At 64.1% G+C, this 57,428-nt stretch carries 48 protein-coding genes (1 of these 48 running past the window's edge); 24 read left to right on the plus strand and 24 right to left on the minus strand.

The window, feature by feature from the left end:
- Window positions 1-19 precede the first annotated feature (19 nt).
- The 5 genes from ACEN8I_RS16185 to ACEN8I_RS16205 all read right to left on the minus strand — a co-directional run bounded on the left by ACEN8I_RS16185 (window position 20) and on the right by ACEN8I_RS16205 (window position 8,062).
- Window positions 20-562, minus strand: a complete 543-nt coding sequence (locus ACEN8I_RS16185; protein ID WP_413329539.1) for a hypothetical protein — start codon at window positions 560-562, stop codon at window positions 20-22.
- Between the two features lie 408 nt (window positions 563-970).
- A complete protein-coding gene (locus ACEN8I_RS16190) occupies window positions 971-2,377 on the minus strand; it encodes an efflux transporter outer membrane subunit (RefSeq protein WP_413329540.1) in 1,407 nt (468 codons plus the stop codon).
- A gap of 28 nt (window positions 2,378-2,405) precedes the next feature.
- Window positions 2,406-5,639: an efflux RND transporter permease subunit gene (locus ACEN8I_RS16195; protein WP_413329541.1), complete on the minus strand. Its 3,234-nt coding sequence runs from the start codon at window positions 5,637-5,639 to the stop codon at window positions 2,406-2,408.
- A gap of 33 nt (window positions 5,640-5,672) precedes the next feature.
- Window positions 5,673-6,911, minus strand: a complete 1,239-nt coding sequence (locus ACEN8I_RS16200; RefSeq protein ID WP_413329542.1) for an efflux RND transporter periplasmic adaptor subunit — start codon at window positions 6,909-6,911, stop codon at window positions 5,673-5,675.
- A 278-nt stretch (window positions 6,912-7,189) separates the two neighbouring features.
- Complete coding sequence (locus tag ACEN8I_RS16205) at window positions 7,190-8,062, minus strand: alpha/beta hydrolase (protein ID WP_413329543.1); 873 nt, start codon at window positions 8,060-8,062, stop codon at window positions 7,190-7,192.
- Between the two features lie 480 nt (window positions 8,063-8,542).
- On the opposite strand from ACEN8I_RS16205, the gene ACEN8I_RS16210 reads away from it, so the two are divergent.
- On the plus strand, window positions 8,543-9,514 hold the full coding sequence (locus ACEN8I_RS16210; protein ID WP_413329544.1) for a LysR substrate-binding domain-containing protein: 972 nt from the start codon (window positions 8,543-8,545) through the stop codon (window positions 9,512-9,514).
- Between the two features lie 145 nt (window positions 9,515-9,659).
- Window positions 9,660-9,863: a hypothetical protein gene (locus ACEN8I_RS16215; protein WP_413329545.1), complete on the plus strand. Its 204-nt coding sequence runs from the start codon at window positions 9,660-9,662 to the stop codon at window positions 9,861-9,863.
- Here the strand turns inward: ACEN8I_RS16215 and ACEN8I_RS16220 are convergent.
- Window positions 9,860-10,795 carry a DUF808 domain-containing protein gene (locus tag ACEN8I_RS16220; protein ID WP_413329546.1) on the minus strand — a complete coding sequence of 312 codons (936 nt, stop codon included), beginning with the start codon at window positions 10,793-10,795 and terminating at the stop codon, window positions 9,860-9,862. The genes ACEN8I_RS16215 and ACEN8I_RS16220 overlap by 4 nt on opposite strands.
- A gap of 173 nt (window positions 10,796-10,968) precedes the next feature.
- The gene (locus ACEN8I_RS16225; protein WP_413329547.1) at window positions 10,969-11,304 is read right to left on the minus strand and encodes a DUF883 family protein; all 336 of its coding nucleotides are present in this window, start codon (window positions 11,302-11,304) and stop codon (window positions 10,969-10,971) included.
- A gap of 286 nt (window positions 11,305-11,590) precedes the next feature.
- On the opposite strand from ACEN8I_RS16225, the gene ACEN8I_RS16230 reads away from it, so the two are divergent.
- Window positions 11,591-11,767: a hypothetical protein gene (locus ACEN8I_RS16230; RefSeq protein ID WP_413329548.1), complete on the plus strand. Its 177-nt coding sequence runs from the start codon at window positions 11,591-11,593 to the stop codon at window positions 11,765-11,767.
- 696 nt (window positions 11,768-12,463) lie between these two features.
- Here ACEN8I_RS16230 and ACEN8I_RS16235 read toward each other — a convergent pair.
- From ACEN8I_RS16235 to katG, 3 genes are all read right to left on the minus strand, one after another.
- Window positions 12,464-12,961 carry an N-acetyltransferase family protein gene (locus ACEN8I_RS16235; RefSeq protein WP_413329549.1) on the minus strand — a complete coding sequence of 166 codons (498 nt, stop codon included), beginning with the start codon at window positions 12,959-12,961 and terminating at the stop codon, window positions 12,464-12,466.
- On the minus strand, window positions 12,958-13,287 hold the full coding sequence (locus ACEN8I_RS16240; protein WP_413329630.1) for a carboxymuconolactone decarboxylase family protein: 330 nt from the start codon (window positions 13,285-13,287) through the stop codon (window positions 12,958-12,960). The genes ACEN8I_RS16235 and ACEN8I_RS16240 overlap by 4 nt, the downstream gene beginning before the upstream one ends.
- 163 nt (window positions 13,288-13,450) lie before the next feature.
- Window positions 13,451-15,661: a catalase/peroxidase HPI gene (gene katG / locus ACEN8I_RS16245; RefSeq protein WP_413329550.1), complete on the minus strand. Its 2,211-nt coding sequence runs from the start codon at window positions 15,659-15,661 to the stop codon at window positions 13,451-13,453.
- Window positions 15,662-15,855: 194 nt separating this feature from the next.
- Between katG and ACEN8I_RS16250 the strand changes: the two genes are divergently transcribed.
- Both ACEN8I_RS16250 and ACEN8I_RS16255 read left to right on the plus strand, forming a co-directional pair.
- Window positions 15,856-16,491 (plus strand): peroxidase-related enzyme, encoded by a 636-nt coding sequence (locus tag ACEN8I_RS16250; RefSeq protein WP_413329551.1) that lies wholly within the window; start codon window positions 15,856-15,858, stop codon window positions 16,489-16,491.
- Window positions 16,492-16,589: 98 nt separating this feature from the next.
- Window positions 16,590-17,474, plus strand: a complete 885-nt coding sequence (locus tag ACEN8I_RS16255; RefSeq protein WP_413329631.1) for a metal-dependent hydrolase — start codon at window positions 16,590-16,592, stop codon at window positions 17,472-17,474.
- Between the two features lie 15 nt (window positions 17,475-17,489).
- Here the strand turns inward: ACEN8I_RS16255 and ACEN8I_RS16260 are convergent, their stop codons facing one another.
- From ACEN8I_RS16260 to ACEN8I_RS16275, 4 genes are read right to left on the minus strand one after another with little or no spacing between them, the layout of a single operon-like run.
- Window positions 17,490-17,912, minus strand: a complete 423-nt coding sequence (locus ACEN8I_RS16260; RefSeq protein WP_007868772.1) for an acyl-CoA thioesterase — start codon at window positions 17,910-17,912, stop codon at window positions 17,490-17,492.
- A gap of 14 nt (window positions 17,913-17,926) precedes the next feature.
- A complete protein-coding gene (locus ACEN8I_RS16265; protein ID WP_413329552.1) occupies window positions 17,927-18,829 on the minus strand; it encodes a DMT family transporter in 903 nt (300 codons plus the stop codon).
- A 3-nt stretch (window positions 18,830-18,832) separates the two neighbouring features.
- A complete protein-coding gene (locus ACEN8I_RS16270) occupies window positions 18,833-19,483 on the minus strand; it encodes a LysE family translocator (RefSeq protein WP_413329553.1) in 651 nt (216 codons plus the stop codon).
- A gap of 43 nt (window positions 19,484-19,526) precedes the next feature.
- Window positions 19,527-20,309: an SDR family oxidoreductase gene (locus ACEN8I_RS16275; protein ID WP_413329555.1), complete on the minus strand. Its 783-nt coding sequence runs from the start codon at window positions 20,307-20,309 to the stop codon at window positions 19,527-19,529.
- 126 nt (window positions 20,310-20,435) lie between these two features.
- Between ACEN8I_RS16275 and ACEN8I_RS16280 the strand changes: the two genes are divergently transcribed.
- The 15 genes from ACEN8I_RS16280 (at window position 20,436) to ACEN8I_RS16350 (ending at window position 38,027) form a co-directional block, all read left to right on the plus strand.
- A complete protein-coding gene (locus ACEN8I_RS16280; RefSeq protein ID WP_413329556.1) occupies window positions 20,436-22,121 on the plus strand; it encodes an electron transfer flavoprotein-ubiquinone oxidoreductase in 1,686 nt (561 codons plus the stop codon).
- Between the two features lie 413 nt (window positions 22,122-22,534).
- Window positions 22,535-23,452, plus strand: a complete 918-nt coding sequence (locus ACEN8I_RS16285; protein WP_413329632.1) for a Fe-Mn family superoxide dismutase — start codon at window positions 22,535-22,537, stop codon at window positions 23,450-23,452.
- A 74-nt stretch (window positions 23,453-23,526) separates the two neighbouring features.
- Complete coding sequence (locus tag ACEN8I_RS16290; RefSeq protein ID WP_413329557.1) at window positions 23,527-24,030, plus strand: GlcG/HbpS family heme-binding protein; 504 nt, start codon at window positions 23,527-23,529, stop codon at window positions 24,028-24,030.
- 78 nt (window positions 24,031-24,108) lie between these two features.
- Entirely contained in the window at window positions 24,109-25,311 is a 1,203-nt protein-coding gene (locus ACEN8I_RS16295) for an MFS transporter (RefSeq protein WP_413329559.1), read from the plus strand.
- Window positions 25,312-25,692: 381 nt separating this feature from the next.
- The gene (gene galE, locus ACEN8I_RS16300) at window positions 25,693-26,808 is read left to right on the plus strand and encodes a UDP-glucose 4-epimerase GalE (protein ID WP_413329560.1); all 1,116 of its coding nucleotides are present in this window, start codon (window positions 25,693-25,695) and stop codon (window positions 26,806-26,808) included.
- Window positions 26,809-26,966: 158 nt separating this feature from the next.
- Window positions 26,967-27,299, plus strand: a complete 333-nt coding sequence (locus ACEN8I_RS16305; protein WP_413329561.1) for a hypothetical protein — start codon at window positions 26,967-26,969, stop codon at window positions 27,297-27,299.
- 2 nt (window positions 27,300-27,301) lie between these two features.
- Entirely contained in the window at window positions 27,302-28,828 is a 1,527-nt protein-coding gene (locus ACEN8I_RS16310; RefSeq protein WP_413329562.1) for a lipopolysaccharide biosynthesis protein, read from the plus strand.
- A gap of 17 nt (window positions 28,829-28,845) precedes the next feature.
- A complete protein-coding gene (locus ACEN8I_RS16315) occupies window positions 28,846-30,357 on the plus strand; it encodes an O-antigen ligase family protein (RefSeq protein ID WP_413329563.1) in 1,512 nt (503 codons plus the stop codon).
- A 4-nt stretch (window positions 30,358-30,361) separates the two neighbouring features.
- The gene (locus ACEN8I_RS16320) at window positions 30,362-31,333 is read left to right on the plus strand and encodes a glycosyltransferase family 2 protein (protein WP_413329564.1); all 972 of its coding nucleotides are present in this window, start codon (window positions 30,362-30,364) and stop codon (window positions 31,331-31,333) included.
- A 3-nt stretch (window positions 31,334-31,336) separates the two neighbouring features.
- The gene (locus ACEN8I_RS16325) at window positions 31,337-32,431 is read left to right on the plus strand and encodes a glycosyltransferase family 2 protein (protein ID WP_413329565.1); all 1,095 of its coding nucleotides are present in this window, start codon (window positions 31,337-31,339) and stop codon (window positions 32,429-32,431) included.
- The gene (locus tag ACEN8I_RS16330; protein ID WP_413329566.1) at window positions 32,428-33,513 is read left to right on the plus strand and encodes an acyltransferase family protein; all 1,086 of its coding nucleotides are present in this window, start codon (window positions 32,428-32,430) and stop codon (window positions 33,511-33,513) included. Before ACEN8I_RS16325 ends, ACEN8I_RS16330 begins: the two co-directional genes overlap by 4 nt.
- An 8-nt stretch (window positions 33,514-33,521) precedes the next feature.
- Window positions 33,522-34,706, plus strand: a complete 1,185-nt coding sequence (locus tag ACEN8I_RS16335) for a glycosyltransferase family 4 protein (protein ID WP_413329567.1) — start codon at window positions 33,522-33,524, stop codon at window positions 34,704-34,706.
- Entirely contained in the window at window positions 34,703-36,394 is a 1,692-nt protein-coding gene (locus ACEN8I_RS16340; RefSeq protein ID WP_413329568.1) for an FAD-dependent oxidoreductase, read from the plus strand. The genes ACEN8I_RS16335 and ACEN8I_RS16340 overlap by 4 nt, the downstream gene beginning before the upstream one ends.
- Window positions 36,391-37,398 (plus strand): NAD-dependent epimerase/dehydratase family protein, encoded by a 1,008-nt coding sequence (locus ACEN8I_RS16345; RefSeq protein WP_413329569.1) that lies wholly within the window; start codon window positions 36,391-36,393, stop codon window positions 37,396-37,398. The genes ACEN8I_RS16340 and ACEN8I_RS16345 overlap by 4 nt, the downstream gene beginning before the upstream one ends.
- Window positions 37,386-38,027: a serine O-acetyltransferase gene (locus ACEN8I_RS16350; RefSeq protein WP_413329570.1), complete on the plus strand. Its 642-nt coding sequence runs from the start codon at window positions 37,386-37,388 to the stop codon at window positions 38,025-38,027. Before ACEN8I_RS16345 ends, ACEN8I_RS16350 begins: the two co-directional genes overlap by 13 nt.
- A gap of 388 nt (window positions 38,028-38,415) precedes the next feature.
- Here ACEN8I_RS16350 and ACEN8I_RS16355 read toward each other — a convergent pair whose 3' ends face one another.
- The 3 genes from ACEN8I_RS16355 to ACEN8I_RS16365 form a co-directional block, all read right to left on the minus strand.
- Window positions 38,416-43,263, minus strand: a complete 4,848-nt coding sequence (locus tag ACEN8I_RS16355; protein WP_413329571.1) for a calcium-binding protein — start codon at window positions 43,261-43,263, stop codon at window positions 38,416-38,418.
- A gap of 60 nt (window positions 43,264-43,323) precedes the next feature.
- Window positions 43,324-44,007: a hypothetical protein gene (locus ACEN8I_RS16360; RefSeq protein WP_413329572.1), complete on the minus strand. Its 684-nt coding sequence runs from the start codon at window positions 44,005-44,007 to the stop codon at window positions 43,324-43,326.
- A 501-nt stretch (window positions 44,008-44,508) separates the two neighbouring features.
- Complete coding sequence (locus tag ACEN8I_RS16365) at window positions 44,509-45,276, minus strand: WecB/TagA/CpsF family glycosyltransferase (RefSeq protein ID WP_413329573.1); 768 nt, start codon at window positions 45,274-45,276, stop codon at window positions 44,509-44,511.
- A 44-nt stretch (window positions 45,277-45,320) separates the two neighbouring features.
- Between ACEN8I_RS16365 and ACEN8I_RS16370 the strand changes: the two genes are divergently transcribed.
- Entirely contained in the window at window positions 45,321-45,734 is a 414-nt protein-coding gene (locus ACEN8I_RS16370; protein ID WP_413329574.1) for a VanZ family protein, read from the plus strand.
- On the opposite strand, the gene epsG is transcribed toward ACEN8I_RS16370, so the two are convergent.
- The 6 genes from epsG to epsA form a co-directional block, all read right to left on the minus strand.
- A complete protein-coding gene (gene epsG / locus ACEN8I_RS16375; protein WP_413329575.1) occupies window positions 45,721-46,635 on the minus strand; it encodes a chain length determinant protein tyrosine kinase EpsG in 915 nt (304 codons plus the stop codon). The two genes, ACEN8I_RS16370 and epsG, sit on opposite strands and share 14 nt — an antisense overlap.
- A 2-nt stretch (window positions 46,636-46,637) precedes the next feature.
- A complete protein-coding gene (gene epsF / locus ACEN8I_RS16380) occupies window positions 46,638-48,035 on the minus strand; it encodes a chain length determinant protein EpsF (RefSeq protein ID WP_413329576.1) in 1,398 nt (465 codons plus the stop codon).
- 28 nt (window positions 48,036-48,063) lie between these two features.
- Entirely contained in the window at window positions 48,064-48,969 is a 906-nt protein-coding gene (gene epsE, locus ACEN8I_RS16385; protein ID WP_413329577.1) for a polysaccharide export protein EpsE, read from the minus strand.
- Window positions 48,970-49,060: 91 nt separating this feature from the next.
- Window positions 49,061-50,263 (minus strand): XrtB/PEP-CTERM-associated polysaccharide biosynthesis outer membrane protein EpsL, encoded by a 1,203-nt coding sequence (epsL, locus tag ACEN8I_RS16390; protein WP_413329578.1) that lies wholly within the window; start codon window positions 50,261-50,263, stop codon window positions 49,061-49,063.
- Between the two features lie 129 nt (window positions 50,264-50,392).
- Complete coding sequence (locus ACEN8I_RS16395) at window positions 50,393-51,820, minus strand: undecaprenyl-phosphate glucose phosphotransferase (RefSeq protein ID WP_413329579.1); 1,428 nt, start codon at window positions 51,818-51,820, stop codon at window positions 50,393-50,395.
- On the minus strand, window positions 51,813-52,598 hold the full coding sequence (gene epsA / locus ACEN8I_RS16400) for an XrtB/PEP-CTERM-associated transcriptional regulator EpsA (RefSeq protein ID WP_413329580.1): 786 nt from the start codon (window positions 52,596-52,598) through the stop codon (window positions 51,813-51,815). The genes ACEN8I_RS16395 and epsA overlap by 8 nt, the downstream gene beginning before the upstream one ends.
- 213 nt (window positions 52,599-52,811) lie before the next feature.
- Between epsA and ACEN8I_RS16405 the strand changes: the two genes are divergently transcribed.
- From ACEN8I_RS16405 to ACEN8I_RS16415, 3 genes are all read left to right on the plus strand, one after another.
- Window positions 52,812-54,035 (plus strand): acyltransferase family protein, encoded by a 1,224-nt coding sequence (locus tag ACEN8I_RS16405; protein ID WP_413329582.1) that lies wholly within the window; start codon window positions 52,812-52,814, stop codon window positions 54,033-54,035.
- A 100-nt stretch (window positions 54,036-54,135) separates the two neighbouring features.
- Window positions 54,136-55,443 (plus strand): TAXI family TRAP transporter solute-binding subunit, encoded by a 1,308-nt coding sequence (locus tag ACEN8I_RS16410; RefSeq protein WP_413329583.1) that lies wholly within the window; start codon window positions 54,136-54,138, stop codon window positions 55,441-55,443.
- 5 nt (window positions 55,444-55,448) lie between these two features.
- Window positions 55,449-56,759 (plus strand): TAXI family TRAP transporter solute-binding subunit, encoded by a 1,311-nt coding sequence (locus tag ACEN8I_RS16415; protein WP_413329584.1) that lies wholly within the window; start codon window positions 55,449-55,451, stop codon window positions 56,757-56,759.
- Between the two features lie 570 nt (window positions 56,760-57,329).
- On the opposite strand, the gene ACEN8I_RS16420 is transcribed toward ACEN8I_RS16415, so the two are convergent.
- A protein-coding gene (locus ACEN8I_RS16420; protein WP_413329585.1) for a tetratricopeptide repeat protein crosses the window boundary here: on the minus strand, window positions 57,330-57,428 show its 3' end. The gene runs 255 nt beyond the window's last position; 99 of the gene's 354 nt are visible here — the last part of the coding sequence; its start codon lies off the right edge, out of view; its stop codon occupies window positions 57,330-57,332.

Consider the following 57,428-nt stretch of genomic DNA (forward strand, 5'->3'; position numbering starts at 1 on the left):
TAGACACATCCGGATATGCTCAATCGCCAAAAATCTCCCGGGGCGCCTTGATGCAGGGAGCGTCAGCTTTTCGTTCTTCCAGGGTGGGGGTCAGGGGATAAGAGAAAGCGACAGTCTTCACATTCGTCGTTCCCTTGAAACCTGCTTCGTCCAACATGGAAAAACCCAGGGTCGCACATGTCCCCGTCGAGCCCATTTCGTAGCGTTTGAACCCAGGGTCGATCTTGAAAGCATAGGCGGCGCTGCAGGCCCTTTTTGTGCTGATGTCGTATTCGGAGGCCACCGCAACGGCGACGAGGTCACCGGGGTGCGCGTTGAATACGCGCTTGTACGATCCACCCATCAACTGGCTTTTCAGCCTTTTCTGTCTCAAACAGCCGTTCTCGTCCGGCTCCAGCTTGAACACAACGCCTGTCACGGCATAGGTGTGGTTTGGCTGGGAAATGATCACTTTGACAGGAGCCGCCTCATCAGTCTGTGCGAGCGGCGGCATGGTTTTCACACAGGCCGCAAGTGTCAATGCGGCGCCAACAGCCATAAAAAACCGAACGTTCAACTTCATTCTTTCCCCCTGGTTTGTTCTAAAAAAACGGAAACTTGTTGAACGGATGGTAGCTGCCCGGCATGGGCCGGCAGGCGCCGCCTGCATGAAATGAAAACGGCGCTACACAAGGTGAGCGCCGACAGGGGTGGTCAATTAGCAGTCAAATCGGGCTACAGCCCAATACCCACCTTGGAAAGCGGCTATTAAATCAATAGCAAACCCCAAATTCCCCCCAAGCAAGGGCGCCGTGGAACTGGCTTTGCCAGGCCGCAAGCGCCGTCCCCTGCAAGGGGAGAGGAAGCTACACGAAGTGAGCTTCAACAGGGGTGTACTTACTTCTTGGCTTCGCCAGGCCGCCAGCGCCTGTCCCCTGCAAGGGGAAGGGCGCTACACGAAGTGAGCGCCAATAGGGGTGTGCTTATTTTTTCAAGTGTTCCAGCCGCCCCCCAAAGCCCGGATCAGCCCCACTGTCGCCAGGTATTGCGCGGTCTTGACCTGCAGCGCCTGGCGGCGGTTGCGCAGCTCGCTGCGCTGGGCGTCCAGCAATTCAAGCTGGCTGACAAAGCCGTTGCGGTAGCGCGAATCCGACAGCACTGTGGCGCGGGTGGCCGAGGCCACCGAGCGCGACTGGGCTTCCGACTGCTCGGCCAGCAGGCGCAGGGCCGAGAGCTGGTCTTCCACGTCCTTGAAGGCGACGAGGATTTGCTCGCGGTAGTTGGCCAGCGCGATGTCGAGTTCGGCATTCGCGTTCTGCACGCCGGCCTGGCGGCGGCCGCCGTCAAAAATCGGCAGCGACAGCAGCGCGCCCACACCCCAGGCCTGGCTGGAGACCTTGAACAGGTCCTTGATCTCCGGCGCGGCATAACCGCCGTTGGCCGTCAGCGAGAAGGTCGGAAACCAGGCGGCCTTGGCCACTCCCACGCGGGCCTGCGCGGCTTGCATGCTGCTTTGCGCGGCGGACACGTCGGGGCGGCGCTCCAGCACCGTGCTGGGCACGCCGGCCGGAATCACGGGCAGCACGGTAGCCCATTCAGTGGGCGCGACTGTGAAGCTGGACGCCACCTCGCCGACCAGCACGGCCAGCGCATGTTCGATCTCGGCGCGGCGGCGGTCCAGCGCCAACGCTTCGGATTCGGTGGCGGCGACCTCGGTACGCACGCGGGCCACATCGAGTTCGGCCACGTCGCCTTCCTTGAAGCGGATTTCCGTCAGGCGCAGCGTGTTGCGATAGGCCTGCAGCGTGTCGCGCACCAGGGTCCGTTCGGTGTCCAGCGCGCGCAGGTTGAGGTAGGCCTGCGCCACGTCGGCCTGCACCAGCAGCTGGGTGCTGCGCAGCAGGGCTTCGCGCGACTGGGCGTCCAGCGAGGCGGCGTCCGAGTTCAGCGACAGCTTGCCGATCAGGTCCACCTCATAGGAAAAATTGGCGGCGGCCGTGACCGTGGTCTGCGCGACGCGATTCGTGGTGATATTGCTCTGGCGCACCGCGCCGCCGCTCAAGCCCACTTGCGGCAGGCGGTCGGCGTCGGTGTTGCGCAAGATCGCGCGCGCCTGGGCCAGGCGGCCCGCGGCCACCTTGACGCTGTTGTTGTTCTGGCCGGCCTGCTCGACCAGCCGGTCCAGCACCGGGTCGGCAAACACCTTCCACCAGGCGCCTTGTGATTGCGGGGCCGTCGCGGTGGCAACAGCCGCCGCACCGGCGTTTTCTTTGTAGGCCGCGGGCGCGGCGGGGATGCTGGCCGGGTCTACCGAAGCGCTGGTGGCGCAGCCGGCCAGCACCAGGGCGGCCAGCAGGGGCAGCAGCGCGCTGCGCAGTTTTGACGATGTGTGGTTCATGATGAACTCCTTAACGTGATGCTTGTTGTTATTCGTGAAGCTTGACGGGCGCGGCCGGTTGGGCGTGTGCTCCTGCACCGCCGCTGCCCGCGAAGGCTTCGAGGTGCGGCACTTCACCGTGCAGCTTGAGCGGGCGGTTGCCCGTGAGGCGGCGCAAGGTGACATAGAACACCGGCGTGAGGAAGAGGCCGAAGGCCGTCACGCCAATCATTCCCGAGAACACCGCCACACCCATGGCATGGCGCATTTCGGCGCCGGCGCCGGTCGACAGCACCAGGGGCAGCACGCCCATGATGAAGGCCAGCGAGGTCATCAGGATGGGGCGCAGGCGCAGGCGGCTGGCTTCAATCGCGGCCTGCAGCGGCGTGCGCCCGGCAAACTCCAGTTCGCGTGCGAACTCCACGATCAGGATGGCGTTCTTCGCCGACAGCCCCACCAGCACGATCAAGCCGATCTGCGTGAAGATGTTGTTGTCACCGCCGGTCAGCTTCACGCCCAGCATGGCGGCCAGCAGGCCCATGGGCACGATCAGCACGATGGCGATCGGCAGGGTCAGGCTTTCATACTGCGCGGCCAGCACCAGGAAGACCAGCAGCAGCGCCAGCGGGAACACCCACATGGCCGAGTTGCCGGCGATGATTTCCTGGTAGGTCAGGTCGGTCCACTCGTAGCTGATGCCGGGCGGCAGGGTTTCGGCCGCGATGCGGGCAACCGCGTCCTGCGCCTGTCCCGACGAATAGCCGGGCGCGGCGCCGCCGTTGATGTCGGCCGACAGGAAGCCGTTGTAGCGCATGGCGCGTTCCGGGCCGAAGCTGGGCGTGACCTTCATCAGCGCCGACAGCGGCACCATCTCGCCGGTGGCCGAGCGCACCTTGAGCAGGCCGATGTCCTCGGCGCGGGCGCGGTAAGGCGCGTCGGCCTGGACCCGCACGGAATACGTGCGGCCAAACTTGTTGAAGTCGTTGGCGTACAGGCTGCCCAGGTAGATCTGCATGGTGTCGAACACGTCGGTCACCGGCACGCCGAGCTGGCGCGCCTTGGTGCGGTCTATGTCGGCGTAGAGCTGCGGTACGTTGACCTGGAAGCTCGAGAACAGGCCGGCCAGTTCAGGCGTCTGGTAGGCCTTGGCCATGAAGTCCTTGGTGGCTTTGTCCAGCGCGGCATAACCGAGCGAGCCGCGGTCTTCCAGCTGCAGCTTGAAGCCGCCGGTGGTGCCCAGGCCCTGTACGGGCGGCGGCGGGAACATCGCGATAAAGGCTTCCTGGATGCCGCTGAACTTGCCGTTGAGCTGGCCGGCGATGGCGCCCGCGCTCAGGTCCGCGCTCTTGCGCTGGTCAAAGGGCTTCAGGGACAAGAACACGATGCCCGAGTTGGAGCTGTTGGTGAAGCCGTTGATCGACAGGCCCGGGAAGGCAATCGCGTGTTCCACGCCGGGCTGCTTCATGGCGATGTCGCTGATGCGGCGAATCACGTCTTCGGTGCGGTCCAGCGTGGCGCCGTCGGGCAGCTGCGCGAAGCCGATCAGGTACTGCTTGTCCTGGCCGGGCACAAAGCCGCTGGGCACGGCCTTGAACAGGCCCGTGGTCGCCAGCACCAGCACCAGGTAGATACCCAGCATCACGGCCTTGCGCGAGATCGCGCCCTTGACGCCGCGGCTGTAGTTCTCGGAGCCGCGGTGAAAGGCCTTGTTGAAGGCGCCGAAGAAACGGCCGAAGACCTTGTCCATGCCGCGGGTCAGCGCGTCCTTGGGCGCGTCGTGGCCATTGAGCAGCATGGCGGCCAGTGCCGGCGACAGGGTCAGCGAGTTGACGGCCGAGATCACGGTCGAGATCGCGATCGTCAGCGCGAACTGCTTGTAGAACTGGCCCGACAGGCCGGTGATGAAAGCCAGCGGCACGAACACGGCGATCAGCACCAGGGCAATGGCGATGATGGGCCCGGACACCTCGCGCATGGCGCGGTAGGTGGCGTCGCGCGGACTCAGCCCCGCCTCGATGTTGCGTTCCACGTTTTCCACCACCACGATGGCGTCGTCCACCACAATGCCGATGGCCAGCACCAGCCCGAACAGGCTGAGCGCGTTGATCGAGAAGCCGAAGAGGTGCATCACCGCGAAGGTGCCGATGACGGAAATGGGCACGGCCAGCAGCGGGATGATGGAAGCGCGCCAGGTCTGCAGGAAGATGATCACGACCAGCACCACGAGGGCCACGGCCTCCAGCAGCGTGTGCACCACGGCTTCGATGGACGAACGCACGAACTGCGTGGTGTCGTAGACGATCTCGTAGTCCACGCCTTCGGGCATGTTCTTCTTGAGCTCCTTCATCACGGCCTGCACGTCGTCCGAAATCTGGATGGCGTTGGAGCCCGGCGCGGCGAAAACCGGCACGGCCACGGCCTGCTTGTTGTCCAGCAGCGAGCGCAGCGCGTAGTCGGACGCGCCCAGTTCCAGGCGCGAGATGTCGCGCAGGCGCGTCACGGCGCCGCCCTTGTCGGTCTTGACGATGATGTCGCCAAACTCTTCTTCACTTTGCAGGCGGCCCTGTGCGTTGATGGACAGCTGCATGTCCACGCCGGGCAGGCCGGGCGAAGCGCCCACCACGCCGGCGGCAGCCTGGATGTTCTGCTCGCGGATAGCGCGCACCACGTCGCCGGCGGAGAGGCCCCGTTCGGCCACCTTTTGCGGGTCCAGCCAGACGCGCATCGAATAGTCGCCCGAACCGAAGAGCTGCACCTGGCCCACGCCGTTGATGCGCGCCAGGCGGTCCTTGACATTGAGCACCGCGTAGTTGCGCAGGTAGGTCATGTCGTAGCGGTCGTTGGGCGAGAGCAAGTGCACCACCATGGTGAGGTCGGGTGAGCTCTTGATGGTGGTGATGCCCAGGCGGCGCACTTCCTCGGGCAGGCGCGGCTCGGCTTGCGAGACGCGGTTCTGCACCAGCTGCTGCGCCTTGTCCGGGTCGGTACCCAGCTTGAAGGTGACGTTGAGTGTCATCAGGCCGTCGGTGGTGGCCTGGCTGCTCATGTAGAGCATGCCGTCCACGCCGTTGATGGATTCCTCCAGCGGCGTGGCCACGGTTTCGGCGATCACCTTGGGGTTGGCGCCCGGGTAGTTGGCGCGCACCACCACGGTGGGCGGCACCACGTCCGGGTATTCGGCGATCGGCAGCGAGCGCAGCGCGATCAGTCCGGCGATGAACATCAGCAGCGACAGCACGCCGGCAAAGATGGGCCGGTCAATGAAAAACTTGGATAAATTCATGGCAATTCTTCTTGTTCAGGTGTCAGGGGCGGCTCAGGACTTGGCCGCGACCTTGACGGCTTTTTCGGTGAGCTCGGCCTTGGCGGACATTTCCACCGTTTGCGGCGCAACCAGCGCGCCGGGACGTATGCGCTGCAGGCCGTTGACGACGATGCGTTCGTTGGCGGCGAGGCCGCCCTTGACCACGCGCAGGCCGTTGACGGCGGCGCCCAACGTGACCTCGCGGTAGACCGCCTTGTTGTCGGCGCCTACCACCAGCACAAACTTCTTGTTCTGGTCGGTGCCGACGGCGCGTTCGTTGATCAGCAAAGCCGTGCCCTTGGTGGCCTGGCCCATGCGGATGCGCGCGAACTGGCCGGGCATCAGCTGGCCGTCCTTGTTGTCGAAGACCGCGCGGGCGCGCACGGTGCCGCTCTTGGCATCGACCTGGTTGTCGACCAGTTGCAGCTTGCCTTCGAACGGCGTGTCGGTGCTGGCGGCGGTGCCCATCTGCACGGGAATGCGCTCGAGGTTGCGGCTGGCCGGGCCGCTATTGCCGCCATTTCCGCCCACGTCCTTCAGGGCCTTGGTGACGACCTGTTCGTCGGCATCAAAGCTCGCGTAAATCGGGCTCACGGACACCAGCGTGGTCAGCACGGGAGCGCCCGGGCCGGCGGCGACCAGATTGCCCACGGTCACTTCGAGCTTGCCGACGCGGCCAGAGACCGGCGCGCGCACCTGGGTATAGCCCAGGCTCAGCTGCGCCGTCTGCAGGGCCGCCTGCGCGGCGCGTAAATTGGCCTCGGCCTCGCCCTTGCCGTTGGTGCGCTCGTCGAACTCACGCTTGGAAATCGCTTGCTCGCTCCACAGGCGCTGCGAGCGCTCCTGCTCGCCCTTGGCCTGGGTGACCCGGGCCTGGGCGGCGGCAACCTGCGCATCGGCGCGTTCCACGTCGGCGGCATAGGGCGCCGGGTCTATGGTCAGCAGCAGGTCGCCCTTCTTGACCAATGCACCTTCGCGAAAGTGCACCGACTGTATGGTGCCGGCCACGCGCGAACGGACGTCCACGCGCTCGACCGCCTCCAGCCGGCCCGAGAACTCGTCCCAGGCGGACACGTCGCTCTGCACCACGGTGGCGACAGAGACGGGGGTGGCTTGCGGCGCGGCGGGACCGGACTGGGCGCGGGTGCCGGAGACGCCGAACACGGCGGCGGAGATGCCGGTCACGGCCAGCACGGCGAGGGCCACGGCCAGCAGGCGGCGTTTGGGGGTATGCAGTTGTATGGATGGCATGTCAATTCTCTCGAAGATGGATGGATGAAACTGAAAACGGATAAACGAAAAGGTGAATGGGAGATGAGCGGGTCGGGCAAAGCGGCAAAGCGGCAAAGCGGCGACTCTAAAACCTCAACTTAAGTTGAGGTCAAGCGCGCGGCGCCTAACACGGTGCCCGTGCAGGGACATCAAGCCGCCGCGGCCTTGCGCGCGGCGCTGATCGGTATCCGGATGAATCAATGGCATGGTGAACTCCCTCAAAGAAAAAATTGAAGCGATAAAACAAGCGATAAAACTCAGGCCACCACGCCATGCGCGGCGGTCCGCGCATCCAGCGCGGTGGCAAAAAATCGGCCAAAGCGCTCATGGAGCAGCGGCCCCCAGGCCTTTTTGGCATCCGCCGGCTCCAGGTAGCTGCAAGGCCAGCCGGTGGGAACGGGCAACACCGTGTCGAGCGCGACCAGGCCGGCGGCACGCAGGCGCGCGGCATAGGCCAGCGTTTCGTCGCGCAGCGGGTCGTCCTGCGCCGTGATCAGCAGCGTGGGCGGCAGGCCGGCCAGGCGAAAGGCCGAACCGGGCGCGGCATAAGGGTGGCTCGCGTCTTCCAGGCGCGGCAGGTAGTTGTGCCAGCCGTCGGCCCAGGTGCAGCCCACTGGGCCGGCTTCGGCGTCGCGCAGCGAAGCCGTGGCCAGGCATGGGTCCAGCATGGGCGACAGCAATATCTGCCCGGCCAGGGCCGGCTCCTGCAGGTCGCGCGCCATCAGCGCCACGGCCGCGGCGATATTGCCGCCGGCTTCCTCGCCGGCCACAAACACCGGCGCGCCCGCGCCGGCCAGCTTGTGGCGGGCCTTGAATGCCCACTCCAAGGCGGCGTAGCCCATTTCAACGGCACTGGGAAACGGATGCTCCGGCGCCAGCGGATAGTCCAGCGACATCACCACCGCGCCGGCGTCGGCCAGCAGCCCGGCCACGCAAGAGCCGCCTTCCAGCGAGCCGCCCACAAAAGCGCCCGCGTGGAAATGCACCACCAGCGGCGACACGCCCGCGCTGCCGCGGCGGCCGTAGAAACGCACGTCCAGCGGCTTTTTCAGCGCAAGCTGGATCTGCTTTTCGACCCACGGGGGGCTGGTTCTGTCGTCGCCCTTGAGGGCGGGCTGCTGGCTTTTCATCGTCGTGACCGCGTAGGGCCTCCGGTTTGTTGCAATGCAGCAGAAGATACGCCCGGGGTGTCACTTAATAAATAGCCGTTCCATTTATTCTTTATTTCACCAGTGCAACAATCGGGGTATGCCTGAGCCCCTCACGCTGTTGTACCGGGCTGTTTGCCGCGCAAGCCCCTGCCCGCTTCACTGCCGGGGCTTGAGACTTGGGACGCGAAGTGTGGGCCTTGCCGCCGTGGCAGGGTCAACGGACTCCGGGAAAACCCGGACAGGACCAAGGGCTATTTGTCGGCCGTCACGGGAAGCCGCCATGATGGTCACAATCGCCCCTCTCAGTTCCCCCGCGGACCTCTGTTCGCGGATCTCCCCGGCTTTCCCCAAGACCCTCGCGGCCACCCGCCGCCAGGAGATGAGGCAGCAGGCCCATCGGCCCGCGGCGCCTCCAGTGCATTGACAGACCCTTACCAGGACCACAGGACAGGACTTTTCATGGACAAGTTTTCCGCAATGCAGGCCTTTGTACGGGTCGTGGAAGCCGGGACCTTCACCAAGGCCGCCGACTCCATGGGCATGCCCAAGCCGACCGTGACGCGGCTGATCCAGACGCTGGAGCAATCGCTGGACACCAAGCTGCTCAACCGCACCACACGCAAGGTTACTGTCACGGCCGACGGCGCGGCCTATTACGAGCGCGCCGGCCGCCTGCTCGGCGAGATGGAAGAGCTCGAGTCGAGCATGTCGCGCGCCAAGGCCAGCCCGCGCGGCCGGCTCAAGGTGGACATCCCTTCTTCCCTGGGGATGGCGGTGGTGATTCCGGCCCTGCCGGATTTTTATGCGCGCTATCCCGACATCCAGCTGGAGCTGGGCGTGAGCGATCGGCCCATCGACATCCTGGCCGAAAACGTGGACTGCGTGATACGCGGCGGCGAAATCACCGACCAATCGCTGGTGGCGCGCCGCATCGGCGAGTTCTATTTGATGTCCTGCGCCTCGCCGGCTTACCTCAAGCGCCATGGAACACCGCAACATCCGCAGGAACTCGCGCATGGGCACAGGCTGATCCGCTATGTTTCGCCGCGCGACGGCAAGCTCTACGGCGTGACGCTGCACAAGGACGGCGAAAGTGTGGAGGTCGAGGGCTACCACCAGCTCTCCGTCAACGACTCGAACGCCGGCGTGGCGGCGGCGCTGGCCGGCCTGGGTATCCTGCAGACGGTCACCTTCCTGGTGCAGCAGCACATCAGCAGCGGCGCGCTGGAGCCGCTGTTCAACGGCTGGTGCTCCGCGGCCAAGCCGATTCACGTGGTCTACCCGCCAAACCGCCACCTGAGCAACAAGGTGCGCGTCTTCGTCGACTGGATCGCCGACCTGTTCGCCAGGCACGACCTGATCCAGCGCAAGAGCAGCCTGCCGGGGCGCGCCGCGCGCGCGCAGCCCGTTGCCGAAGCACTGGCCGAGTAGCCGACGCCAGCCCGGCATCTCCTACAGCCGGCGTCACTGACAGCCTACAGGGCGGGCGGCATTCACCCATTAAGGTGAAGGCCTGTCCGATCCGTCCTCCCCCGTCCTCCCGGATCCGTCCTGTACCGCTTGCGAAAGACCTCACATGCCAAGATTGAAAGCCCCCGCGCCCGATGCCGAAAGCCGCAAGGCACTGGAGCAACGGGCACGGGAAGCCGTGCTGCCCATACCGCCCCGGCAAAAAGGGCGCTGGCCTTTTCCCGTGAACGACGAGCAGCCCGCGGGCGAAGCCGGCGACGACAAGCGCGAATCGCCGGACGACAAACCGGCCCGAAAACCTGAGGACTAAGCGCGCGGCTTCAGGCGTTTGGCCAGGCTGACCAGCAGCAACACCAGCGCGCCCGCCACCAGGCCGACCAACGCGTCCATCAGCAGCGGCAAGAGCGCGGCCAGGAATGCGCCGGCGCCGGTTGCCACTTGCTGCGAGAGCGTTTCGATGAAGTGGTGCAAGGGCGCGAAGCCGTGCGTGAGTATGCCGCCGCCCACCAGGAACATCGCCGCCGTGCCGGCCAGCGACAGCCCCTTCATGAGCCAGGGCGCGGCCCACAGGATCGCCCGGCCCCCGCTTCGCTGCAGGCGCGGCCAGGCGCCCTCGCCCGCGCAGCGGCTCAGGTAAAGCCCGCCGTCGTCGAGCTTGACGATGCCCGCCACCAGGCCATAAACGCCGACCGTCATGGCCACGGCAATGCCGCAAAGCACCGCGACCTGCGTCACAAAGGGGCTGGCCTGCACCGTACCCAGCGCGATCGCGATGATCTCGGCCGACAGGATGAAGTCGGTGCGCACCGCGCCCTTGATCTTGTCCTTTTCCAGCGCCACCAGGTCGACGGCTGGATTGGACAGCGCGGCCGTAAGCGCCTCGTGCTCGGCGGCCTGCTCATGTGCGCCGTGCAGAAATTTGTGCGCGAGCTTTTCAAAACCCTCGTAGCAAAGAAAGGCGCCGCCCACCATCAGCAGCGGCGTCACCGCCCAGGGCGCAAAGGCACTGATAGCCAGCGCCGCCGGCACCAGGATGGCCTTGTTGACGAAGGAGCCTTTGGCCACGGCCCAGACCACCGGCAGTTCGCGATCGGCCTTGACGCCGGCAACCTGCTGGGCATTGAGCGCCAGGTCGTCGCCCAGCACGCCGGCGGTTTTTTTGGCGGCAACTTTGGAAAGCAGCGCCACGTCGTCGAGTACGGTGGCGATGTCGTCAATCAATGCAAGCAGGCTGCTGGCCATGGGAATTCTTTTCGTGAATGCCGCGGCAAAGAGCCGCGAATGGGGAAAGAGACATCCGGCGCATGGCGTTGTACTTGTGTCGCACCGAGGAAGAGCCGCCACTTTACCTAACTTGCGCGACGGCAAGAGAAAAGCCGCCCGCAGGCGGCTTTTTCCAGGCAGGGAACACAGGCTCAGCGCGCCGTCAATCGTCCCAGGATAAAGCCCACGGCCAGGGCCGCGCCCACGGCTTCCAGCGGCCTTTCCTGCACCCAGGATTTCGAGACTTCCAGCGCATGCGCAGGCGCTTCGCTGATGCGGCGCGTCTGGTCGGCAAAACGGTCGGCAACGCTGCTGGCGGTATCTGCCAGCTTGTCGACGCCCTGGTGCGCCGCCGAGGAGGCGCGGTCCACCGCGCTACGCGCCGGATCGGCCACTTTGTCGATGCCGCTGTGAAGCGCCGCGCCTGCGGACTCGACGCCGCGCTGGATGGGATTGCCGTTGGCTGGCGATGCTGTGGTTTTGTCCATGGTGCTTCTTTCAAAAAAATTCCACAAAATACGGATGTCGCGTTGCCGGTGCCAAAGGCCATCGAAAGATGATCATCCGGTGCGTCAGACCACTGTAGGCACAACCCAGGCAGCGGGCTGTGCGCGGCCGGACAGGCTGCATGTAGGACAAGAGAGTGTTGCAAAGCCCGGCCGGCTGTCGGACCGGGCTGACAGGAGAATGGTCACTTGGCTTGGCGGGCCGCGCCGCATAGACCTCCATCATCAAGCCCTGATCAAAACCTCATCCGCACCCAAGGAGAGTTTCATGTCCAGGAATGCAAGACGCGCCCCAAAATCCCGCCTGACCGACAACGGCCAGCCCCGCTACGGCCCACCCGAAGAAGCCGCGGAAGACGACGAAGGCCTGGAGTTGCCGGTGGAGCCCGATGAGGGGACGCCGCTCATTCCGGATGATGAGCGGGTTGTGAATGTTCCTTCTTGAGGGCCGGGTCTTGCTCCGGCTGAGCGCGCTCTTCCTCCTCTTTCCTCCTCCTTCCTCTTCTTAGGTCAGCTGGCCGAGGGTTGCCCGGCGGCAAGTAACTTTCTTTTGCTTCGCCAAAAGAAAGTCACCAAAGAAAAGGCGACCCGCAGTCTGGGTCCCCTACGCTGCGCTGCGGGGCAACCTGCGGTGCTCGAGCCAAGCGGGGTCAAAAACAACTCGCTTCGCTCAAACAAGTTTTTGCCCTGATCCGCTTGTCTCTGCGCTCCTCGGCCCAGCCAGGACGGGGCAATCGGGAGCGGGAACCGAATACCGAAATACCAAGAAGACCAATACAAACAAGGACACGCCACGGCGTGTCCTTGTTTCTTCAGGTGTTCGGCTGTTTGGTATTCCTGCCCCCACCCCTTCTGGATGCGCCGAGGAGCGCAGGGCCAGACGGATCAGGGATCGCGTTGTTTGAGCGAAGCGCAGCGTAGCGAGTTTAGCGAGACCCCGGCTGGACCGAGCACCGCAGGTTGCCCGTAGCGCAGCGAAGGGACGCAGCAAGTAGGGTCGCCTTTTCTTTTGCTTACTTTTCTTTTGGCGAAGCAAAAGAAAAGTGAGTAGCTGCCGGGCTACCCCCGGCCAGCAGAACTAAAAAGAGGAAAGAGGAGGATAAGGAGGAGGAAGAGCGCGCCCAGCCGGAGCAAGACCCGGCTAACCCAAAACCTTAAACATCACAAACGCATCCACCAACCCCAACTTCAAATGCCGAAAAGCCTTCGGCAAAGTCGCCACCACCTCAAACCCCAATCGCTTCCACAAACGAACCGCCCGTTCGTTGGTCGACACCACCAGGTTGAACTGCATTGCGAGGAATCCCATGGCCAGCGCCTCGCGCTGCGAGTGTTCGCACATGGCCGATGCCAGGCCCTGGCCCTGGGCCTCGGGTGCGACCACATAACCGCAGTTGCAGACGTGCGCGCCCAGGCCGGGCTGGTTGGGCTTGATGAAATAGGTGCCCAGCACGGGCCCATTCCCTTCGCGCACCACATAGGTGGCGCGCGGCGCCTCCATCCATGCGGCGTGGATTTCGGCTTCGGTGCTTTGCGGTGAAAAAGCATAGGTGTCGCCGGCTTCGAAGGTGGCGCGGAGCAGCGGCCAGACGGCGGGCCAGTCGGCTTCCTCGCAGCGGCGTATTTTGACCTGCGTCATGGTTTGGGCGCATCCACCACTTCGGCCGCCGTGCGGAAGGCCTCGACGGCGGCGGGCAGGCCGCAGTAGATGCTGGCGTGCAGCAGCACTTCCTGGAGCTGCTCTGGCGTCACGCCGTTGTTGAGCGCGCCGCGCACATGGCCCTTGAGTTCATGCTGCTTGCCCAGGGCGGTCAGCATGGCCACGGTGATCAGGCTGCGGGTCTTCAGGTCCAGCCCCGGCCGCTGCCACACGTCGCCCCAGGCATTGCGCGTGATGTAGTGCTGGATGGGCATGGAGAAATCGCTCGCCTTGCCGAAGGCATTGGCCACAAACTCTTCACCCATCACCTGCTTGCGGGTGGCCAGGCCTTTGTCGAAGTCGCTGGAAAGTGTGGAAGTCACGTGAGCTCCTTGGAAAAGATTCTTAAAGCCCAAGCGTAGTGGAAAACAAAAAAGCCCGCCCAGGCTTTCACCAGGGCGGGCAAGATCAACACTGATTCAATATTGCTCAGGCCAGGTCGTAACGGTCCAGGTTCATGACCTTGTTCCAGGCGGCCACAAAGTCACGCACGAACAGATCCCGCGCGTCGCTTGCTGCATAGACCTCGGCAATGGCGCGCAGCTGGGAGTTGGAGCCGAAGACCAGGTCGTTCACGGTCGCCGTCCACTTGAGCTCGCCGCTCGCGCGGTCGCGGCCTTCGAGCACGCCGGCGTCAGTGGCTGACTTCTGCCACTTGGTGCGCATGTCGAGCAGGTTCACGAAGAAGTCATTGCTCAAGGTGCCAGGCCGCTTGGTGAAGACACCGTGCGGGGCCTGGCCGACGTTGGCATTAAGGGCGCGCATGCCGCCGACCAGCACCGTCATCTCGGGAGCGCTCAGTGTCATGAGGCTGGCCTTGTCCACCAGCAGTTCAGCGGCCCGCGCTTCCTGCCCCTTGCGGCCGTAGTTGCGGAAACCGTCCGCGGTCGGTTCCAGCACGGCGAAAGCCTGCACATCGGTCTGCTCTTGCGAAGCGTCCGTGCGCCCCGGCGAAAAAGGCACTTTCACATCATGCCCGGCCCGCTTGGCGGCCGCCTCGACGGCGGCGCAGCCGCCCAGAACAATCAGGTCGGCCAGCGAAATCTTCTTGCCGCCGGACTGCGCGCCGTTAAATTCGGCCTGGACCTTCTCCAGCACCTTCAGCACCTTCGCGAGTTCGGCCGGCTGGTTGACTTCCCAGTCCTTTTGCGGCGCGAGGCGAATGCGCGCGCCGTTGGCGCCGCCGCGCTTGTCGCTGCCGCGGAATGTCGCGGCGGATGCCCAGGCCGTCGTGACCAGTTGGGCGATGGAAAGCCCGGATGCGAGCAGCGTGGCCTTCAGCGCGGCAATGTCGTTTTCCCCGACCAGTTCGTGGTCGACCGAGGGAATCGGGTCTTGCCACAGCAACTGGCCCTTGGGCACCAGCGGGCCGAGGTAGCGTGCTGCCGGCCCCATGTCGCGGTGCGTGAGTTTGTACCAGGCCTTGGCGAAAGTGTCCGCAAACTCCTGCGGGTTGGCCATGAAGCGCCGCGAGATTTTTTCGTAGGCCGGGTCCATGCGCATGGCCATGTCGGCCGTGGTCATCATGGGCGCGTGGCGCTGCGCCGGATCATGGGCGTCCGGCACCGCGGTCGCCGCGGCGGGATCCTTGGGCTTCCACTGGTGCGCGCCCGCGGGGCTCTTGGTCAGCTCCCACTCATAGCCGAACAGGTTCTCAAAGTAACCGTTGTCCCACTTGATGGGGTTGTTGGTCCAGGCGCCTTCGATGCCGCTGGTGATGGTGTGTACACCGTGGCCGCCGCCGAACTTGTTGGTCCAGCCGAAGCCCTGGTCTTCAAGGCTGCCGCCCTCGGGCTCGGGGCCGACGTACTTGCCCGGCTCTGCGGCGCCATGGGCTTTGCCGAAGGTGTGGCCGCCGGCGGTCAGTGCGACGGTCTCCTCGTCGTTCATGGCCATGCGCGCGAAGGTTTCGCGGATGTCGCGCGCCGAACCCAGGGGGTCCGGGTTGCCGTTCGGGCCTTCGGGGTTCACATAGATCAGGCCCATCTGGACGGCGCCCAGGGGGTTTTCGAGTTCGCGGTCGCCGCTGTAGCGCTTGTCACCCATCCACTCGGCTTCGGGCCCCCAATACACCTCTTCCGGCTCCCAGGCATCGGGGCGCCCGCCGGCAAAACCGAAGGTCTTCAGCCCCATGGAGTCCATGGCCACGGTGCCGGCCAGCACCATCAGGTCGGCCCAGGAGATTTTGCGGCCGTACTTCTGCTTGATCGGCCACAGCAGGCGGCGCGCCTTGTCGAGGTTGCCGTTGTCGGGCCAGCTGTTGAGCGGCGCGAAGCGCTGCATGCCCGAACCCGCGCCGCCGCGGCCGTCGGCGATACGGTAGGTGCCCGCGCTGTGCCAGGCCATGCGGATGAAGAAGGGGCCGTAATGGCCGTAGTCCGCGGGCCACCAGTCCTGTGAGTCGGTCATCAGCGCATGGAGGTCTTTGACCACGGCATGCAGGTCCAGGGTCTTGAACTCCTCGGCGTAGTTGAAGGCCTCGCCCATGGGGTCGGCCTTGGGGGAGTTCTGGTGAAGAATCTTGAGGTTGAGCTGGTTGGGCCACCAGCTGGCGTTGCCTGCGGCGCCGGCCAGTGCGTGTTTGCGGGCACCGCCCGAGAACGGGCAGGCGCTTTCGCCTTGCGTCGTGTGATCAGCCATGATGAACTCCTTCAATGTGTATGGGATGAAACGCAGTCTAGGTTTCGCAGCAGAATATGAAAAGACAATTAAAAATATTCATTTAATAGTTTTTATTAATTGCACGCGTTTTACGCCAGGCCGCGCGGCCGGATAGGCCTTCTTGCCGTTACGCTTGAGCCGAGCCACTTATAAAGCCTTTGAAGGAAATCCTCATGACGACCAAGCCCGCAACACCAGGCGCAGCTCCCCGCTACCCCGCCCCCGAACTCAAGGACCTGCCCGAGGACATCAAGGCCAAGGTCCTGGAAGTGCAGGAAAAAGCCGGCTTTGTGCCCAATGTGTTCCTGGCGCTGGCGCGCCGCCCCGCCGAATGGCGCGCCTTCTTTGCCTACCACGACGCCCTGATGCTCAAGGAAGAAGGTTCCAACCCCAACGGCACCCTGACCAAGGGCGAGCGCGAAATGATCGTCACCGCCACCAGCGCGGCCAACAACTGCCTGTATTGCGTAGTCGCGCATGGCGCTATCCTGCGGATCTATGAAAAAAAACCGCTGGTCGCCGACCAGGTGGCTGTCAACTACCGCAAAGCCGACATCACGCCGCGCCAGCGCGCCATGCTGGACTTCGCGATGAAGGTCTGCCTGCAGGCCGACCGGATTGAAGACGCCGACTTTGAAGCGCTGTACGGCCACGGCTTTGACGACGAAGACGCCTGGGACATCGCGGCCATCACGGCTTTCTTCGGCCTTTCCAACCGCATGGCCAGCTTCAGCAACATGCAGCCCAATGCCGAGTTCTACCTGATGGGCCGCGTGCCCAAGCCGCCCAAGCCGCCCAAGCCGGCCTGACAAGCCAGCTTGTAAGCGGCCCGGCAACGCTGAATAATGCGCATGGCTTGATTGACTTGAACCAGGACTTCATGACCTCGACCGCTACCCCCTCTCCCATGGCCCCGGCCGCGCCCAACCCGGCATCGGCCAGCCCGTCCGGCCTGACCGTGCGCAAGCTCGAGATAGACCTGAGCCAGGGCTTTGACCGCCATTGGTATGGCGGCGACGCCTTCCTGAGCCAGTATCACAACGCCCTGTCCATGAGCTTTCCGGTCGGCGAGCAGTCCTTTATCGACGCGGTGCGCGACTGCGCCAAGTTGCTGCCCCAGACGCCCGAGCACGCCCTGCTGCATGAAGCGGTGGCGCAGTTCATAGGCCAGGAAGCCACGCACCGCCACATCCACGGCCTCTACAACACTCACCTGGAAACCCAGGGCCTGGTCAACCGCTGGCAGCACTGGGCCACGGCGCGCATTGACTACGCGAAAAAAAGAGGCGCCCAGCCCCTGCACTTCCTCGCCGTGACCGCCGCCTACGAACACCTCACCGCGGTGCTGGCCGACTACCTGCTGCGCCACAACGACACGCTGGACAGCGCCGACCCGAGAATGCAAACCCTCTGGCGCTGGCATGCAGCCGAGGAGACCGAACATCGCGCCGTCGCCTACGACCTCTACCACGCGGTGCAGGGCAACTACGCCTGGCGCATACGCTGGTACATCTACGCGGTTCTGGTGTTCACCTTGGACTCAGGACGGCAGACGCTGCTCAACCTGTGGCACGACGGCACGCTGTTCAAGCCCGGCACCTGGTGGAGCGCTGCCAAATTCTTCTGGGGCCGCAAGGGCGCGATGTGGTACACCATGGGCCCGCTGCTGGCTTACTTCAGGCGCGATTTCCATCCCGACCAGGAAGCGTTTGCCGCGCCTGAGCAGCAGACGCGCGGCCTGGCCCGGCGCTGGTTCAAGGAAAACGCCGACAGGTTTCGCGTGGTCCGCTGAGCCGCACGCTCTCTCTCAGTCCTCAACAATCTTGCGCATCCAGTCCGGCAGCGGCCGGGACTTCTGCGCGGGGAAATCCACCCAGATGGTGGTGGCCCCGCCGGCCGCGCAGATCACGCCCGGCGCATCGCTGCGCTCCATGGTGGCCCAGCTTTCAAAGGTGCTGCGGCCGGGGTCGCTGACATACATCTTCATGAGTACGTCGCCCGGGTATTCGAGCTGCTTGTAGAAATTGCAAAAAGCGTTGACGATGACCGGGCCTTCCCCTCTTGGGTCCGGCCGGCAGCCAATGGCATACATCCAGTCTATGCGTATGGTTTCCAGGTAGCGGAAGTAGCTGCCGTTGTTGAGATGGCCCATGGCATCCATATCGCCCCAGCGTATCGGGATGAGCATCTCATGGACCAGTTTTTTCTTCTCGGGGATTTCGATCTTCATGGTGAACACCGCACCTAACGGTGCGCCCTGATGGAGGCAAGAATGCCCAGCGTGAACAGAACGCAGGCGGTGAGCTGCACCAGGGTAGGCCAGCGGCCGTCCCAGGCAAAGGAATACAGCAGCGCAAAAATCGTTTCACTGACGATGAGCTGCCCGCACAGGCTGGCGCTCAGCCGCTGGCTGGCCATGTTCCACAAAATCGTGGCCAGCCAGGTCGAGCCCACACCGGCCACCACGCACAGCAGCACAAAGGTCCCGAGGTCCGCGCGCGCCGCAAGCACGCCGGCATCGGACCCAGCGGCCAGCCACATCAGCAGCGCGCCCAGGCCGGTGGCCACGCCCAGCCAGTTGGCCCAGTCGGTGGCGTTCACTTCCGGATGCCGCTTGAGCCAGGCGGAGTTGAGGATCGCAAAAACCGTCCAGCACACCAGCGAGGCCGCCACAAACAGCATGCCGCGCCAGAAATAGGTGGCCACGCCTTGTCCCGCCTCATGCGTGGAACCCATCATGAGCGCCAGCCCGGCCAGCGTGAGCGCCAGCCCCGGCAGCAGCGCGGCCCATCGCAGGCCCTGCGGTTTTCCCAGCAGCATGACCCAGATCGGGATGGTGCCTATGACCAGCGAAGGCACTTCGGTGCCCGCATCACGTATGGCCAGCACCAGCAGCAGGTAATAGCCGCTAAAGCCCAGGATGCTCATGAGCAGCGCGGCCCCGGCCTGGCGCAGCGTGGGCAGGCGGCGGCTGCGCAGCCCTACCAGCATCACGAGCACAGCCACCACACCGTAAACGGCAAAGCGCCCGGCCGTGAGGTCTATCGAGGAATAGCCGCCCGCGCCCATCTCGAGCATGCGCGGCGCAACAAACACCAGGCCCCACAGCGCACCCGCCGCGAGCCCGGCCAGAATGCCGGACAGCATCAATCAGGCGGTGTGCGCGGTCGCGACCAGGCGCAAGCCGAGCAAGCCCATGGCGCCGGCGGCCGTGCGGTCCACCACGGCCTTGCTGCGCAAATAGGCGGCGCGCGGCACGGACGAAGACAGCACCAGCGCCACCACGGCATACCAGCCGGTCTCCATCACCAGCACGCCGGCCAGCACCAGCATGGCGGCGGGCAAGGGGAATTGAGCGGGCAGCAGGGCCGCAAACACGCTGCTGTAGACCACCACGATCTTGGGATTGCTCAGCTGTGTGACCAGCCCCTGGCGAAACGACTGCAGCACCGTGGGACGCGCCGCGCCTCTGTCCTGGCCGGCCATCTCCAGCGGCTGGCGCGCACCGCGCCAGATCTGGATGGCAATCCACATCAAATAGAGGCCGCCCACGATCTTGAGCGCCGTGTAGACGCCGGGCAAGGCGGCCAGCAAGGCCTGCAGCCCGGCCAGCGCCAGCGCGGCGAACACCAGCGCGCCCAGGCCCATGCCCAGCGCCGCGGCCAGGCCGTCGGCGCGCGAACGCGACACCGCGATGCGCGCGACCTGCACAAAACTCGGGCCGGGACTGACCACGCCCGCGAGCAAGGCCAGAAAGATCAGGCCTATGGGGCCGAGGTAAGGCACTACGGAATCCAGCATGTTGTTCTCTCTCTGCGCGAATTGATTGATGTTGTGAACCGGTTCAGACACCGAAACCGTCATCCGCCGCGATCACCGCACCATTGACAAAATGGCTCTCGCCGCTGGCCAGCATCACCAGCAGCGCGTCCAGGTCCTGCGGCTTGCCGATGCGCTTGCGCGGCAGCATCTGCACCAGCTTCTTGCCCTGCTCGGTCTCCCAGTGGTGGTGGTTGATCTCGGTGTCAATATAGCCGGGGCAGATCGCATTGACGTTGATGCCGAACTTGCCCCACTCCAGCGCCATGGCTTTGGTCATCTGCACCACGGCGGCCTTGCTCATGCAGTACACGCCGATCTGCGGCAGCACACGCAGTCCAGCCATGGAGGCGATGTTGATGATGCGCCCGCCGGCATAGTTGCCGGGCCCGGCGCCGCGCGAGCGGGCCAGCATGCGCTTGCCGACTTCCTGTGCCACGAAGAAGGCGCCCTTCACATTGGTGTTGAAGATGAAGTCGTAGTCTTCCTCATCCACATCCTGGATACGCTGCGTATTGCTCACGCCCGAGTTGTTGACCAGGATGTCGATGGGTCCAACCTCGGTTTCGGCATGGGCCACGCCGGCCTTGATGCTGGCATGGTCGGTCACGTCGAGCTCGACCACATGCGCATCGCCGCCCGCCGCCTCGATCTGCGCTCGCAGGTCCTTGAGCTTGTCCAGCCTGCGGCTGGCCAGCACAACGGCCGCGCCGGCGCGGCTCAAGGTCGTGGCGAACTGGGCGCCCAGTCCACCGGAGGCGCCGGTCACGAGGGCGACACGCCCTGTCAGGTCAATGCTGTAGGCCATTAGAGGCTCCTCTCTCAATTTAAACCGTACAAAAGAGAACGACCGTTCGCGTCGCTGCATTCGCGACATAAAATCCCACGCGAGACCGACAATCCTTCCTGAAAAATCATTATCAGCGAGTCCCCGATGAATACCCAAGAAATTCTGGCCCAGTTCGGCCCCCGTGAAGCGATGGAATACGACGTGGTCGTGGTGGGCGGCGGCCCCGGCGGCCTCGCCACCGCCATTCGCCTGAAACAGCTGGCGGCCGAAAAAGGCAAGGACATTTCCGTCGTGGTGCTCGAAAAAGGCTCCGAGCCCGGCGCCCACATCCTCTCGGGCGCGGTGATGGACCCGAAAGCGCTGACCGAGCTGCTGCCCGACTGGAAAGCCCAGGGCGCACCGCTGAACCAGCCCGTCACCGCCGACGAGGTGCTGTTCCTCAGTGAAAAAAGCGCGGTCAAGACACCGGCGTTCTTTGTGCCGGACTGCTTTCACAACGAAGGCAACTACGTCATCAGCCTGGGCAATGTGGTGCGCTGGCTGGCGCAGCAGGCCGAGGGCCTGGGCGTTGAAATCTTCCCGGGCTTCGCGGCCGCTGAAGTCCTCTACAACGACGACGGCTCCGTCAAGGGTGTGGCCACCGGCAACCTCGGCATAGGCAAGGACGGTCAGCCCACCGACAACTTCCAGCTCGGCATGGAACTGCACGGCAAGTACACCGTGTTCGCTGAAGGCGCGCGCGGCCACCTGGGCCGCCAGCTGATCAACCGCTTCAAGCTCGACGAAGGCAGGGACCCGCAAGGCTACGCGCTCGGCGTGAAAGAGCTGTGGGAAATCGACCCGGCCAAACACAAGCCCGGCCTGGTGATACACACCGCCGGCTGGCCCATGGACAGCCAGACCTACGGCGGCGGCTTTATGTACCACCTGGAGGACAACAAGGTCACGCTGGGAATGGTCACCGGCCTGGACTACAGCAACCCCTACCTGAGTCCCTTTGAAGAGATGCAGCGCTGGAAGACCCACCCCAGCATCAAGCAATACCTCGAAGGCGGCAAGCGCATCAGCTACGGCGCGCGCGCCATCACCGCGGGCGGCGCCTTAAGCCTGCCCAAGACCGTGTTCCCGGGCGGCGCGCTGATAGGCTGCGATGCCGGCTACCTCAACGCGGCCCGCATCAAGGGCAGCCACGCGGCCATCAAGTCCGGCATGCTCGCGGCCGAAGCCGCCTATGAGGCCGTCACCGCCGGTCGCCAGCACGACGAGCTGGCCGCCTACCCCGAGGCCTATGCCAAGAGCTGGCTCGCGCAGGAACTGAACCAGTCGCGCAACTTCAAGTCCTGGTTCAAGAAGGGCCTTTACGTCGGCGCCTTCATGACCGGTATTGAGCACTGGCTGCTGCCCAAGCTGGGCTTCAAGTCGCCGCCCTGGACCGTGCACAACAGCATTCCCGATTACGCCAAGCTCAAGCCGGCCGCCGAATGCACACCCATCGTGTACCCCAAGCCCGACAACAAGATCACCTTCGACCGCCTGAGCTCGGTGTTTGTCTCCAACACCAACCACGAAGAGCACCAACCCGCCCACCTGACGCTGAAAGACGCCAGCGTGCCGGTCAACATCAACCTGGCCAAGTACGCCGGCCCCGAGAGCCGCTACTGCCCGGCCGGTGTCTACGAGTTCGTGAAGAACCCCGACAACAGCGACCGCCTGCAGATCAACGCGCAGAACTGCGTGCACTGCAAGACCTGCGACATCAAGGACCCGACACAAAACATCGTCTGGGTCACGCCCGAAGGCGGCGGCGGGCCGAATTACGCCGGCATGTAAACCGGCACCTAGCTGTTGAATGAGAAAAAAGCCCTTCTGGTTTATCCGGAAGGGCTTTTGTTTTTTCCAACCAGGTGTTGTCCGCGCACTCAGCCTGATCCCGCGCGGATTCGACAGAAATTTTTAAGTGGCATAGAATCCAACCCAGCGGGGACTTGAGCGGTCTCCCCGCCTGCCAAGGGCGCCTTCCGGTGCCCCAAGTACTGCTCCTGATGATGGGTTACCACGCCCGATTAGGAGCTTCACTTGGTCTTTTGTTTTTCCCCCTTCAGTTTCACAGCGCCTCAGGCGCATGAGCGCATTGCTGCGCTTGCGGGCGTACATGCCGGCTCTTCGCGGAGGGCCAAGCCATGAACTGCGTCCTCGAAACCTCCGACACGCCGAACACGCCCAGCCACACCCAGCGGCAAATGGTGGACATTCAACTCAAAACCCTTTCTCTCGACCCTGCAAAACTCGACGGCCTGTCTGAAAAGCTGCTGCGCAGCCACTATGACAGCAATTACACCGGCGCGGCCAAGCGCCTCAATGCGATTCGCAGCCAGCTGTCGCAACTGGCTTGGGATACGACACCGGTCTTCACGATCAACGGCCTCAAGCGCGAGGAACTGATCGCCGCGAACTCGGTGTACCTGCACGAGCTCTACTTCGAGAATCTGGGCGGCAACGGTGTTCTGCCGTCCAACGGCCTGTCGATTGCGCTCACCCGCGATTTCGGCTCGGTCGAACGCTGGCGCAACGAATTCACCGCACTGGCCAAGGCCATGGGCGGCGGATCGGGCTGGGCCATCCTCAACTGGTCGCCGCGTGAGGGCCGGCTGGTCAACCAATGGGCGGCGGACCACACGCACCTGCTGGCGGGTGCCATGCCCATCCTGGCGCTCGACATGTATGAGCACGCCTACCACCTGGACTTCGGCGCCAAGGCGGCAGCCTACGTTGATGCGTTCATGCGCAATATCAACTGGGACACGGTTTATCCACGCTACGGTGCCGCCGTCAAAGCCAGCGCACTCGGGTTCGGCATCGACCCTTCAGCCGTCGACCAAACGACGGCGCAGCTCATTGATGTGCGGCGCGCTGAAACCTTTGCCGAGGCGGGCGACATCATCAAGGGCGCGCGTTACGCCGATCCCGCAGATGTGCCGGCCTGGGTAGGCACGCTGGATTCCAACCGCCCCGTCGTGGTGTATTGCCTCCACGGTCTGGATATCGGCCGCTCCACGGCCTTGTCCCTGAGAGCCCGCGGCGTGAACGCGCAATTCATGGAAGGCGGCATCGAGGCCTGGAGAGCCGCGCAACTGCCCTTGATCCCAAAAACCCTGGCGTGAGATCCGGCGGCGGCGTGAGTTCATGTCGAAGCCATCGCCGCCTCTTCAATTGAAGTTCTACAAGGAGCCCATCCATGCGTCTGACCCTATCGATCCTGGTCTCAAGCCTGCTTTTCTGCACGGTTTTTAACTCGGCGCTGGCGCAACAGGCGATCTACCAATCGCCATCGCTCACGCCCAATGCGGCTTTAAAAGCCGCGCAAGCAGCGCTGGAGGCCTGCCGCAAGAACGGCCATCAGGCCGCCGTATCCGTCAATGACCGCGCCGGCAACGCCCTCGTGATGCTGCGCGACCGGTTTGCCGGCCCGCATACCGTCGATACCGCGATCAACAAGGCTTACACCGCCGTGACCTTCAAGCTCGACACCACGAGTTTTGCCCGCTCCACCCAGGCTGGCGAGGCTGCGTCGGGCGTGCGGCACCTTCCCCGTATCGTGGCCATCGGTGGCGGCATTCCCATCGAATCAGCCGGCTCCATCGTGGGGTCCATCGGCGTCTCGGGTGCGCCGGGCGGTGATGCCGATGAGGTTTGCGCCAAAGCCGGGATTGCCGCGATACGGGACGAGCTTGATTTTTAACCGGCCCCCCATCGGACCACGATGAAGTCAGGCGCCGCATCAGTTGTGTCTACCTTGCACTCAAGCAGTCTTCAGCGCTTGATCGCCGCCAAAGCGATCCGGGGATTCGGCGACGGATTCGTGAGCCTGTTGCTGCCGATCTACTTGCTCAATCTTGGGTTAACGCCATTCCAGGTCGGGCTGGTCGCGACCACGACTTTGCTGGGCTCCGGCATCTTGACCCTGCTGGTCGGCACGCATGCGTCGCGCTACGACCACCGGCCTTTGCTGCTGGCCGCCTCGGCCTTGATGGCCTTCACAGGCCTGGGCCTTGCCTCGCTGAGCAGCTTCTGGCCGCTGATGCTGGTGGCATTGGTGGGCACGCTGAACCCGTCGGGTGGCGACGTGAGCGTTTTTATGCCGGTGGAGCACGCGATGCTCGCGAACAGTGTTGAAGGCCCATCCCGCACGGCCGTTTTTGCGCGCTACAGCTTGACGGGGACCTTGTTTGCGGCTTTTGGGTCGCTGGCAGCGGCTCTGCCTGGATTGATTGCGCCGGCGGCGGGCATCACCACGCAGGCCGCCATTCAGGGAATGTTCATCCTCTATGCCTTGCTGGCGCTTGCAATGGCCGCGTTGTACCGCGGCCTGCCATCGCGTCCCGCCGCAGAAATCGCGGCACCGAAGTCTGCGCTGGGTCCTTCGAAAAAACGGGTCTATCTCCTGGCAACGCTGTTCAGCCTGGATGCGTTCGGCGGGGGATTTGTGGTTCAGTCGCTGATCGCCCTCTGGCTCTATCAGCGCTTTGGTCTTTCGATCGAAATAGCCGGATCCATCTTCTTCTGGGCCGGCCTGTTGACAGCATTTTCATACCTTGCGGCGGCTCGCATCGCCAGCCGCATTGGCTTGGTGAAGACCATGGTCTACACCCATCTCCCGTCCAGTCTTTGCCTGATTGCGATCCCGTTCTGCACCGGCCTGAGCTATGCCGTCATCCTGCTGCTGGTCAGGAGTGCGCTGTCGCAGATGGATGTACCCACGCGCAGCTCCTATGTGATGGCCATCGTGACACCTCAGGAGCGCGCGGCCGCGGCAAGCGTCACCTCCGTGCCGCGCAGCCTGGCGGCGGCCGCAAGTCCCGCGCTGGCCGGCTATCTGCTCGGCGTGTCCGCATTTGGATGGCCGCTGATTGTCGGCGGGGCCTTGAAGATCGTTTACGACATTTTGTTGCTGGCCATGTTCAGCCGTGTGCGGCCGCTTGAAGAGGCTCCCGGCATGGAACTCCCTACCAAAGTCGGCTGAAGCTTGCGGCCGGCTCCCGGAAGTCGCAGGCGCGCCACATATACACGGCGCAAGCCTTGGCAAGCTTTGTGACTTTTTGTCCGCCATGGCAAACCGGCACTCGCCGCGCATGCACGAAGCGCACCCACGCCAGCAGGGGCTTTTCGCGTTTCACTCACAAGTGCTTACCGAACGATTCGACACGCTTTGAGGCCCGTCTCCCACCCTCCGACGCAGGCTCGCGGCTTACGCTGACACGCTTTCTCCCCTCGTCGCAAAGACACTGGAACTGTCCTTGAGTTCGGGACGTGGCCGCGCCCTCCACCGGCCGCCGCGCCGCCGTGTTCCAGTTTTTTTTGCCCCATCCGTCCGCTGCCCGGCAGCTTCTTAGCCCATTGATCCATGACAGAAAACACCCCCAGCGTGCTGCTGACCGGCGGCGCCGGCTATATCGGAAGCCACACCTTTGTGGCCTTGGTGGAGGCCGGCTACCACCCGGTCATCCTTGATGATTTCTCGAACAGCCACCCCGCGGTGCTGGAGCGGCTGGCGCAGCTGACGGGCCGGCGCGTGCCCTGCGAAAAAGGCAATGTACTGGACACGGCCTTTGTGGCCGAAGTGCTGCGGCGCCACCGCTGCGTTGCCGCCGTGCACTTCGCCGGCGTCAAGGCCGTCGGTGAAAGCGTGCAGCAGCCCCTCATGTACTACCGCAACAATGTGAGCGGCCTGCTGAGCCTGCTCGAAGCCATGGCCGGTACTTCCGCTTGCCGGTCCGTGGTGTTTTCTTCCAGCGCCACGGTCTACGGCAACCCGGCCAGTGTGCCGATTGACGAAGGCTTTCCCTGCGCGCCCGAAAGCCCGTATGCCCAGAGCAAGCTGATGTGCGAAAACATCCTGGCCTCGCTGCGCGCGTCGGACCCTTCGTGGCGCACCGGCGTGCTGCGCTACTTCAACCCGGTGGGTGCGCACCCCAGCGGCCTGATAGGCGAAGACCCCAGCGGCATTCCCAACAACCTGATGCCTTTTGTGACGCAGGTGGCCGTGGGCAAACGCGCGCGGCTGCGGGTCTTCGGCAGCGACTACCCGACGCCCGACGGTACCGGCGTACGCGACTACCTGCATGTGTCCGACCTGGCCGACGGCCATGTAGCCGCCGTGCAAGCCCTGCTGGCCAAGGGCGAGAGCTTCACCGTCAACCTGGGCACCGGCCAGGGCACCAGCGTGCTGGGTGTGGTGCGCGCCTTCGAGCGCGCCAGCGGCCGGCCCATCCCGTTTGAGTTCGCGCCGCGGCGTGCGGGCGACGTGGCGCAGTATTTCGCCGACGTGTCGCTGGCCCGCGGCGTCCTGGACTGGCGCGCCACGCGCGGCATCGAGGAGATGTGCCGCGACTCGTGGCACTGGCAGCAGCGCAACCCCGACGGCTACCGGACCGAGACGCCGGACAGCACGGCCTTGCACATGCCAGCGCCTGCGCGCAATAGTCCGAACGGCCCCCTTCGACCGGTGGTCAGCGCCTGATTCGTCTTGACACAAAAACCGCACCGAATGAGGACAAGACACATCTGCTTTCACCAGCACAAACCAGGCCATGGGCCGTTCGGACTATTGCCGATTGCTGCACTGCACAACACACTCATCCTCTGCCAATTTTCTGCTTTTGACAGAGAGGAAATTCAATGTTCAAAGCTCTGATGACCGCCGTTCTGGCCGCCTGGATGGCCTCGGCATCGGCCTACTCCGATTCTTCCGACCAGCCACCGCAACAAGCTCTGGCCAGCAAGGCCGGCGCCGCGAAAACCACGCCCACGAAACTGCAGGCCGGCGCCGACAGCGTCAAGGTGCGCGCGGTCTACAGCCCCGACATACGCCCCAACCCGCCGCAGGCCTTCCAGGCCGACGATGAGGCCGGCGCCGGCGAGTCCGGCTGGCGCTCCTACGGCATGCTGCTGGCGACGCTGGTGTTGATGGCCGTGATCGCCGTGCGGCGCTACAAGGCGGGAAGGCCCTGAGCATGAGTGGACTCGGCCGGCCCGGCGTTGCGGCGGTCAAATGGAGTGCGGCGTCCACGGTCGCGCGCTTCGCCCTGCAGCTGATGGCCCAGGTCGTCCTTGCGCGCACGCTGGGCCCGGAGATCTTCGGTATCTTCGCCATCGGCATGGTGGTGCTGACTTTCGCCACCTTCGTGTCCGGCTTCGGTTTCAGCTGGAGCCTGCTGCAGCGCGAAACCCTCAGCGACGAGGACGTGCGCTTTGCCTGGACCTGGCAGCTCATCGTGGGCCTGGCGACGACGCTGGCCGTCTACCTGCTGGCACCCTTGCTGGCCGTTTATTTCCGCGAGCCGCGCGCGCAGGCCGTCATTGAATGGCTGTCGCTGGCCTGCCTGCTGGGTGCGGCCGCCCAGCCGGCCACCTATTTGCTGCAGCGCGACCTCAACTTTCGGGCAGTGGGCCTGGTGCAGGTGGGCAGCTATGCGGCGGGTTACATCGCAGTGGGCCTGCCGATGGCGCTGATGGGGCGCGGCGAAGCCTCGCTGGTGGCGGCCTGGCTGGTCCAGGTGGCCGTGCAGCTGGCGGCCAGCTACGCGCTCAAACCTCACCCGGTGCGCCCGTTGCTCTGGTATGCCGATGCGCGCGCGGCCGTAGGCACCGGGCACACGGTGTTTTTCACCAACATCGTCAACTGGGTGCTCAACAACCTGGACCGCGTGCTGATAGGACGCCTGCTCAACGCGCAGGCGCTGGGCCTGTACAACGTGGCCTACAACCTGGCCACCATGCCCAACACCTTGCTGCTGGGCGCGCTGCAGCCGGCCTTCCTGGCGGCGGGCGCGCGCCTGCAGAACGACAGGCCGCGCCTGGGCCGCGCCTACCTGCAGATGCTGGCCACCATCGTGGTGCTGGGCCTGCCGGCCTTTGTGGCGCTGGCTTTTGTCTCACGCGACATCGTGCGCGTGCTTTACGGGCCGGCCTGGAGCGACGCGGCCTGGGTGCTGGGCACGCTGTTCCTGTGCATGCCGGCTTATGTCATCTGGGGCCTGTCGACGCCGGTGCTATGGAACACCGGGCGCAAGCACTATGAGTTCCTGCTGCAGTTGCCGCTAGTCGCCGCGGGCGCGCTGGGCTTCTACTTGCTGGCCGGCCGGGGCATCGATGTCGCTGCGGCTGTGGCCGGCGGGCTGCTGGTGCTGCGCGCGGCCGTTGTCGTCACCGCCGCTTTCCGCGCGCTGGACCTGCGCGCCACGGCCTTGCTGCCGGACGCCCTGCGCGGCCTGCTGTTAAGCGCGCTCTGTATCGCCGGTGTATTGCTTGGGCAATACGCGGTGGCAAAGTTTGACAGTCCCCTGCTTTCGCTGGCCGCCGGCGCGCTCGCGGCCGCCATGCTGCCGGCGTTGCTCCTGCTGCTGCGGCCGCAGTCGCTGGGCCCCGACGCCTCCGACATGGTGATCCGCTTCGTGCCCGGCCTCGCGAATTTCCTGCGCCGCCCAGCGGCCGCGCCGGCTTCCGCCCTGCCCGCCGCGTTGAGCGAGCAGCGTCCCTGACCGAGGAAAGCAGCCCCATGGACCAACCCGTCGTTATTGCAGTCCTCGTCGCCGGCGCCATCCTGGCGGCGCTCACGGCGGCGCTGGGCATGGCGGGCGCGGTCCATGTGACCTCGCGCCGCGCGCAAGGTTATATGCACTTCATCTTCTACGCCATCTTGCTGATGGTGGCCCTGGCCAACCTGCTCTCGGGCCGCGACCTCTCCAGCAGCAACATGAAGTTTGACGAAGTGGTGGTGGTCGTGCGCCATCCGCTGGTTTCGCTGATGCAGCCTCTGGCCTCGCTGCTGCTGCTCACGCTGGCCGGCGAACGCCTGATCACGCACTGGATACGCCGCGACAAGGCCGCGCAGGCGCCCTCCGCGCTGCTGGTGGCCTTCCTCACTTTCTGGGTATGCACCGTGGCCGCGCCGGCCCTGCTGGGCGCCAACCCGCATGTTTCGCATGACTATGTGTACCCGCTGGTCATAGGCTTCGCGGCGGTGCTGGCCACGGGCACCGAACGCGACCTCGCGTTCGGCGCGGCGCGCAATGCCCTGCTGCTTTTTATCGCCGCCGGCCTGCTGCTGATCCCCTTCAAGCCCAGCCTGGTGCTGGACGCTTCCTACACCCAGGGCCTGCTGCCGGGCGTGCCGCGCCTGGCGGGCCTGGCCCCCCACGCCGTGTCGCTGGGCATGCTGGCGCAGCTGGGCCTTTTGTGCCTGCTCGCGCGCCCCTTGCAGCGCGTCTGGCTCAATCGCCTGGCCTGGGCCATGGGCCTGGGGGTGCTCTTCCTCGCGCAGTCCAAGACGGCGTGGATTTCCTTTGTGCTGTGCTCCGCCTGCATCCTGGCCGTGCGCCAGGGGCCGCGCTTCATGCGCCGCGTGGGCGACCCGGTGCGGCCCGAGTTCGGCATCGTCGCGTTGCTGGCCTTCATGGTCGCCGTCGTTGGCCTGGCGGCCCTTCTGATGTTCGGCGATATTGATGCGCGCCTGAGCAGTTTTTTCGACAGTGCCCAGGGCGCGCAGCTGGCCTCCATGACAGGGCGCGACCAGATTTGGGCCATCGCCTATGACGAATGGCAGCGCAACCCGGTGTTCGGCTACGGGCCGACCCTCTGGGATGCGAGCTTTCGCGAAGCCATAGGCATGCCCAACGCGACCCACGCGCACAACCAGTTCATGGACACGCTGTCGCGCTCGGGAACCGTGGGCGCGGCCGCGCTGGTGCTGTATGCGCTGGTGCTGCTGGTGCTGTCGATACGCTATGCCCGCGCCAGCGGCGGCCTCACGCTGGCCTTGTTCGTGGCGCTGGCGCTGCGCGCCATCAGCGAAGTGCCGCTGCTGCTTTTCGGCTACGGCCCCGAACTCATCGCCCACGTACTCCTGCTGATGGCGCTGGCCGCCGCCGGACGCGAAGCCCGTGAACGCAAACGCGGCCCGGCCAAGGCGCCGCCGGCCATGCCCCGCGTCGAGCCGACCTTTGCCCGGGACCGCAGAAATCCCAGAGACCCCAAAAATCCCCTGGCCGCAGCGCGGCTCCATTCATGAAATCATGAAATTTTCCATCGTCATTCCGCTTTACAACAAGGCGCCCTATATCAGCGACACCCTCGCGTCGGTGCTGGCGCAGAGCTTCACCGACTTTGAAGTCATCGTGGTCGACGACGGCTCCACCGACGGCGGCGCCGAGCTCGTGAGCTTTATCACCGACCCGCGCGTGCGCCTGGTACGCCAGGCCAATGCCGGCGTCTCGGCGGCGCGCAACCACGGCATCGCGCTGGCCCAAGGCGAGTGGGTGGCCTTTCTCGATGCCGACGACTGGCACCATCCGGACTACCTCGAAACGCTGGCCTGGGTGCAGGCGCGCTGCCCCGGCGCCGACACTGTGGCCAGCGACTACCTGCCGGTGCCCGACACGTTGGACATGTGGCCGCCGCGCTGGCCCGAGATGCCGCGATCACCGGACATCGAGCTGATCGCCGACCTGCCGCGCCGATGGATGGCCTCGCCGACGCTGTGCACCAGCGCCGTCTCGGTGCGGCGCGCGCGGCTGCTGCGCATGCAGCCCTGCTTTCCGCCCGGCGAGTCGCATGGCGAGGACCTGGACCTGTGGTTTCGCCTGGCCGAGCAGGCGCCGGTCGCGCTGGTCCACGCGCCGCTGATGGCCTACCGGCTGGCCGTCGAAGGCAGCCTCAGCAGCGGCCATGCGCCGCTGGCCATGCCGCCCTTTCTGCAACGCATGGAGCAGCGCGCGCTGGCCGGCGCCATGCCGCTTGCGAGGCGTGGGTCCGCGCTGTGGCTGGTGGCCCAGTACCAGCTCACGCTGGCGCGCCAGGCCCTGGCCGCCGGCAGCCGCCGCGAGGGCTGGGCCTGGTTGCTGAAGGCGCGCCGCGCGGCCGCCGGCAAACGCTGGTGGCTCACGGCCGCCATGGCGCTTTTCATGCCGGGCCCGCTGGTCAGGAACTGGCAGCGCTGGCGCGTGCGCCGCACCGTGCACGCAGCCAGCCCGGTGGAGGCCGGATAAACCATGAACCCGATACCGTTTGGCAAAACACCCGAAGCGTCCCGGCCGGCACCGGCAGCACCGCCCTCACCCGCCGTGCGCCCTTGCCGCGTCTCCGTGATCATCAAGGCGCTCAATGAGGAGCGGCGCATCGAAGCCACCGTGGAAAGCGCGCTGCGCGCGGTTGCCGGCGTGGGCGGCGAGGTGATCCTCGCGGACTCCTACTCCAGCGACCGCACGGTGGAGCTCGCCAGCGCCTACCCGATTCGCATCGTGCAACTGGCCAACCCCGAGGAGCGCTGCTGCGGCGCGGGGCCGCAGCTGGGCTACCAGCATTCGCGCGGCGAGTTCGTCTACATCCTGGACGGCGACATGCAGATGCGCGAAGGCTTCCTCGAGCAGGCCCTGGCCTTCCTGGACGCGCATGCCGACGTGGCCGGCGTGGGCGGCCGCGTGGTGGAGCAGAACACCGAAAGCCTCGAATACATGGCCCGTGGCGAGCGCGCATCGCCGCATTTGCAGCCCGGCGATGTGGACAGGCTGGACGGCGGCGGGCTGTACCGGCGCAGCGCCATCGAGGCGGCCGGTTATTTTTCCGACCGCAATCTGCACAGCTACGAAGAGTTCGACCTGGCGATACGGCTGCGCGCGCTGGGCTGGCGCCTGTGGCGGCTGCCTGTGGATGCGGCCAACCATTGGGGCCACGATGCGCCGCCCTACCGCCTGCTGATGCGGCGCTGGCGCACGCGCTATATCTGCGGCCTGGGCGAGCTGGTGCGCGCCGCCGTCGGCCAGCCACGGCTGCCGCTGGCGCTGCGGGGCCTGCGCGAGCTGCGCCTTTACCTGGCAGTGTTGGGCTGGTGGGCGGTGCTGGCCAGCACCCCGCTGTGGCCGCTGCCCGCAAGCTTGCGCCTGGCACTGTTCTGTGCCATCGCCAGCGCGCCCGTGCTGCTGATGACCTGGCGCAAGCGCTCCGCCACCAAAGCGCTGTACGCGGTGGTGTCCTGGTGCTTCAATGCCGCGGGCCTGCTGCGCGGCCTGCTGAGGCCCCAGCGCCCCGCGCACGAGGCCATTGCCAGCAAGGTGCTCAAGGAGCCGGTGCAGGAGGCCATCCATTGAAGGGCGAGACACGGCAATTCACCGGCGTGCAGGTGCTGCGCTTTGCCGCGGCCATGCTGGTCGTGGTGATGCACATCACCCAGGCGATTTCCATGCACATCAGCGGCACCGGGCCCAGCCATTATTGGGAGGCCGGCTCCGCCGGGGTGGACATCTTTTTTGTGATCAGCGGCTTCGTCATGGCCATGTCGACGGCCTCGCTGCCGGCCGGTGGTTCCGCGCAACCTTCGCAGTTGAGCGCCGCCTGGGTCTTCATGCGCCGGCGCCTCATCCGGATCGCGCCGCTCTACTGGTTTTACACCCTGCTCAAGGTGGCGCTGCTGCTGGCCATGCCGGCGCTGGCCGCGCGCTCCTCGGTGGAGCCCGGCCACCTCGCGGCCTCGCTGCTTTTCATTCCCGCCATGAGCCCCTGGGGCCTGGTGCAGCCTACGCTGCCGGTCGGCTGGACCCTGAATTTCGAAATGCTGTTTTATGGGGTGTTTGCCGCGGCCATCGCCCTGGGCGCGCCGCGCATACGCTTTTGCCTGGCGGCATTCGCGCTGGTGTTCGCGGCGGGCTATCTGCTGCCGGAGTCGGTCGCGCTGAATTTTTACGCGCAGACCATTGTGTTCGAGTTCATCCTGGGCGTCTGCATCGCCCATGCCTTTTTGCACTTCCGGCGTCCGGGGCCGATAGCCGGCCTGGTGGTGATGGCGGCGGGCGCGCTGTACATGTTCGCGCCCGACTGGGGCCACTCGGCCGACCGCTTCGCCACCTGGGGCTGCGGCGCCGCGCTCATTGTGCTGGGCGCCGTCTGGCTGGAGCCCTGGACCGTGCGCACGCCGCTGGCTTCGCGCCTGTCCTTCCTGGGTGATGCCTCGTATTCGATTTACCTGTCGCACACCTTTGTGGTGCCTGCCGGCGTGCAGGCGCTCAAGCGCCTGGGCGTGCAGGACAGCCTGGCCATCGCGCTGGCCGTGGGCCTGGCCGTGGTGGTGGCGGGCTGCCTCTCTTACGTCTGGCTGGAACGGCCCATGACCGCCTTCTTCAAGCGCGCCCTGTTCGGCGCGCCCAAGCTCTCTTACCAAACTCCCGGAAAGTAACCATCCCCATGCGAAGTGAATCGCTGCCGCGCAGCGCCATCCGCGAACGCGAAGGCCGCTACATCTACATCGCCTGTCCCTGGACGCCGCTGGGCGGCGGCATGTTCAAAGTGGCGGACTACCTGATACAGGCCCAGGCCTCCTCGGCCGCCATCGCCTCGGCCGACGCGGCCGAGCTGCGGCCGCTGGACACACGCGGCGGCGCCAACGCCTTGTACTCCTTCTGGGTGCTGGCCACCGCGCTGGCGCGCATCGTGCGCGGCCGCTTCAGCGGCCGGCTGGCCGGCGTGCACGTAAACATGGCCGAGCGCCTGAGCCTGTTCCGCAAGGGCGCCGTCATCGCCGCCTGCCGCGCCCTGGGCGTGCCGGTGGTGCTGCACCTGCATGCCGCGCAGCTGCACCATTTCTACCGCTCACTGCCGCGGCCGCTGCGGGCATTGACGCGCTGGGTGTTCTCGCTGCCGGCCAGCGTCGTGGTGCTGGGCTCGGCCGCTCGGCGCTTTGTCATCGAGGAGCTGGGCGTAGCGCCGGATCGCGTGGACATCGTCATCAACGGCGTGCCCGAACCCACCCATGCGCGCCGCGTCGCCGGCGATACCGCCATGCAGCGCGTGCTCTTCCTGGGCAACCTGTCGGAACGCAAGGGCGTGTCCGACCTGCTGCAGGCGCTGGCCTTGCCCGGCTATGACACGGCCCGGCTCGAGGTGACACTGGCCGGCGGCGGCGACGTAGAGGCCTATGAAGCCAAAGCCAGGACGCTGGGCATAGACAGCTTTGTACGCTTTGCCGGATGGTCGGACCAGCAGCAGGCGGCACGGCTGATGGCCCGCACCGACGTGCTGGTACTGCCCTCTTACGACGAAGGCCTGCCGCTAGTCATCCTGGAGGCGTTGGCCAATGGCGTCGCGGTGGTGTGCAGCCCCGTCGGCGAAATTCCCTCGGTGCTCAGCGACGGCGTCAACGCCTCATTTGTGCAGCCCGGCGATGTGGCCGGCATCGCGGCCGGCCTGCAGCGCGTGCTGCAGGATGGCGAATTGCGCGCAACGCTGGAGCGAAACGGCCGCGCGCTCTATGAACAGCAATTTTCCATCGCGCATTTCTTCAGCAGCGTGGCGCATATCCACCAGCGCGATTTCGGCGTGGCCGGCCGGCCTCTGCGTGCCGCCGCGGTTTCACAGGACGGCAAAGCATGATCCGCGACGCCGACAGCATTCCCAACGGCAGCCGGCTGGAGGCCGATGTCTGCGTGGTCGGCGGCGGCCCGGCCGGCATCGCGCTGGCGCTTTCGCTCAGCGACCAGGGTCATGCCGTGCTGCTGCTTGAGTCCGGCCGGCTGCAGGCGCATGCGCCCACACAAGACCTCTATGAAGGCGAGGTCGCCGACGAGCAACTGCACAGCCCGCCCGGCAAATACCGGCAGCGGCGGCTGGGCGGATCCTCGGCCATCTGGGGCGGGCGCTGCATGCCTTTCGACCCGATCGACTTTGAAACCCGCGCCCACATCCCGCACAGCGGCTGGCCGATCTCGTATGAAGACCTGCTGCCCTGGTACCCACGCGCCAACGCCCTGGCCGAAGCCGGTCGCTTCCTTTACGACGCGAGCCAGGCATTGGAGCCGGGGACAGGCCCGCTGATCGCCGGCTTCGACAGCGAGCGCGTGCTCAGCAACGGGCTGGAGCGCTTTTCCTGCCCCACGCATTTCGGCAACCGTTACGCCAGGCGGCTGGCGCTGGCGCCCACGCTGGAAGTGCTGCTGGGCGCCAATTGCACCGCGTTGCGGCTGCAGGCGGACGGCCAGGCACTGCGCGAGCTCGAGGTGCGCACGCTGGCCGGCACACAATTTACCATCGCGGCGAAAAGAACGGTGCTGGCCGCGGGCGGCCTGGAGACCGCGCGCCTGCTGCTGGCCTCGCGCGACGTAGCGCCGCAAGGCGTGGGCAACGCGCATGACGTGGTGGGCCGCTATTACATGTGCCATATCGCCGGCAATGTCGGCACGCTCACCGTGCACGGCCCCACCAGCGATGTGCGCCACGGCTATGAAATTTCGCCCGAAGGCATTTACTGCCGGCGCCGCCTCTCGGTCGCCGCCGGCGAGCAGCGGCGCCTGGGCCTGGCCAACGCGGTCGCGCGCCTGCACTTTCCGCGCATCACCGACCCTTCGCACCGCAGCGGCGTGCTGTCGGGCCTGTTCCTGGCGCGCAAGCTGATCAGCTATGAATACAGCAAGCGCCTGAAGGACGGCGCGCCGCCGACGGCCGGCGTCTATGCGCGCCACCTGCTCAACGTCATGGCCGACCCGCTGGACACCACGGCCTTCCTGTCGCACTGGCTGACGAAGCGCACCCTGGCCGAGCGCAAGTTCCCCTCGGTGATCCTGCGCAACCGCAGCAACCGCTTCAGCCTGGAAGTGCACGGCGAGCAGATCCCCCAGGCCCACAGCCGGGTCACGCTGGCCAGCGGTGTCGACGCGCTGGGCATGCCGCGCCTGAAGGTTGACTGGCGCTACAGCCGCGCCGACATCGATTCGCTGGGCGCCAGCCTGGACGTGATGGCCGAGGAGTTCGAGCGCAGCGGCAAGGCCCGATTCGACTACAACCGCCACACCCTGGAAGAAGACGTGATGCGCTTCGGCGCCTACGGCGGCCACCACATCGGCACCGCGCGCATGGGCACCGACCCGCGCAGCAGTGTGGTCGACGCTGACTGCCGCGTGCATTCTGTGCGCAACCTGTTTGTGGCCGGCAGTGCGGCCTTCCCGACCTCCAGCCAGGCCAACCCCACGCTCACGCTGATCGCACTGTCGCTGCGGCTGGGCGACTTCCTGTCGCGCCAGCTGCGCGCCGAGCGCGCACCGCTGCAGATGAAGGAGGCCGCATGAAAGTCCTGGTACTGGGTGCATCGGGCCACATCGGCGCACGCCTGCTGGAGATGCTGCAGGCCACGCCCTGGGCCGCGGCCACGGGCGCCTCCCGGCGCATGAAAAACACCGCGAGCTGGCTGGAAGTCGACAGCCGCGATCCGCGCCAGCTGGCGCAGGCCCTGAAAGGTTTTGACGCAGTGGTCAACTGTGTGGCGGGTGATGCGGCATCGATCGCCGACGGCGCGCGTGCGCTGGTGCAGGCCGCGCTGCAGGCCGACTGCCCGCGCATTGTCCACCTGAGCACCATGTCGGTTTACGGCCCTGCTGAGGGCCTGGTGCGCGAAGATGCACCACTGGACCCCACCCTGGGCTGGTACGGCCAGGCCAAATGCGAGGCCGAGGCCGCCATGCACGACTTCGTGCGGCACGGCGGCGAGGCGGTGATGCTGCGGCCGGGCTGCGTATACGGCCCCGGCAGCCAGCTGTGGGTAGGCCGCATAGGCCGCTGGCTGCAGGCCGGCCGCCTGGGCGACCTCGGCATCGCGGGCGACGGCTGGGCCAACCTGGTCCATGTCGACGACGTCTGCCAGGCCCTGCTGCTGGCGCTGCGGCTGCCCGCGGCCCAGGGCAAGATACCGGTGTTCAACCTGGCGGCGCCCGACAGCCCACGCTGGAACGATTATTTTGTGGACCTGGCCCTGGCCATCCAGGCCACACCCGTGCGCCGCCTGGGACGGCGCCGGCTCCAACTGGACGCCTGGCTTTGCGGCCCGCCGCTCAAGGCGGCCGAGCGCGCCCTGAAACTGCTGGGCAGCACCGGCGTGAAGCTGCCCGATGCCCTGCCGCCCGGCCTGCTGGGCCTGTGGTCGCAGCACATACACCTGGACACTCAGGCGGCCAGCCACCGTCTGGGCGTGCAATGGACATCTTATGCCGACGGCCTGCGAGATTCCGCCGCATGGTTCAATGCGCCCGCCGGCGCCGGCCAAACCACCCTGGACAAAATCATATGCACGCCCTGAAAGCCGACACCCACCGAAAGTTCGGATACACCGCCCCCCGACTCGCGCTCAAGGGCGCGCTGCTGGACCCGGCGTTTCGTGTGCTCGCCGTCTTGCGCCTATGCCAGGCCGCGCAACAGTTGCCACCCAACTGGCGCTGGCTGGCCGTGTGGCCCGCGCGCCTGCTTTACCGCCTGGTGAGCCAGCTGGCCGGCATCGAAATCCCCTGGCGCACCGAGATCGCGCCGGGGCTGGCGCTCACACACGGGCGCGGCATCGTCGTCAACGCCGGCGCGCGCATAGGCCGCAACGTCACGCTGTTCCACGGCGTCACCCTGGGCCAGCGCGACCACATCGACGCGCAGGGCCGCCGGCACACGCTGTACCCGGTGATTGAGGACGAAGTCTGGATAGGTCCGCACGCCATCATCGTGGGCGGCGTCACCGTAGGCAAAGGCAGCCGCATTGCCGGCGGCGCCTATGTCTTCGAGGACGTGCCGCCCTATTGCGTGGTGCTGGGCAACCCGGGGCAGATCGTCAGGCGCGACTGCACGCCCGATGTGCAGAACCGCTATAGCGAGGAAGACATTCCTGTGGCCCGGGATTCCCATCCGGCCGCGCGGGCCGATGCACACATTAACGCCGGCTGATACACCTCTCTCCAGAGCCACAGCCGACGATTCAGATCGCGCGCGCCGAGTACAAGTCCCAAGCGATTGGTGCAGATGTGCTCTCGGATCAGCAGCTGTCACAAGACCATGCACGGAATGAGGGGCTGGTGTTGGGCCTTGCATTCCTTCGCCCTGTCCCACTGCGGCTGAATGAGACATCCAAGGAGAAAGCCCAGGACGGTCGCGGCGAGAACAAAGAAGCCTACTCTGTCCTTCGGACGTTCAAGACGTTTAGACCAGGCGTCCAAACAACGAAGCTGATAACCAGCCACATACAAAATCGGGAACAAGGCCGCCAGTACAAGAGAAACCATTCCAATTGAAAAGTATTCCATCTTTTTCTCCCCGTATTTTTCCGATATGAGCCTCACTGCCAGTTAGCTGCCAGCACCGGCGCAAGTGCCGTTTGCTGCAAAGCCGTCAAACTGGTCTGGCCCGAGGCCGGCGGCGCGAAGGCCGCCATGACACTGACCAACTTGTCCACATTGGTATGTTGCAGTGCCTTGCCGTTACCACTCTTGATCTGCTCGATGTGGTAGGGGTCGCCTTGGTACCAGTTTTGCACCGTGGCTTTGTCACTTGTGCCGATGATGCTCACTTCCAGGTCGTTGCCCGTGTGGCGGAACCACAGCTGGTCGTTGGCGACGCCCGTTCCAAACGACAGCACATCGATGACGCCCGGCGTGCTATCGTTTTCAACAATGCGATCCTGCCCCATGCCTCGATAGGCCGAGTACGTGTCGCCGCCTGCACCACCGGCCAAGGTGTTGTTACCCGTATTGCCGCTGAGCACATTGGCCAATGCATTGCCGCTTCCATCAATGGCGGCCGTGCCGGTCAGCGTCAGGTTCTGCTCGGTAGCGCCCAACAGGTACGTGATGCTCGATTGCACGGTATTCCCCACTCCAGCAGGAGTGGAGGGCGTAAATAGCGAGGGACTGGAAGGCAATTGCAACACAAGGGGCGGTGCAAGAGGGATGATAGGTGCAATGGATCCAATGGGTACGATGGAGATCCCAGGTATCGAAGGGATCACAACTGGCGTTGAACTCTGGCTCAACGCATCCAGTTTGGTGCTGCCCCACTCCACGCCATCGGCAAACTCCACATGCTCGATTTTTCCTGAGCCCAGGAAATCGAAATGATTCCTCGCCGTGATCCGGTCGCCTTGCCCCAGGGCGATCACCAAGTCCTGGCCTACGCGTGACAAGCTGGCTTCGGTGGATTTGATATCTACCAGGGATATCCTGTCGTCGGTGCTAGTTATGCCGCTGTCGACGATCGTGTCCTGGCCGTCGCCTCGGGCAAATACGTAGCGGTCGCTACCTCCCAGGGAATCCGTAAAGGTATCGTTGCCCTTGCCGCCTATGTAGGTATTGCTTTCCGACAGATTGCCACCGGACAGGGTGTCATTTCCCGAAGTGCCGCGTATAGCCGCCGAATTCATCCGAACGCCGTCCCAGACCACGCCATCGGAAAACTCAACGTGTTCGACTTTGTTCCAGCCCATCGTTGAGAAGTAATTCCTCACCGTGATCTGATCGCTTTGGCCCAGGTTCAGGATCAAGTCCTGCCCGGCGCGGGACAATTGCGCTTCCGCGGACAGAATATTCTGCAGCAGTATCCGATCATCGCTGGCGCCAATTCCCTCTTCCGTGATCGTGTCCTGGCCATCGCCGCGGGCAAAAATATAGCTGTCGTTACCCCCTGATGTGTCGGTCAGGCTGTCGTTGCCTTTGCCTCCGATATAGATATCCCGTTCCTGAAACTGGGCACTGGAAAGGCTGTCATTGCCGCTGCTTCCTTGCAACAAGGCGATGGTTAGTTCTTTGGGCGTCCACACTACCCCGTCTGAAAATTCGACGCGCTCGATCTGGTAGCTTTTCGACGCATCGTAGTGGTTGCGCACCGTAATCTGATCACCCTGCCCGAACACCAGCAGTAAATCCAGCCCCTTGCGCGAAATTGTGCATCCGCCAGAAGCGATGTTTTGCAGCACCAGTTTGTCGACGCCTGAAAAGCTCTTATCTTCGATCGAGTCCTGGCCGTCGCCACGTGAATAAAGATAGGTGTCGCTACCGTCCGCCAGATCAGACAACTGGTCGTTTCCGGCACCTCCTTCCAGCACGTCGTCTCCGCGCCCGCCTTTGAGCACGTCATTGCCCAGGCCACCGGCCAGAATGATCCGCCCATAGCCCGAGTTACTCAGCACGTCATTGCCCGTTCCGCCAATGGCTGCTTCCAGGCTCGCCTGCCCCAAGTCCAGCGTCACGCCCGCAGCGCTTGTGACCACAGCGATGTCAAACCCTGCCCCGCCGTTAATTTGGGTCGGCAAATCCTCGGCATCGATCAACAGCGTATCGTCGCCCGCACCGCCGTTCAAGCTGTCGGTACCTGTACCTCCCGAGAGCCAGTCATCACCCGCACCGCCTGTCAACACATCGTTGCCCGCATCGCCCTGCAGGACCACTGCCTGGCCGCCCGTACTGCGCAAGATATCAGCGCCGGCGCTGCCCATCGCTCCACTGAGTCCGTCGATACCGACATCGATATTCAAGGCGTTGCCTTGAGCCAGACCGAAACTCAGGCCACCGGCCTGCGTCAGGCGCACCAGGTTACCGGCCACGGAGGACCGCCAGCCCGGCCCCGTGTAGCCCAATTCCACATCGGCGCTCATACCCACTTTGCCGTCGGCACGCGTATAAGTGCTGAAACCATCCACCTTGTTGCCACCGCTGCTCCACTGTGTTGCCGCAACCGTCAGGCTCAGGCTGGAGATACCTGCCTGCACCAGCGTTTTGAGCTCACCCTCGTCAGTAATGCCATCACCATTTTTATCTTGCCAGATGCGCAGCTTGGAAAATTGTTCATCCGCGCTGGTGATCTTGCCGTCATGCGTGGTGTCAAACACTGCCCGCAAGCCGTCCATATCCGAATCATTTGGCGCGTCGGTCCACAGCGCGAAAGAAAGCTCCTTGGCCTGGTCGATCTTGCCGTCACCGTTGACGTCGATGGCCAGGAGACCATCATCCGCGCCAATCCACCCCACATGGTTTTTAAATCCCGTGCCCTTGACATCGAAATAGGCATTGGATGCGTCCTGCCGCACCAGCTCTACCCCATCGCCATCCAGGTCAAGCACAACCGGTGCATAGTAAGAATAGTCAAAGCCGAAATCCATGGTTGGGAAATCGAAAGCGGGGGTGTAGTCGTTGTAGTACGGCAGGTACTGGCCTGCGGAATTGATTGACCCAAAATCACCGTAGCCATAGTCGTTGTGGATGCCGGAGCTCGAAACGAAGGATGCATGTGATGCAAAGAAGCCGGACATTGCGTTGTACAACTCGGTAAGCCGGTCATATCGCTGCATCGAATGCTGATCCCCGAACACGGCAAGATTGGCTGCCGAAATAGGATCAGGAGCGGCATATGCACCAACTATGGGAACGGTCGGCGCACTGAAAGACGCGTTCAGATTGTTGTCACGCACAGCCGTCCAGTCCGAGGCCTTGAGCCCGTCGGCCCACACCTCGTCGGCGTAGCCTAGCAAGGCCGAATGCGCTGTCTCCTCACCTCGAATCAGTTCTTCCGGAGCATCGGTAGCGCGTAACAGGTTTTGCCCAGCCCAGGTTTCGCCTGTACCCTGCGCACCTACCAGTTTGCGCAGTGCAGCCACCTCGACCGCGTAATTGTCATCACGGTCAGTGCTTTGGTGCAGGCGGTTCACCTGGGTTTGCAGGTCAGTGGATATGCCAGGCGTTGAGGAAGTGGACGTTGCAGCGTTCGACTCCACAACGTGCCCCACCTCATGGCCCTGGGCATCTTTCAGCAGGAACTCACTGCGGTCAAACTCTCCGTCGCCGTTCGTGTCTCGGTCGATCTGACGGCTGATGATCTGGCCGGCACCGTTTGCGATGACGGTTTCCGTAGAGCCGTGGGAATCAGTAGTAGTCGTAGACCGCTGAATTACCTGGCCAACATCGTCATAGTATTGCGCGCTAAGCGTTTTTGTCGATACGTCGTATTGTTCCTTGTAAACGACAAGTCCATATTCATTGCTGAATTTGGTGCTTGTGGAGTTTCCACTGACATCGGTCGAAGTAACGCTGACGACGCCGCTTGAATCTTCTCCCGAGACTCTTGTGGTAGAGACAACATTGCCATCAATGTCACGTCTCACATAAGTTGTACTGCCATCCAGGTTGGCCGACATTTCTCCAATTGGCGCAGGGAGGCCGGGAATAACCAGTCGCGTTGTCGTAACGCCATTCAAAGTGGTGGTGCTGGTCGCCAGATTGCCAACAAATGTGGTGGCGCCTCCCTTTGCTTGTCCGCTGCTATCTCTTATTTGAAGCGTGCGGGTGCCACTGGTGCCCACTGTGACTTCAGCGTAGTCCCCGGATGACGTCCTGGGAGTTTGAAAGCTCGCCGTCCATTTTGTGGGATCGTTCGCAATTGGTGTGTTCACCGTGAGCGTGGCCGCATCGATTAATTTTGCGGCATCGCCAGTTACGCCTAGCTTGTAGAGAACAAAGTCTCGCCTATCTTGTTGTGCGTAGCTAATACTTGGCTCTGTGCTGGGATGAGATGCGGCAACAGCCTGTGAGGCAATGCTCAGCCTTTGGGCATCTGATGTCGCCGCCGACATCTGGGCAAACAAAGCAGGACTATCCAAAGTTCCAGAAAAATTATTCGCATACGCTGGAATAGTCTGAAACTCTTTTTGCACTTGCCATTCCGCAAACTGGGCATTCGCTTCTGCCATGGCCCGCGCTTGTTGATAGGCATTCGGGTTTACCCATTCATTTCCGGCGGAATCCTTAAAACCTGCCTGCCCGTTCCATCTTGTTGTATGCCCCAACTCATGGACGATACGAATAACGAGGGAAGCAGGTGCATTTGCATAAGTTTGAAAGTCACTTGCGCCAATGAATGCCTGACTACCAATTGCATAGGTGGCGTTGGAGGTTGAGTTTGGGGTGGCGACGGTGTTGAGTTTGACGGAGTTTTCATTTCGTCCACCACCTATATTTAGTCTGAGTTGGGCATCTAAATACGACAAAAAAGCCGAATTTGACTCCATTGCTTTTGCCAGGGCGAAGTCGATACGTCCAGCAACAATGGGATCAAATGCTTTTGATGCGTCTCTAAAGGTGGCGCTTAGGGAGTTCCATTGAGCGGCTGAAATTTGACTGAATGCAGCTTGGTTTGCCATGTTTTATCTTTATTCTGATGGTGACGAAAATACTCAGTAGCCTGCTGGCGGCTTGAGTACTCAGTAGCCTGCTGGCGGCTTGAGCCCATAACCTATTCCCAGCTGAGCTAAACAAGTTGCCTTAGGCTTACTTTCATCGTCGTAGTGATATGACAGCGTTAACAAACTGCCGTTTATTGGGCTAAAAATATAGGCATTGACATCCCAAAATGGCGCAACCCACGGCTGGTCACGATGAGGTCGAGCTCTCAGTTGAGCGTCTAAACGCGCCACACCAAATATCTGGTCCATGTCAGCAGGGGTGATGCAAGCTACTGCCGGGAACCCACCAACGCTCATTCCACCGGGATAAGAAGATTTATCTGCCGGGCTATAGCCGGTGCGGTACTCATTGGTAACGCTTAACATTTCTGGGGCCTGATCCATTGCCACGACATTGAATCGCCACCTACTCGCAGCTCTGTAGTGAGGATCTTTCAGCATCGTGCTCCACTCCAGAACTTCAAAGCCGGTGACTTCCTGCAATCGCCGGGGATCATCAATGACGTTCAAATCCAAGGCGATTTTTAGTCGACCCAAGAAGCCGAGAACCTGTTGTTTTTTAACTTCCATTTTTTTGTCCTGCTGATTTGGTACCGGTAAGGTTTGCTGCGCTGCGCTATTGGCACAAATAAAGATGGCAACAGACAGAAACCGTAGAGCTCTTTTGCATCGGCTTTTAAATTTTGGGATTTGATTTGCCATTTTTTTATGAATTTCTGGACCACGAATCAAGTCAAAGCGATCACGAACTCTGAAGCTGACAGGTTTTGAAAAACACCTTATTTACAAAACACAGAGCGGAGATTACAAGCCAAAGCGCTCAAATTAGGAGCACTGCAGCAGGTTGAACGAACAATCGCAACATCTTTATCCACCAAAAGACAATCACCCAAACCATTAGGTTTACATGTTGTTTGGGCGGAAGAAAAAGAGCGCGAATTTGAACTTTGTGTTCATGCACAGAGAAAGCGGCTGCATGATTGGGCGATTCGAGCCCATGTTCATCGACTATTTTTTCAAGCCAAAAGCGAGGCACGCCTTTGATCTCGCCTACACCCTCGAGGTGTCCGCCCGGTGTCCCGAGCCGACGCGCGTGCAGGCAAATAGGTGAGGTAATAAACACTGCCGCACAGGTCGGGTGGCAGCGAGGCGGTCTTTGGCCCGCCTGGCCAACATGCAGGCGGGCTGATCAATCCCGACGAATCAACGGTTGTTGGACGACGCCAGCCGCAACGCCCGCGTAAGAAACAGCGGGTTGCCGATCACATAACGCTGGAACAGCCGGCGCGGCTCCAATGCGAGGCGGAACACCCACTCCAGCCCGGCCTTTCGCATCCACAACGGGGCGCGCGGTGTCTTGCCGCCCAGGAAATCGATGATGGCGCCGCCGCAGACGATGAGGCAGGGAAAGTCCAGCGCGGCGCGCAGTTGGACGGCAATCTCTTCCTGCCGAGGCATGCCCATGCCCAGCACGATCAGCGCCGGCCGGTGCGTTGCCGCGAGCAGGGAGTACGTCCCCGCATCGAGAAAACCATTGGCGCGTACCAGCTTGCTGTGCGGCGCGAGCTCCTCGCGAACGCGCTGCGCGGCTTTCTCGAGGAAAGGTTCGCGCGTGCCGAACAGCGCGATGCCGCGGCCGTCGAAAGCGCGTATCAGCCGCGGAATCAGGTCGGTGCCGTTGAGGTTGAGGCCGGGCTCCATACGCAGCAGTTTGAACAGCGTCGCCATGCCGGAGCCATCCCTGAGCACCCTGTCGGCCGAACGCATGGCCTCAAAAAACGGCGCAGACACCGCCATCGAATTCATCGCGTGCGCATTCGCGAAAGCCAGCACCGTCGGCGCGCGGGGATGGCTTAATTCGGACAGCAGGGCTTGGCCCTGGTCGGGGCTTTGAACGCGTTCGATTTTTTCGAGCAGCAAGGCCCAGCGCCGGCGCCAGTCGGGCGGACTGTCGGTAAGGGGATTCAACATGGGCTTGCCTGTTTCCGGGATGCAGGCATGAGAAAATCAGGCCCATGACCAAAGCAATGTCCCTTGAGAATTTTCAGCGCACCGTCCGCATCCTCGCGGCGCTCACGCTCGCCATGAGCGCCGCTGTGCTCTATGTGGGCGGTGCCCAGCCGGTGGCCGTGGGGCTGTTTCCCGCGCCCTGGGACAAGCTGGCCCATCTGCTGACTTTTGCCGTGGTCGGCATGGCCGCGGGCCTGGCCGGCGGCATGCGCGGCTGGCGCATGCTGGCCTGTTGCCTCGCGGGTGCCCTGCTGGTCGGGGGCATGGACGAGATTCACCAGATATTCCTGCCGGGCCGCTCCGCGAGCTGGGCAGACCTGGCGGCCGACGCGGCGGGCGGATTGCTGGGCGCGGCGATACTGGCCATGCTGCACCGCCTCTGGGGTGGCCGCCTCACGCAGCACCTCAAGCATCGTTAAGCACCGAGCCCACCAGGGCCACGCCGAACTCGCGCAGGCTGTGCGTGAAGCGCGTCATCTGCGGCAGCGAACTGGTGTTCTGCCGCGCCACCACCAGCGCCGCGCCCGCGCGCACCGCCACCGTATGGGCGTCGGCGCATTCGCTGGCCGGCGGCGTGTCGATGATGATGATGTCGAAATCCTGGCCCAGCGCCTGCAGCAACCTGGAAAATTCCTGCCGGCCCAGCAACTCCTGCGGATTCGGCGGAATCACACCGGCCGGCAGCACCGACAAATCCTGCAGCGCCGAAACGCTGACGACGGCCTCCAGCCCGGCGCGGCCGGCCAGCATGTCCGACAGGCCTGCGCCCTTGCCGAGGTTGAACAACAGGTGCTGGCGCGGCGCCCGCATGTCGGCATCGACCAGCAAGGTGCGCAGGCCCAGCTGCGAAAACACAATCGCCAGGTTGGCCGAGATATAGCTGCGCCCTTCCCGGGAGCCGGCGCTCACGATGGCCAGGCCGCGGCGATCCGGGCCGGTGTCGAACCAGCGCAGCATCAGCTGGCTGCGCAGCGCCCGCAGCTGCTCCACCGGCTGGCTGTTCGGATGGTGGGCTGCCACCAGCTCGCGACTTAAATTGCTTTCGCGGGCCAGGTAGGGATAGTCGAACTGCACCGACAGCGCGTAGCGCACATCGTCATCGGTCAGCAGTCCCAGCGCCTTGCCGGAATCGCCGAAGCGCGCGCCTCGGTCTTTCTGGAAATGCACGATGCGTTCGGCGTCCAGCGGCGAGAGCCGCCCGGCATCGACCAGGATGGCGCCTATGGAGCGGCCCGAGCCAGTCGCCGGCTTGCTGGGCACGGTTAGGGGAACGGGGCGGACCACCGTCTGAGTGCCATTTCTGTTCATATTGATGCTCATGCTTATCCTCCCAAACCGAGCGCCAGCCGGCGCGGACCGCTGAGCCGGGTGTTGCCCGTGCTCGAAGAAATACTGGCCAGTACCGGCAGCTCCAGCATCTGCACCAGGTCCTCGGCGGAGCGCACGCGGCGGTTCGCCAGTTCCAGCAGCAATGCGCAGGCCACGCCCAGCAGGGTGCCGCCGAAGGCGGCGATCAGCAGGTTGAGCAGCAGCCGCGGGCTGGACGGGTTGATGGGCGGCGCTGCGGCATTGAGGCGCACCACATTGGTCTGATTGGTCAAACTCTGCAGGCGCGTCTGCGAGGCGCTCTGGCTCACGGTTTCGTACGCGCGCTGGGCCGACTCGACGTCGCGGCGGTAGACGTTGAGCTCGTCGCGCTGCTTGTTCAGGGCCAGTACGCGGGCCTTCTGCGCGCCGACCGCGCCCTGCAGCTCGCGTTCACGGTCCTTGCCGACGCGGTAGGTGGTCTCGATGGAGGCATTGATGCGCGCGGTCTCGCTGGCCAGCCGGCTCTTGAGGGCGGCCAGTTCGGACTCGGCGCGCTGGCGCTCGGGGTGGTTCTCGCCCAGGCGCACGCTGACTTCCTGCACCTTGGCCTCCTGCCGCGCCACGTCGGCCTTCAGGCCGTTGATCAGCGGGCTTTGCATCACCTCGGCGATGGTGTCGCCGCGCGAGCCGCGCTTGCTCTGGCTGTCGGTGGTGTCGCCCTGCACCGTGGTGAGCTGCGAGGACAGCTCAGCCAGCTTGGTGGTTTCGTAGTCCACACGCTCGTCGCTGCTGACGATGCCGGCCTTTTGCTGGTATTCCGAGAGGCGGGCCTGGGCTTCCTCCAGCTTGGCGCGCGAGGCCTTGGTCTGCTCGTCGAACCATTCCGCATAGATGCGGGCGGGTTCGGTCTTCAGGGCCAGGTTGATGTCCAGGTAGGCCTGAGCGAAAGCGTTGGCGACGTTCGCGGCTTCTTCGGGCTCGCTGCCCTTGTAGGTGATGTTGATCACATTGCTTTCGCGCGCGGGCCGCACGTCCAGGCGCTTTTGCAGCGAATCGGCGATCCAGCCATCCAGCGTGCCGCGGCCTTCCGTCGCTTCCATCCAGCGCTCCTTGGTGCGCGGGTTTTCGTCGAGCTTGAGCATCTTCACCACGCGCTGGGCGACGCGGTCGCCGCCAATGATGTCCACCTGTGTGGCCATATAGCTAGGCGCCACCAGACCCTGTATGGGCGCGCTGCCGGCCCCGGCCACCGGGTCGGGCGAGCGCACGTCGACGAGCACGGCGGTCTGGGCCGTGTATTTTTTCGGCAGCACCAGGCTGATCGCCAGCGCCGCGGAGATCGCGAGCAGGATGATCAGCACCGCCACCTTGTAGCGGGCGCGCAGTATCAGTAAAAATTGATGGAGTGTCATGGCTTTCCAGTCATGGCTGTTAGAAAAGTTAGAAAAGGCTTTCGCGGACGTAGATCACGTCCTCGGGGCGAACCAGGTCGTTCAGGTTGGGCGTGGTTTCCACGACCTTGCCCGAGGCGTCGCGGCGGTGCAGCTTCAGGCGGTTCTGGCTGCCGCGAACGGTCGGGCCGCCGCCCTGGGCCAGCGCCTGCATGACCGTCATGCCGCGCTCGATGCGGTAGGGGCCGGGGCGCTGCGCCTCGCCGTAGATGTAGAACATGGGCGCCTTGTTGACGTACAGGGTGTCCCCGCCCGCCAGCACGATGTCATCGTCGGATTTCGCGTTGAGGAACAGCGCCGGGATGTCTATCACCTTGCGAAACGGCTTGCCGTCGCGCTGGCCGGTGACGATCAGTTCGTCGTCGCCGGTCGGGGTGGTGCCGCCGGCGGCGGCCAGCATGTCGCTGACGCGGGTGTTGAAGGTCTCCAGCGGAAAGCGCCCGGGCCGGCTCACCTGGCCCAGCACCGCCACCTGGTTGCCGCGCACCTGGCGCAGCACGATGTTGACCTGCGGCACCTTGACAAAGCCGCCGCTGCGCAGCGCATCGGCGATCTTCTTTTCAGCCTCGGCAATCGTCAGCCCGCCGAGCTGCACGCTGCCCACCAGCGGGTAGCTGATCACGCCGCTTTCCGAGACACGCGCGTCAATGGACAGGTCGGGGCTCTGGTAGACCTGCACACCGATGGCGTCGCCAGCGCCCAGCCGGTAGTCCTGGCTGTTAGGCAAGGCGGGTGTGGCCGCCACCGAAGGGGGCGCCACCGGCGCCGTCGTCGCCGCGGCCTGGACTGAAGAAGGGGGAACGGCCGTCTGGGCCGCCTGGGGTGTCGGCGGGCTTTGCGCCCACAGCGGCGCGACAGCGACGCACAACAAGGTGCTCAGAAGGTATCGGGTCATGGATTTCAAGTTCAGCGGGTTCATCTTGTCGCCTTTGGGGAAAGCAGGGATTCAGGAAAGCTCGGAAAAAGGCCGGACCGGCGAGCCCCGGTCAAAAGCTCGCGTCGGCCGACAGGCCGAAGGAATTGCTCTTGTAGTCAAAGCCCGGCTCGTTGGACTTGCGCCTGTCGCTTTGCACCGACGCCGTCAGCTTGAGCGCGCGCATGGCCTGCCATTCGAGGGCCAGGGACACCAGGTCGGTGGTGTCGCGGCGGCCGCTGGCAACAAAGCCCGGCAGCGGCCCCTTGAAGTCGCGCGCACCGTGGTCGTAACGCAGGCGCACCGCGGTCTTTTCGGTGGGCTTCCAGGTCGGTGCGACAAAGAAGCGCCAGCCTTCGTAGTAACTCGATGTGTTGGTCTGGTAACTGGCCAGCTCGCGCACCAGGCCGCCGGCCAGCGTGCTCTTGGGCGTGATGGCCCAGGCCGCGTCAAGCTGGCCGGTCACGCCGGAAAAGTCCCGCGCCCCCACGCCGTCGTGCTCGCGATCCAGGTACGCGACCCTGGCCCGCAGCGTGGTCTTGGCGCTGGGTGCCCAGTCAAGGCGAAACTCATGCTCCCGGTCGGTGAAGTTGCCGGCGATCCCTGGCGACAGGAAGCGGCCTGGGTATTCGCCCTTGCCTTCCCTGAAGCGGTAGGCCATGGAGGTGCCGGACGGGTAGACATAACGCACGCCAGCCTCGGCGCCGTGGATTTTGGAGTCGGCCTCGAAGGTATTGGGCTGGCTGTTGGAACTGGTGCGCTCGAACAGGCCGCCCACCAGGCGCCAGGCGCCGTCGAGTTCGTACTCGGCGTCAAAAATGGTGGAGCGGTTGGTACGGCGGTTGATCTGCCCCGTGCCCTGCACATCGGCATAGGTGTCGACATATTCGCGCCTGTCGCTGGTCAGGTTGCCGTGCAGCCTGGGCGTGAAGCTCCAGCGCCAGGCGGCCGCGTAGTTCACCGCCGTGAAATCCAGATAGGAAAAACGGCTGTAGCGGTGGTCCTCGATATTCGCGTCAAACTCGAACCGCTGCAACCCGTAGGGCTTGTTGATCTTGAAGCCCGCCGTGGTCACCGCCACGTTGTCGTCGCGCTCGGGCCTGCCGAGCACGGCCTGCGTGTTGGCGGAATCGGGCAGCCGGAACACATTGCTGTCGTGCGTCACGCTTTGCCCCAGCCGGAACTGCAGCGTGTCCAGGTCGTCGGCCTGCGCGGCCAGGGGAAAGAGCCCCAGCAGCAGCAAGGGAATCGGGAGGAGTTTTTGAGGGTGCTTCAAGGGCGAGCCTCCGCGGAAGGATGAAAAAAAGATACTGAATACATGGTGGGGTGGCGATAGTCCGTTTGCCCTAATGGCAGCGCTGCATAGGCAGCCTGATGAACGGGTGGATGCCATCTCCTTTCTTTTTTAATAAGCCGCGCCGTCCTTGAAGACCAGGCGAATGGTTTTCAGGATGATGAAAAAATCCAGCTGCAGCGACCAGTTGCGCAGGTAGTCCAGGTCGCAGTCGATGCGCGACTGCATCTTGTCCAGCGTGTCGGTTTCGCCGCGCTGGCCGTTGACCTGGGCCCAGCCCGTGATGCCGGGCCTGACCTTGTGGCGCACCATATAACCCTTGATGAGCGAGCGGTACATCTCGTTGTGCGCCACGGCGTGCGGGCGCGGGCCGACGATGCTCATGCGGCCCTGCAGCACGTTAACGAACTGCGGCAGCTCGTCGAGCGAGGTCTTGCGCAGGATGGCGCCCAGGCGGGTGACCCGCATGTCGTTCTTGCTCGCCTGGCGTATGGTGCCGCCGTCCTCGGTAACGGCCATGGAGCGGAATTTGTAGACCAGGATCTGCTCGCCGTCCAGGCCGTAGCGGCGCTGCTTGAAAATGACCGGCCCCGGCGAGTCCAGCTTCACCAGCAGGGCAATGACCAGCATGATCGGGAAGATCAGCAGCAGGATCAGCAGCGACAGCACGACGTCGCTGGCGCGCTTGAGGAAACCGTTGACGCCGCGGAAGGGCGTGTCGCAGACCGAGATCACCGTGACGCCACACACCGTGTCGCTGCGGCCCTGGATCAGGTCGGTGATGAACATGTCGGGCACAAAATAGATCGAGGCGGTGGTGTCCTTGAGCCCGTCCAGCACCTGCAGGATGCGCGGGCGCGAAGCCATGGGCAGCGACAGGTAGATGAACTGGATGCGGTGCTGCTTGACGTAGGCCGGCAGGTCGTCGATTTTTCCGACCAGCCGGTGTTCGTCCTGCGCTTCCCTGCGGTCTTCGCCGCGGTCGTCGAAAAAGCCCTTGAGCTCTATGCCCGAGTAGGCCGAGCCGGCAATGTTCCGGGCCAATGAGACGCCCTGCTCGTTCATGCCGACGATCACCGCCCCGCGCGGCGGCCCCTGTAGCTTCAGCAGCTGCGGCGCCGCCGCCCTGAGGGCCAGGTGCGCGCCGGCCTGGGCCGCGGGTGCAACCCACAGCCAGTGGCTCAGCACGGTCATGGAAAATTTGTGGAAGTACTCCGTCACATAGCCGGTCAGCAGCAGCAGGCCGGCTATCCATATCCAGTGAAAGGCGATTTTCGAGAACACCTTCCACACCGGCAGGCGCAGTTGCGAGCTGCCCGGAAAGGTCAGCGAGAACACGATGACGGACAGGATCAGGTAGGCGGGCCGCACCGAGCCCTCAAAATAAAACGCCAGTGCCCACAGCGAAAACACCAGCACCAACGGGTCCAGCCCGGCTTCGACGGCGGTGAACAGGTGGCTGCGCCCCAGCCCCATGGAGCGAGGTTCGCGCTGGTTGAGCCAGGCGGACGCGGAACTAAGCTGGTTTGCTTCAGCCATACATGCCTACCCTTGTCACTTTGGAAACCGCCTGCGCGCGATTGAAGACGTTGAGCTTCTGGAAGATGCGCTGCATGTGGTTCTTCACGGTGAAGCCGCTGATGTTGAGAATGGCGCCTATCTCGGAATTGGTTTTGCCCATGGCCACCCAGGCCATGATCTGGGTCTCACGCTCGCTGAGGCCGCTGGCGTCCTCGGCCGGGCCTCGCATGGCGGCGGGGCGGCGCTGCTGCTGCGGCAGCGGCGTCATCTGGCGCAAGGCGGCATCCACGCTGGGCATCAGCATGCGCAGGGCCGTGCTGCAAGGCTCGGCCGGGATGTCCCCCGCGCTCATGAACACATAGAGGCACTCCTGCTGCGCCCTTTCGTCCTGCAGGCCGTGTATCAATACCGAGCGCATGCCGCGCAGGCTGCCCGGGAAGGAGCCCGGCAAGCTCGCCTGGCCCAGCAGGTAGTCGAATTCGCTGAAGTCCAGCCGGCAGGGCTGGCGGTCGGCGGCCAGCCAGCGCTCATGGAACTTGCCTAATAGAAAGGGCAGCCCGTCCGTGCCCGCGGCGTAGGAGCGCGCACCGGGAAGCCTGGACACGACGTCGTGCTGCAGGGCGCCCTGCTGGAAATCCCCCCAGCCCGCGAGCAGAATGTCGTGGGGAAGGCATTGCTGCATGTCGCCCTGAAGCCAGGCCAGCAGTTCGGCATGCCGCGTGATGGCCGTACTTTGCACGACCAGCGCCGCATAGCGCGCGGAATCTTCGCTTGAAAGCGGAGTGTGAGAATTCATTTCCGGATGTCACTTCCTGTATTTGTTCCGCGAAATCGCCAGGTGACGGCGCTGCGAAACGGCTGATTGAGGATCGAACACATCTGCAAAAGACGCCATGCGCCAAGCGAGACAGTTGATGTAGGAGACGAACCCAGTTTAGGGTTTTCCCGATTGATTCATTTGACAGAAAGGCGGTGCATTCGTTGCAACAACGTAACAGCTGTGCGCTGGATGTTGGATGCCGCGCAAAACGATACTGCTTGCAACAGTTTGCTTTTTTGCGGGCCCGAAGTTGCAGCCTTGCTTGATTACGCTCTAGGCATCTCCCCCGCATTGATCTATCTCGTTGATCTATTCGTCATTCGGCGCTTCCACGCGCACGCGCGGCCCGCGATCCGGGTGGCGGGAGATTTCATGCACCATGAAGAAAGGAACCCACATCCGATGACCGGCCAGAAAATGAAACGCAGTCTTGAGGTGGATACGTTAAGGGGCATTGCCTGCGTCCTGCTGGTCCTGTTTCATGTGGTGGGGGACACCCCCAGCGTCGGATTAAGGATTCCGGAAGGCCACTGGCTGCAGGTCTTCAATGAAGCGCTGGCCTATATCCGCATGCCGCTGTTCTCTTTTATCTCGGGCTACGTCTACGGCTTTCGGCCCTATCAAGGCAACGCCCCGGCTTTCATCAAGGGCAAGGTGCGCAGGCTGCTGCTCCCCTTGATCACGGTGGGAACCATTTTTGCCGTCGTGCAGGCGCTCACCCCGGGCGCCAACAACGCGGTGGACCGCTGGTGGCTGCTGCACATCGTGCCGGTGGGGCATTTCTGGTTTCTGGAAGCGCTGTTCATCGTCTTCCTGGTCGTGGTCCTGCTGGAGCACCTGAAGGCACTGTCGACGCCGGCCGGCTTCGCGCTGGTATGGGCCCTGAGCGCGGTGCTGTTCGACTACTTCAGCCCGCCGAATTATTTTGCCGCCCAGGGCGCCGTCTACCTGCTGCCCTTCTTCCTCGCGGGGCTGGCCTGCAAACGCTTCGAGATCAGCGGACCGGCCGCGCGCGGCATCGCGGCGGCCGTCTTCATCTGCGCCGCGACCGCGGCCATGCTGCTTCCGCAATATTCAGAACAGGGCAACTCCATGGCCGCGCTGGGCCTCGGTGTGTGCAGCGCCTTTTTGCTGCTGCGCAGCGGCTGGAGCTCACCGCGCCTCGCCTATGTCGGCTCCTATTCGTTCGCAATCTACCTGCTGCATGTGTTCTTCACCGCGGCAAGCCGCATCGCCTTGAAGAAAATAGGCGTCACGGATATCTATGTGCTGATGGTGGCGGGCCTGGCCGCGGGCCTGGCCGGGCCGATTGTGTCGGCGCTGCTCATCAGCCGCTCCCCCAGCCTCAATCTCTGGCTGCTGGGCACAACCGGCGGCGGACCTAAAGCCAAAGCAAAAGCAGCGCCGGCCTGACACGGCCGCCTGTTTCGCCCCTTCGCGTTATTCCGCCTGACAGCGGCAACACCTTTGCGCTATAAGGGTAACAACCTTTTACAGGACTCTCCCTGTGCGCATGGCGAAGTTGTACCACCGCAAATGGCTGTGGATCCGGTTGCCCATGGCGCTCGCCGCCGCAGCCACGGCCACCGGCCTGTGGCTGTTCGTCTATCCCATGCCGCCCGCTCAGCTGAGCATCACAACGGCCGCCGCGGACGGCGCCTACTACCTGCATGCCAAGCGCTACGCCGAGAAACTCGCGGAGCACGGCATCACGCTCGAGATCCAGACCTCGGCCGGTTCGCAGCAAAACCTGGAGCGCCTTCGCCAGGCCGTGAATCCCTCGGACCTTGCCCTGATGCAGGGCGGCTTCGGCTACCTGGGCAGCTCGCTGGAAAGGCGCGACCGCAGCCGCGTCGAAACCCTGGTCAATGTAGATGTGGAACCGGTGTGGGTTTTCATGCGCGGCCGCGAAATCGATTCGCTCAACCAATTGCAGGGCCTGCGCGTGGCCATAGGCCCCGAAGGCAGCGGCACCCGCAGGGTGGCGCTCAAGCTGCTGGAGCAGGCGAGGATGGAGGCCGGGGACCTGACGCTCTCCCCGCTGACCAGCAGCCCCGCCGTCCAGGCCCTGCGGCAGGGGGCGGTCGATGTGGTCTTCATCGTCGCCGCGCCCGAGTCCTTCGTGGTGCAGAACATGCTGAGCCTGCCGGGCATCCACATGGCGAACATCCGCAAGTCCGCCGCCATCACCGAGCGCAACCCCTACCTCGAGTCGCGCCTGCTCGCGCAAGGCACGCTGGACGCGCGGCTGCCCCCGCGCGACATCACGCTGCTGACCACTTCGGCCAGCCTGGTGGCGCGCGAGGGCCTGCACCCCGCCCTCAAGCGTCTGGCCATCGCGGTGGCCATGGACGTCCACGCCGGCGGCGGGCTGTTCCACCGCGCGGGCGACTTTCCTTCGCTGCGGCGCATCGACTTTCCCACCGCGCGCGAGGCGCGCGAAACCCTGACGCACGGCCTGCCCTGGCTGGAGCGCGTATTGCCCTTCTGGTGGGCCCAGGTCGTCGAGCGCATCCTGCTGATCGTGCTGCCTGTGCTGCTGCTGGCCTTGTGGCTGATGCGCCTGGTCCCGGCCTACCTGCGCTGGGTGCTGGAAAGCCGCGTGAACCGCTGGTACGGCGAGCTCAAGTTCATTGAAAACGACCTGGGCCAGGAATCGCTCTCGGGGCTGGACCTGACACGCTTCCTCATACGCCTGAACGGCATCGACAAGGCCATGATGGCGTTTGCCACACCCCGCGACCTGATGGCGCGCTGCTACACGCTGCACCAGCACATCGAGTTTGTGCGCCAGCGCCTGTACCGAATGAGGGGGCGGTAAGGGCGATGAAACTGCTGCTGCTTTACCGCCGGCGCTGGTGGCTGTTCTACCTGCCGGTGCTGCTGTGCACGGCCCTGGCCCTGTGGTGGTCGGCCACGCAATGGAAAGTGCTGCCGCCCAGCGAGGTGCTCATAGGCGCGGGCTCGCCGCAGGACGGCTACTCCATGCTGGCACAGCGCTATGCCGAGCAGCTCGAGCGCATGGGCGTGCGCGCCGAGCTCGTGTATTCGGACACGCAAAAAGGCTCGCTGGATCGGCTGGGCCGGCCGGGCGATGCCACCAGCATTGGTTTTGCCCAGGGCATTTATGCCAACGCCAATGCCAATGCCGACACCGGGGTGCAGGCGCTGGCCGTCGTGGGCCAGGAGCCGGTGTGGATTTTCTCCACCACGGGCGGGCCGTTGTCGCTGGCGCAGGCCAGGGGCTTGCGCATCGCGGCGGGGCCGGCTTCGTCCTCATCCTTCATGGCGGCCATGCTGATGCTGGCGCACGCCGGCGTGCGGCCCGCGGACGTGCAGTTCGACAGCAGCGCCGGCGTGGCGGCCGCCAATGCGTTGATCGACGGCAAGGTCGACCTGGTGTTCCATGTCGCAGGTGACGATTCGCAGGCCGTGCAGCTGCTGACGCGCAGCAGCGGCATACAGCTGCTGGGCGTTGAACACGCGGGCGCGCTGGCCGCCCAGAACCCGCGCCTGCAGCCGCTGCTGCTGCCGCAGGGCGCGATCGAGCTGCGCGGCGACATCCCGCCCAGGGACCTCACGCTGATGAGCCTGCAAACCCACTTGCTGGTGAGGCAGGACGTGCATCCGGCCCTGCAGCGCGCCTTGCTGGACGCCGCCATCGAAATCCACGAGATACCGAACTTTTTGCAGCGCCACGGCCAGTTCCCGAGTTTTCGCGGCAGCGACTTCCCGCTCTCGGCCACGGCCCGCGGCTACAGCCTGGGCGCACGCCCATGGATGGAAACCCTGCTGCCCTACCGCACGGCCCAGTACGCGGAACTGGTCTTCTATGCCATCCTGCCGCTGCTGGGCATCGCGCTGCTGATGCTGGCCTGGATCCCCAGGCTGTTCGACTGGCGCATCAGCTCAGCTTTGAACCATTTTTACGGCGACCTCAAATTCCTCGAAAGCGAGATGGACGAGGTCGCCGCCGACAACCCCGTGGCGCTGCGCCGGTTGCTGGAGCGGCTGGACAATATCGAACGCCAGGTGGTGTCGCTGGACTTGCCCGACGAATTTTCCGAGCGCTGGTATACCTTGCGCGAGCACCTGGCGGCGGCGCGCGAGCGGTTGCTCAAGCTCAGGTCGCGCTAGGGTCTGCTGGTGCCACGATCAGTCTGCCCCCAGTGGATCATATTTCGATGGAATTCAATAGTTGGCGCATTTGCCGAATTCGACCTGGGGATGATTCGCGAACGCACACGCGAAGGACTGTACGCAGCGATGCGTCGAAGCCCCACATCAGGTAGGCCGAGGGCAATGACGCCAGCAGAAGAGAGTGAAGCTGTACACCCGGTTCTAACCCGACAAGCTAGAAAGTCGGCTGGTGCGCGACGCTTCGGTACTCACATTAGTAGCGTGAAACACGCTTTGCATAGGGCAAACGGTCAAACCGAAATTTTTCCGGAACACTAACTAAGGCTAACTCGGATGCATTCGCCAAATGGAATAGCGCTCTCAAACCAGAATTCACAGGCCGTACCATCCGTTTCGCTTATGCATCCGACCTGAAGTACGGGTTCCGACTATTGGAGTTGTACTCAACCCCTACAGTTCTGCGCAAGGGGGGGCGACCAACGGCTCCTCGTTCGAGGAAAAAATGGATCAAGCAAGCATGAGAATGCACAGCATCTCTTTTTCTTTGATCTCGATATTGACTCCAACTCACCTACGCGTGAACTTGGCGTGGAACTCCGCTCGCTCAAGGTCAACTGGTAGGCCATGATCACCTTCTCGATAGTAAGTACTGAGAAGTTCATGTGC

The sequence above is a fragment of the Polaromonas sp. CT11-55 genome (assembly GCF_047303325.1).
GTDB lineage: Bacteria > Pseudomonadota > Gammaproteobacteria > Burkholderiales > Burkholderiaceae_C > Polaromonas.

Coding starts and splice junctions, on each gene's coding strand:
- ACEN8I_RS16185 (WP_413329539.1), bottom strand. CDS start 562: ATGAAGTTGAACGTTCGGTTTTTTATGGCTGTTGGCGCCGCATTGACA.
- ACEN8I_RS16190 (WP_413329540.1), bottom strand. CDS start 2,377: ATGAACCACACATCGTCAAAACTGCGCAGCGCGCTGCTGCCCCTGCTG.
- ACEN8I_RS16195 (WP_413329541.1), bottom strand. CDS start 5,639: ATGAATTTATCCAAGTTTTTCATTGACCGGCCCATCTTTGCCGGCGTG.
- ACEN8I_RS16200 (WP_413329542.1), bottom strand. CDS start 6,911: ATGCCATCCATACAACTGCATACCCCCAAACGCCGCCTGCTGGCCGTG.
- ACEN8I_RS16205 (WP_413329543.1), bottom strand. CDS start 8,062: ATGAAAAGCCAGCAGCCCGCCCTCAAGGGCGACGACAGAACCAGCCCC.
- ACEN8I_RS16210 (WP_413329544.1), top strand. CDS start 8,543: ATGGACAAGTTTTCCGCAATGCAGGCCTTTGTACGGGTCGTGGAAGCC.
- ACEN8I_RS16215 (WP_413329545.1), top strand. CDS start 9,660: ATGCCAAGATTGAAAGCCCCCGCGCCCGATGCCGAAAGCCGCAAGGCA.
- ACEN8I_RS16220 (WP_413329546.1), bottom strand. CDS start 10,795: ATGGCCAGCAGCCTGCTTGCATTGATTGACGACATCGCCACCGTACTC.
- ACEN8I_RS16225 (WP_413329547.1), bottom strand. CDS start 11,304: ATGGACAAAACCACAGCATCGCCAGCCAACGGCAATCCCATCCAGCGC.
- ACEN8I_RS16230 (WP_413329548.1), top strand. CDS start 11,591: ATGTCCAGGAATGCAAGACGCGCCCCAAAATCCCGCCTGACCGACAAC.
- ACEN8I_RS16235 (WP_413329549.1), bottom strand. CDS start 12,961: ATGACGCAGGTCAAAATACGCCGCTGCGAGGAAGCCGACTGGCCCGCC.
- ACEN8I_RS16240 (WP_413329630.1), bottom strand. CDS start 13,287: ATGGGTGAAGAGTTTGTGGCCAATGCCTTCGGCAAGGCGAGCGATTTC.
- katG (WP_413329550.1), bottom strand. CDS start 15,661: ATGGCTGATCACACGACGCAAGGCGAAAGCGCCTGCCCGTTCTCGGGC.
- ACEN8I_RS16250 (WP_413329551.1), top strand. CDS start 15,856: ATGACGACCAAGCCCGCAACACCAGGCGCAGCTCCCCGCTACCCCGCC.
- ACEN8I_RS16255 (WP_413329631.1), top strand. CDS start 16,590: ATGGCCCCGGCCGCGCCCAACCCGGCATCGGCCAGCCCGTCCGGCCTG.
- ACEN8I_RS16260 (WP_007868772.1), bottom strand. CDS start 17,912: ATGAAGATCGAAATCCCCGAGAAGAAAAAACTGGTCCATGAGATGCTC.
- ACEN8I_RS16265 (WP_413329552.1), bottom strand. CDS start 18,829: ATGCTGTCCGGCATTCTGGCCGGGCTCGCGGCGGGTGCGCTGTGGGGC.
- ACEN8I_RS16270 (WP_413329553.1), bottom strand. CDS start 19,483: ATGCTGGATTCCGTAGTGCCTTACCTCGGCCCCATAGGCCTGATCTTT.
- ACEN8I_RS16275 (WP_413329555.1), bottom strand. CDS start 20,309: ATGGCCTACAGCATTGACCTGACAGGGCGTGTCGCCCTCGTGACCGGC.
- ACEN8I_RS16280 (WP_413329556.1), top strand. CDS start 20,436: ATGAATACCCAAGAAATTCTGGCCCAGTTCGGCCCCCGTGAAGCGATG.
- ACEN8I_RS16290 (WP_413329557.1), top strand. CDS start 23,527: ATGCGTCTGACCCTATCGATCCTGGTCTCAAGCCTGCTTTTCTGCACG.
- galE (WP_413329560.1), top strand. CDS start 25,693: ATGACAGAAAACACCCCCAGCGTGCTGCTGACCGGCGGCGCCGGCTAT.
- ACEN8I_RS16305 (WP_413329561.1), top strand. CDS start 26,967: ATGTTCAAAGCTCTGATGACCGCCGTTCTGGCCGCCTGGATGGCCTCG.
- ACEN8I_RS16310 (WP_413329562.1), top strand. CDS start 27,302: ATGAGTGGACTCGGCCGGCCCGGCGTTGCGGCGGTCAAATGGAGTGCG.
- ACEN8I_RS16315 (WP_413329563.1), top strand. CDS start 28,846: ATGGACCAACCCGTCGTTATTGCAGTCCTCGTCGCCGGCGCCATCCTG.
- ACEN8I_RS16320 (WP_413329564.1), top strand. CDS start 30,362: ATGAAATTTTCCATCGTCATTCCGCTTTACAACAAGGCGCCCTATATC.
- ACEN8I_RS16325 (WP_413329565.1), top strand. CDS start 31,337: ATGAACCCGATACCGTTTGGCAAAACACCCGAAGCGTCCCGGCCGGCA.
- ACEN8I_RS16335 (WP_413329567.1), top strand. CDS start 33,522: ATGCGAAGTGAATCGCTGCCGCGCAGCGCCATCCGCGAACGCGAAGGC.
- ACEN8I_RS16340 (WP_413329568.1), top strand. CDS start 34,703: ATGATCCGCGACGCCGACAGCATTCCCAACGGCAGCCGGCTGGAGGCC.
- ACEN8I_RS16345 (WP_413329569.1), top strand. CDS start 36,391: ATGAAAGTCCTGGTACTGGGTGCATCGGGCCACATCGGCGCACGCCTG.
- ACEN8I_RS16350 (WP_413329570.1), top strand. CDS start 37,386: ATGCACGCCCTGAAAGCCGACACCCACCGAAAGTTCGGATACACCGCC.
- ACEN8I_RS16355 (WP_413329571.1), bottom strand. CDS start 43,263: ATGGCAAACCAAGCTGCATTCAGTCAAATTTCAGCCGCTCAATGGAAC.
- ACEN8I_RS16360 (WP_413329572.1), bottom strand. CDS start 44,007: ATGGCAAATCAAATCCCAAAATTTAAAAGCCGATGCAAAAGAGCTCTA.
- ACEN8I_RS16365 (WP_413329573.1), bottom strand. CDS start 45,276: ATGTTGAATCCCCTTACCGACAGTCCGCCCGACTGGCGCCGGCGCTGG.
- ACEN8I_RS16370 (WP_413329574.1), top strand. CDS start 45,321: ATGACCAAAGCAATGTCCCTTGAGAATTTTCAGCGCACCGTCCGCATC.
- epsG (WP_413329575.1), bottom strand. CDS start 46,635: ATGAGCATCAATATGAACAGAAATGGCACTCAGACGGTGGTCCGCCCC.
- epsF (WP_413329576.1), bottom strand. CDS start 48,035: ATGACACTCCATCAATTTTTACTGATACTGCGCGCCCGCTACAAGGTG.
- epsE (WP_413329577.1), bottom strand. CDS start 48,969: ATGACCCGATACCTTCTGAGCACCTTGTTGTGCGTCGCTGTCGCGCCG.
- ACEN8I_RS16395 (WP_413329579.1), bottom strand. CDS start 51,820: ATGGCTGAAGCAAACCAGCTTAGTTCCGCGTCCGCCTGGCTCAACCAG.
- epsA (WP_413329580.1), bottom strand. CDS start 52,598: ATGAATTCTCACACTCCGCTTTCAAGCGAAGATTCCGCGCGCTATGCG.
- ACEN8I_RS16405 (WP_413329582.1), top strand. CDS start 52,812: ATGTTGGATGCCGCGCAAAACGATACTGCTTGCAACAGTTTGCTTTTT.
- ACEN8I_RS16410 (WP_413329583.1), top strand. CDS start 54,136: ATGGCGAAGTTGTACCACCGCAAATGGCTGTGGATCCGGTTGCCCATG.
- ACEN8I_RS16415 (WP_413329584.1), top strand. CDS start 55,449: ATGAAACTGCTGCTGCTTTACCGCCGGCGCTGGTGGCTGTTCTACCTG.